The organism is Mesorhizobium sp. M1329 (assembly GCF_040318035.1).
Lineage (GTDB): Bacteria > Pseudomonadota > Alphaproteobacteria > Rhizobiales > Rhizobiaceae > Mesorhizobium.
Window position 1 is genome coordinate 115,343 of record NZ_JAMYLN010000013.1, and the last position, 55,526, is coordinate 170,868.

Consider the following 55,526-nt stretch of genomic DNA (forward strand, 5'->3'; position numbering starts at 1 on the left):
TGCCTTCGACTTTAGCAAGCTTCAGGACAAGTTCCACCCCGATCAAGCCGCTCTTACCGAGCTTAAGTCGGGCGGGCTTTCATTGCATACTTCCCCTGCTGGTACGGCCACCGATGATGGTTCCCACCACATCATCTTTGACAGCTCGACCGGGTCGCTCTCTCTCGACAGCGACGCAGTCGGCGGCGCAGCTCAAGCGCAGCTCGCCACCCATCTCCCGTTGCAGCATCACTCTTTGATCTGAAAACCAGAGCGGCGGACCTTCAACTCGAGCGTGTCCGCCGCTCCGTCCTTGTTCAATTGCGCCACGGAAGCTTGATCAAGGAAGATGCGATATCGGCTGACATCCGACAGATCGAAGTTGGCCGGCATATCGCCAATGCGAATTTCGGCGCCGCCACACCCTAAGCGGTCTCGGCAACTTTCAGCACGGCGTCGATCTCGGCCATCACCGCCGCCGGCAGCGGCCCTTTTTCCAGCGCCCCGAGATTGTCCGCGACCTGCTCGGGCCGCGTGAAGCCGGGAACCGGCAGGGCGATTGCCGATTTGGCAAGTATCCAGCCGAGCGCGCCCTGCGCAAGCGTGCGACCGCCCGAGGCGAGCAGGTCGCGGATTGCCGAGAGCCTTGACAGATAGTGCGGGTTGGCGGTGCCATCCCTGAAAAACACCATCCATTCGGCATTCCCGCCGCGCACATCGTTGGTGGGCAGCCGCATGGCCGGCGTGTATTTGCCGGTGAGCAGCCCCATTGCCAGGGGCAGCCGGCTGAACGAGACGAGGTTCTCGCGCGCCGCAACGGCCATCAGCTCGTTTGCCGGGGTAAACACATTGAAGTCGTTCTCTACGGCGACGAACCCCTCGCGCGGCGCCTAGGCGGCAAGCCGTTCGCGGTGATCGGTGCTCCAGCCGAAGCCGCCGATCTTGCCCTCCTGGCGCAACAGGCCGAGCGTATCGAACACCTCGCCGGCGCGCTCGATCGGATACTCGTTGATATGTAGCAGCACTACGTCGACACAATCGCGCTGCAGGCGCTGCCGCGAATTGTCGATCGATGTCCGGATCGCCGCGGCAGAGGCATCCTCGGGTGCGATCTTGCGCGTTTGGGGATCACCGAAATAGCCGACCTTGGTGACGATGATGGCTTCGTCCTTATTCTTCAACGCCCGCCCGAGGATCAGTTCGGCATTGCCGGCGCCATAGGCGGCAGCCGTATCGAACACCCGCGCGCCGATCTCATAGGCCATCGCCAGAGCGGCTTGCGACCTGACGTCGTCGACCTCGCCATAGACTGTCGCCGTGTCACGCCAGCGCGCGGGGCCACCCGCCGCCCAGGTGCCGATGCCGATGCGCGGTACCGAGCGGCCATCCCAAAGCTCCATCATCTGCATGCCCGCCTCCTCAACGACGCAAGCTGGCGTGGCGGGCACGTTCGCGGATCTCTTCGCGAGAAATGCCGGCATCCGCCAGTGTGCTGTCCCGGGCCTGCCTCAAGCTCGCAAGCGTCTGGCGATAGGCAATCCAGCGGGCGAAACGGTATCGAAGTTCATCCAACATGATCGTCTCCTTTGGCCCGCAGAATGCCCACCTGGGTTGGTCGAAAGCGCAAAACATCTGCGCCAATCGCATGCGCGATCGAAAGGGCTGCGCTCGCTTCTTGGCCAGCGGAGGCGCTTGTGTCCCTGTCCCGCTAGGCAGGATTGTCCAACGCCTCCAACGCCTGCATACTTGCGCGTGATGCCCGCTTCGCGCTACAGCCACCGTCGCAACGAGTTTTTCATTTCTGCAAAATGGATATCGGCTGGGACGATCTGAGGTTGTTTCTCGACGTTGCGCGGCTGGGTGGCTTGAGCGCAGCGACGGGAACCACGCGCCTCAGCGCAGCCACGCTTGGACGACGCGTCACCGCGCTCGAAAAGCAGATCGGCGAACCTCTGTTCGTGCGTCAGCAGACCGGCTACCGGCTGACCCCGGTCGGCGAGGAACTGCTGCGGCGCGCCGAAGACGTCGAGGCGGCAATGCAGTCGCTGACCCGCTGGCGCGAGGGAAACCTGCCCGACCGCATTGTCCGCGTCTCGGCCGGGCCATGGACCTCGGCCTTCGTTTCCGCCCATATCGGCGAGATCTGGACGGTCGATGACGGCATAAGGGTGGAACTCGTGACCACCACCGACCGGGTCGATATCGGCCGCCGCGCCGCCGACGTCGGCATCCGCAGCGAGCGCCCGACCGAGCAATGGCTTGCCGGCCGTCAGAGCGGCAAGGTCGCCCACGCCATTTATTCCGGACGCCACCTGATCAACGGCATCGCCGCCGGTTTGTTCGTCGGCGTCACCGGCGAAGGCGCCAACATTGCCTCGGCGCGCTGGCTGCAAGCCCATCACGGCGACCGCATCGCCGTACGCGGCAACAACACCCATTCGGTGCGCGAACTGGTGGCCGCCGGCGCCGGGCTTTCGGTCTTTCCGTGCTTCGTCGGTGACAGCGATCCGCGGCTGGTTCGCGTCGCTCAGCCTATCCCCGAACTCGAAACCGACCAATGGATCGTCACCCATCACGAGGAACGTCACTCCCCGCCGGTACGGAAAGTCGCCGACCGGATCGCCGCCTTGATGCGGGCGCACCAGCCGCTGTTTGGCGGCGAGACGCCGATTCGGTAAGCCTGAAGGTGACGTAAGAGCTCTCGGCTGCGGTGCATCGGGGGCTGGTCACATATGCTGAAGTCCTGCGCTGGAGCCAGGCAAACACGTCTCCGGACCATAAGGCGCATTCCTCTGGACAAAGCACTTCATGGCCAGGCATCGAGGTTTAGCCAAGGCATGGCGCGACAGGAAAGATGCGGTATCACTCTGAACGCGGCGGCATCGCTCGAGCCGGCTCATAGCCGTATGCTTCGCCCTTGCGCACCACGCGGCCGATGCCCGGCCAGCCAAGGTGCGCGCCGCCGATCCACGTCCCTGCCTCGGCCGCGTCACTGAGAACCTTTAGGCGGGTTGTGCGCGCGGTCAGCTGATCGTCGTCATAGCCCCAACTGAACGCGGGATTGCCGAACTGCAAGGCCGGCACATGAACGACGTCCCCGAAGAATAGGAAACGGTCCTCGTCCGTGTCGAACCCGTAGCCGGTATGACCGGCAGCATGACCGGGCAAGGCGACCGCCCTCAATCGGTCACCCACCTTGTCGCCATTCTGGACAGGCTTCAGCAGGGGCCGGAACTGCGCAAGGTCCGCGTAAGCGAAAAAGCTCTGCACAGCCGCCTCGGGAATAATAATCGCCTTCAAGTTTGGAAAGAGCACTCGGCCGTCGGGGGTCAAAAGTCCGTGCACATGATCCTGATGGGCGTGGGTGAGCGCCAAGACCGTGATCGAAGCCGGGGCGATCTTGGCTTCCGCCATGGCCTGCTCAAGACGCCCCACTGTTGGGGCCCAGCCCCCTCCTCCGCTGTCGACCAGAACGCCCTCAACGCCTGGACCTGCGAGCGCGAAGCAATTGACAGACAGGCGAAGCGCCCCTGCCAGCGCAGCTTGCGGCACCGGATTATCCTGCGGGTCCCGCAGAAGGTCCGCCGGCATCTCGATGTAACCGTCCGAGAGCGACCAGACGCGCCACCTTCCCGACGTGCTGCCGAGCACGTTGTTGGTTTGCGATGTAACGATCATCAGGCCACCTGCTGCAAGCAAAAATGGAGGATAGGTTCGATTGTCACTATTTGGCTCTCTGCATACTCTGCGCAAAAGCGTGGGGAAATCGATGAAGATCAATGCGGAAAGCACCCGATCTCGATAGGCTATCGGAAGATGATCGTTGACGGATCTGCTAGCTTCGCGACGATGCCAGCTCTTATTGCATGCCCATGTAGATTCCCCCCTTCGTAAGCTCGTCAATCATCTGATTTATGCGCTTTCAGCGTGTTTCCGGGTGACGGGCGCGCGCGATCCAATGCAAGTAATCGTTGCGCTGATAGGGAGGCCGTTGCTTGAAAGCATGCATCAGATTTGCGGCCTCGAGCTCTGCAGGCAAACTGTCGGGCATTTTAGCCAACGGACGTTTCAGCAACTCACGTCTCCGCCATTCGAATCCCGATGCTGGAATAGATCACAAGTCAGCCGTCGCGCCTGCGAGACCGCAGCCGGCCTGGCGATAGCCCTTTCAATCGGGTCACGACGCGATTCATATGGGCCTGGTGAGTGAAACCCGCGTGCTGAGCAATCTCGGCCAGCGGCAGATCGCTATTTTCCAAAAGCTCGACCGCGCGATCAACGCGGCGGCGTAAAATGAATTGATGTACCGGCAGTTGCGTCGCCTCTCGAAAGGCGGCGGTGAAGGCGCGTCGTGGCATTCCCGCGATTCCGGCAAGATGGTCGATCGACACCCCCTTTTCCAGATCGCCGTCAATCGTAGCGAGGACCCGGTCGAACCGCTGCGAGGTTAGGACCGGAGATTTCTGCCGCCGCTGACGTGCATGCCCGAGACGGAGCAGGTTCGCGAAAACCAGGCCCAGCGTCCATTCGCGGATGACGGGGTTGGCTGGCGGGTCGCCTTCGAGGCGTCGGCACAACTCGGCCACCAGCGAATCGCGTACCGGTCGATCGGTCAGGATCACCAGATCCTCGAGCGTCCCGGCTGCGGATACCAGGAGCCTTGACGCCAGCGCGGAGTCAACGGTGATCATCGTCAGCTCGCGCGGCTCCTCGATCTTGAACCGCGTGGCACGCTCGGGAAGGCTGAGCAGCAGGTCGCCGGGGCGGGTGAAGACGCGCCGCAGGCCGCGGCCAAGATCGATCTCTGCATAGGATGAACCGCTGCGAATCACACGCAGCTGAACGACTCCGGCCGGCGCATGGCGATAGTCGCCGGCAGGAAAGAACAATCTCTTTGCACTTGCGGCGGTCACCATCGTTGTACCGGGCGTCCGGACGCAAGTTCCTCCAGGACTTCGATGATCGATCGCCGCATCCTCGATCCTTGACGCCTACACTTTTGCCCGTTTGACCGGTCCACCAGGGGCATCATTTGCCAAGGCAGTCAGTTCACCAATCCGGGGCACAAAGATGTTGTGCAGTGTCTGGGTCATAATGGTCATTTCACGCTGAATTTGCAGTTCCTGTGCGGCGGGAAACAGTGTGCCCTGCAAGAAGAGTTCCAGGCCTGCCTTGTCGTCCCATATCTCGATGATGCGATAGCCATCGTCGGTCGCATGCGAGATGTGCTGGTAGATGCCACCAGCGGGCCGTTTCTCCACGCCGACCCGATCGAGGATGCGGCTATAATCTTCCGCCGTCAGGCCGGCAATATCAAGTGTCGTCACCACGGCCATGGTTCATCCTCGCTGCTGATTGTGGTTGTTTGAAATGAAGTTCTTGGACGACCCCGGATCCTACTGGGCCGATGTCGTTTGGCATCGCCGTCCTGACGGCGAGTTTGACTCCCGAACTTCACCGACAGGAGCGATCTTTGGTCCTCCGCCACCGAGCGCCTCGATGACAAGACGGGCGGTCGCCGCTCCGGAGAAGTTCTGCTGGCCGGTGATCAAATTGCCGTCGCGCACGGCAAAATCGCGCCACAGCCCGGCCTGAACATAGTTCGCGCCGAGCGCACGCATCTCATCCTCGATCCGCCATAGCATCAGATGCTTACCGTGCGGCAGCGCGCCCATTTCCCAGACGGCATTGTCGGCGAAATCTTCCTCGACATTGGCGAACCCCGTAACAGTGCGCCCTTTGGCCAGCAGCTCGCCGGTTGAGAGGCGCGCGTAGCGCAGCAGCGCGACGCCATGACACAAGGCGGCCGCAACCTTGCCGGCCGCGAAAAAGGCGACGAACAGCCGCTGCAACTCAGTTGCGCCTTCGAAGGTGAACATCGGCGCCTGGCCGCCAGCGACGACGATCGCGTCGAACGCGTCGACCGACAGCTCCGCGATGGACCGGGTCGTCTCCACCAGCGTCACCAGTTTCGGCGTCGACAGGAAACCGAGCGAGATCAGATCCGTATCCGAATAGCCGGACGGATCACCCGGGTCGCTCAAGGCATCCGCCTCGCATTTGCCGCCCTCAGGCGAGAAGATCGCGACTTCGTATCCGCGCTCCGTGAAGGCGAGCCAGGGATGAGTTAACTCGCTCCACCAAAATCCGACCGGCCAGCCTGTGGTGGTTGACACAGCCGGGTTTGAAAGGACCATCGCGACCCGCTTGGGACGCAGCGGGTCGAGCGGGTTGGGATCGCGGACCGACATGCGTGATATCAGGCCGGAATGGGAGCGTTGGGGCGCAAAAACGCGTCCTCGACCAGCGGCGGCAGCTCCTCCAACCTAGGCGCGAAGATGTTGTAGAGCGGTTCGATCGTCACCTTCATCTCTCGATTTAAGCCGATCGCCGCCGCCGCCGGCGCCAACCGCGCCTGCATGAATGCCTCGAATCCCTCGCGATGATCCCACACCTCGATGACGCGATAGCCGCCCTCAATCGGTGCAGTCAAATGCAGATAGATCCCCGGTTCGGGTCGGAGCTCTACGCCCATTTCATCGAGGATTGCGCGGTACTCCTTCGGTGTGATTCCGAGGACGTCGATCGTAGTGATATAAGCCATGACTGGTCCTTATTCTTGGCGATGGCAGGCACTTGGTCAAACGAGATTTGCCCAAATCGTCTTGTATTGGGTGTAGCTTTCCCACGCCTCGCGGCCCTGCTCGCGGCCATAGCCGCTCATCTTGAAGCCTCCGAACGGCGCATTGGGATGGTACTTGTGCCAGCAGTTCAGCCAGACCGTGCCTGCCTTGATCCGGTCGGCAAGCCGTAAGGCACGGCCGAGATCGCCCGTCTGGATGCCCGAGGCGAGCCCGTAACTCGTATCGTTGGCGATCCGGATCGCGTCCTCCTCGTTGTCGAATGGAATCACCGGCAGGACGGGGCCGAAAATCTCTTCGCGCGATATCCTTAGGTCGTTGGTCGCATCGGCGAAGATGGTCGGCTCGATGAAGAGGCCCTTGCCGTTGACATGGCGGGTGCCGCCGCCCGCGGTCAGTCGTGCGGTGCGCTTGCCTTCTTCGACATAGCTCAAGACCTTGTCATACTCGCCGCGCGACGCGATCGGCCCGATCATCGTCGCAGGGTCCAGCGGATCGCCGAGCGTCGCCGACTTCGCCATGGCGCTCAGCTTCTCGACGACCTCGTCATAGCAGGCGCGTTCGACCAGCAGGCGCGATCCGGCGACGCAGACTTCGCCCTTGTTCCAGAAGATGCCCCAGAAGGCTGCCTGTATCGCGGCATCGATATCGGCATCGGCGAAAACGATATTGGGACTCTTGCCGCCGAGCTCCATGGTCAGGTGTTTCATCGTCCCGGCACCGTTGCGCATGATGCCCTGGCCGACGGCGGTCGACCCGGTAAAGGCGATCTTGTCGACGCGGGCATCGTTGACCAGCGAGTCGCCTATGGTGCCGCCAGGGCCGGTGACGAGATTGTAGACGCCCGGCGGCACGCCCGCGTCGAGGATGACTTGCGCCAAGGCGAGGGCCGTCAGGGGCGTGTCGGTCGCAGGCTTGTGAACGACCGTGTTACCCGCCGCGAGTGCCGGCGCGATCTTCGAACAGGACAGCGCGAGGGGAAAATTGAACGGGGTGATCGCAGCGACCACGCCGAGCGGCTCGCGTCGCGTCAGGATCCTGATATTTGGTTCGTAGCTTGTACGATAGGCGCCGTCCATCGCGCTCATGGCGAGCCCGCCATGAAAGCGGAACAGTCCTGAGCAGTGCGGCATGATGATATCGCGGAAATCGCGATAGGGCATACCCATGTCCATCGCCTCGCGCACCGCGAAATCCGCGGCCCGCTCGTCCATCAGATCGGCGATGCGAAACAGGATCTTGGCGCGCTCCTCATGATGCATCCGCGCCCAGGGTCCTTGCTCGAAAGCCCGCTGCGCGGCCGCGACGGCATCGCTCGTGTCGGTGACGTCCGCCTTCGCAATATCGGTGATCGCCGCCTCCGTGGTCGGATCAAAAGTCGTCGAAGTCTCGCCACTGACGGCATCGCGCCATTGACCATCGATCAGCAGACGTCCTACTGGAATCGCCGTGCGCCGCGCGGGTAGATAATCAGTCATGAACCGGTTCCGTGCTGTCGAATGAGATTGAAGGAAATTGTCGGCCCCATCCCGCGCCGATAGGCGAGCTGGACCAATAGCAGCATCATCGGCTCGATCAGGCGCGAGGCCGTGAGATCGCCGACATCGACCGGCATTGTCGGAAGATCGGCGAGAAGCCGGCAAACCGCCGCCTTGGCATCAGCGTCATTGCCGGCGACATAGCTCGTCACCGGATCGCCGTTGAGACGCGGATCATCCCTCTCAAGCAATTCGGCAAAGGTCGGAATGCACTTGACGACAAGCGCGCCCCGCGCGCGCCTCTGAACCTCCTCGCCTACAGACGTCGTAGTGCCTAGCAGCATCGTGGAAAGGTCAGGCGCGACTGCATTGGTATTATCCCAGACTATCTTGCTCGACAAATCGCCAAGCGCGTCCATCACCAACTCGAGAGCCGGCCATGGCGTCGCCAGGGCAATTACGTCGGCCCATCTCGCTACTTCGTCAGGGGCACCGAAGCCAACACGGAGGGTTGCCGCGATTGCGCGCAACTTGCCTTCGTCACGACTGAAGCTGAGGCGAATTTCGTGCCCGGCGAGGCCAAGACGTTTCGCCAAGGCCTTCCCGAGCGAGCCTGGTCCGATGATCGCAACTTTCACAACTGCCTCCCGACACGCGATCGGGCTTGCCTAGCATCATTGCAGTCGCGCTTATTTCACGAATTGCCCTTGCACGATCGGGCGCACTCGGCACATGGGTCGGCGCCAATTGGCATCCGGATCCGCCGCGCGCTCACGCCCTCCCCGAACGTGTCCCTACTGGGCGTGTATGTGGGGCACCATAGAGGATGGTGCCATCAGCGGAGGTCCCCAGGGCACAAGGCTCACATTGGTGACGCTAGATTTTCTTAGCCTAATCCGTCGGCGTTGCGATGACTTTTGTGGCATCAGCATAACGCGATTGCCTGCAAATCCGGGGAAAGGCCGCCTCAGGACGGCTTTCCGGACTGGCACGCCCCTTGCTTCGTCATTCACGTGCAGAGCGTCTAGGGTTCCGGCCGTGTCGATCACGGTGCTGGTCCAAGAGACGCGACCGCTTGAGATGCATTGAGGCATCCGGCGGAACACGGCGGGCCAAAATCCCGGGAGAACCCTGCACGGGTTTGCTGGCGCGAACCTCTCCCGGATGCGCGCTCCGTGAACCCCCCAAACAGACGTTCGGACGCAATCCGGATCGCAAACAGGGGTATGCAATGCTTCGCAAACTGGCCGCAATCATCCTAGCCGCTTCACTCAGCCTTCCCTCCATATCGGCCGCGGAAGCGGCGCCCAAGAAAGACTTCAAGATTTGCTGGTCGATCTATGTCGGATGGATGCCGTGGGGCTATCTTTCCGACAGCGGCATCATGAAGAAGTGGGCCGACAAATACGGCATCAATGTCGAGATCACCCGTATCAACGACTATGTCGAGAGCATCAACCAGTACACCGCCGGCGGCTTTGACGGCTGTTCGATGACCAACATGGATGCGCTTTCGATCCCGGCCGGCGGCGGTGTCGATACGACGGCCTTGATCGTCGGCGACTTCTCCAACGGCAACGACGCGGTCATCCTCAAGGACAAGGCCGCGCTCAAAGACATTGCCGGTCAGAAGGTCAATCTCGTCGAGCTCTCCGTCTCGCATTATCTGCTGGCGCGCGCACTGGAGACGGTGGGGTTGGCCGAAAAGGACATTACGGTGGTGAACACCTCCGATGCCGACATGGTCGCTGCCTACGGCACCAGCGATGTCACCTCCGTCGTCACCTGGAATCCGCTGGTCTCGGAAATCGCCGCCATGCCGGGCGCCCACAAGGTATTCGATTCGACTGAGATTCCCGGCGAGATCATCGACATGATGGTCGTCAACACCGCGACGCTGAAGGACAATCCGGCTTTGGGCAAGGCGCTTGTCGGTGCATGGTATGAAGCCATGGCGCTGATGACGTCGGGGACGCCCGAAGGCAAGGCGGCGAAGGAAGAGATGGCCAAGGCGTCGGGGACGGATCTTGCCGGTTTCGACGCTCAGCTTGCATCAACGGCGATGTTCTTCGAGCCTGCCAAGGCGGTCGCATTCACCAACGGCGCCGAACTGCCGAAGACCATGGATCTGGTGCGTAACTTCCTGTTTAGCCACGGCATTCTTGGTACCAACGCGCCGAGCGTCGACGTGATCGGCATGAGCTTCCCCGATGGCTCGACGCTGGGTGACGTCAACAACGTCAAACTGCGCTTCGATCCGGCCTTTATGGCAGAGGCGGCGGGCGGAACGCTCTGACACGGGAGCGCGACATGCTAGCCAGAGGAACCGGCATCATGCAGGCCGCGGTAGGCCCGGAAGTCGCACGCCTGCAGCTTAGCAGGCCGAAAGCGCGGCTTCGCCTCATCAACGCGACGGTCTCGCGCGGCGGAGCGTTGCTGCTTGGAACGCTGCCGTTTGCCGCCGTGGCGATTGCCTATCTCTTCGCTTCCGCGCAAAGGCTGGCGGTCAATCCCAGCGACAAGCTGCTGCCCTCCCCTGCACAGATGTGGTCGGCCTTTTCAGACCTGGCAACAGTGCCGGACAAGCGCTCCGGCGACCTGATCCTGTGGGCCGACACCTATGCCAGCCTGATCAGGCTGTTCGCCGGAGTCGGCATGGCCACGCTGGTGGCGCTCAGCCTCGGCGTCGCCATAGGTTTCATCCCGCGCGTCAGGGCCTTTCTGCTGCCCTTGGTCACAGTTGTCTGCGTCATCCCGCCACTGGCGCTGCTCCCGATCCTGTTCATTGCGCTCGGCCTCGGCGAAACGGCCAAGATCACCTTGATCGCTCTCGGCGTCGCACCGGTCATGGTGCGCGACATCGCCAACCGGGTGATGGAATTGCCGCCGGAGCTCGTCGCCAAGGCACAGACGCTCGGCGGCAACAGCTGGACCATGGTGCTCAGGCTGGTGCTGCCACAGGTCATGCCGCGCCTCATCACGTGCGTACGGCTGGCGCTTGGGCCGGCCTGGCTGTTCCTGATCGCGGCAGAAGCCATCGCCTCCACCGAGGGGCTCGGCTACCGCATCTTCCTCGTTCGTCGCTATCTGTCGATGGACGTCATCCTGCCTTACGTCGCATGGATTACGCTGCTTGCGGTGATGACCGACTGGCTGCTCGTTCGGCTCTCTCATATCATCTCGCCCTGGGCGCATCCGGTGCGGACCAGATGAGCCGGATCCTCGTCCATCGGCTGGAGAAGAGCTACGGCGACGCCCGTGTGCTGGAACGGGTCAACGTCTCCGCCGAAGCGGGTGAATTCCTGTCGCTGGTTGGCGCCAGCGGTTGTGGAAAATCGACATTCCTGCGCATCCTGCTTGGCCAGGAACAGCAAAGCGGCGGCGTGGTCGTCGTCGGCGACCAGCCGATCGTGCCGGAGCCGACGCCGCAGCGCGGCATCGTCTTCCAGCGCTATTCCGTGTTTCCGCATCTGACCGCGCTGCAGAACTTGCTGCTGGTCGAGGACTTCCGTTCGGGCGGACCGTTCGGCCGCGTCTTCGGCGCCAGGCGCAAAAGCGCCAGGCAAGAAGCCGAAACCATGCTGGAACGGGTCGGGCTTGCCCATGCGCGCGACCTCTATCCGGCTTCGCTGTCGGGTGGCATGCAGCAACGGCTGGCGATCGCGCAGACCTTGCTCGGCCGGCCGCGGATCCTGCTTCTCGACGAGCCGTTCGGCGCGCTCGATCCCGGCGTCCGTGCCGAGATGCATGAGCTGCTCACCGAGCTATGGACCGAGCACGGCATGACCGTGGTCATGGTCACCCACGATATCGGCGAGGCCTTCAAGCTCGGCACCCGCGTGCTGGTCTTCGACAAGGTGCGCCACGACCCCCAGTTCCCGTCCGCCTATGGCGCGACGATCACCTACGATCTGAAGCTCGACCGCAAGAACCGGGCTTCCGCACGAGACGTGGCCGAAGTGGCCGCGATGGTCGGGACGACCCGACTTGATAGCGCAATCGCGACGACGGCGTCGTGAAGGAGGTTTTCATGCATAGAGATAGTCCAGAACGTCGGCATCGCCGCGCCGGGCTCACCGACCGCCAGCCGCGCCAACGCTTCCACCATCCGAACTTCGAGATCCGCGACATGCAGGGCTGGAAGTCGATCGAGGCGGAAGGAAAGCTACCCGAGGATGGCTGGCGCAAGGAACAGAAATGGGCACTCGACATGGGCCTGCCCGGATCGGATTCGATCATCGACAAGTCGATCCCGACATTCGCGCGAGGCGAGTTGCCGCATTTCGCCGGCATCAACACCTTCCTCAAGGCGCCCTATGTCGAGAACGTCCGCGATGTCGGCAGGTATGACGCTGCCGTCATGGGCATTCCTTTCGACAGCGGCACCACCTACCGGCCCGGAACCCGCTTCGGGCCGCAAGGCATGCGCCGCATCTCGGCGCTCTACACGCCTTACAATTACGAGCTCGGTGTCGACCTGCGCGAGCAGATGACGCTTTGCGATGCCGGCGACGTCTTCACCATTCCCGCCAATCTCGAAAAGAGCTTCGACCAGATCACCAAGGGCGTCAGCCATGTCGCCTCGTCCGGCGCGCTGCCGATCATGCTCGGTGGCGACCATTCGATCGGGTTTCCGTGTGTGCGCGGCATTGCCGACGTGACCTCCAAGCGCATCGGCATCATCCATTTCGACCGCCACATCGACATTCAGGAAAAGGATCTCGACGAACGTATGCACACGACGCCCTGGTACTGGGCAACCAACCTGCCGAACGTCTCGGCTACCAATCTGGTGCAGCTCGGCATCGGCGGCTGGCAGGTGCCCCGCTACGGCGTCGCCGAGGCGCGGAAGCGCGGCACCAACGTGCTGACGATTTCCGATATCGAACAGATGGGGCTGGAGAAGGCGGCGGAGATCGCGCTCGAGCTCGCATGGAAGGACACCGACGCCGTATACATCTCCTTCGATGTCGACAGCATCGATTGCGGTTTCGTGCCGGGTACGGGCTGGCCGGAGCCCGGCGGCTTCCTGCCGCGCGAGGCACTGAAGCTGCTCGGGCTGGTGTCGGCGCCCGGCATCTGCGGACTGGAAGTGGTCGAGGTGTCGCCGCCCTACGACACGTCGGACATCACGGCGCTGTTTGGCGTGCGGGTTGTCGTCGAGGCGCTCGGCTCGATGGTCGCGCACGGCAATCTCGGCAAGCACAAATCCATCATCGACAAGCCGACGAGCTTTTGACCATGCACGATGATCATCACCACCACAGCCATAACCATGGCGACGGTCACCATGACGGGCCGAACGGTCATCATCACCATCCGCACCCGGTCGGCCACAACGGGCCGGCCGGCAAGCCGTTGCAATGGCAGACACCGCATCTACCGCACCACCATGCGCCCGAACCCGCCGACGCGCGGGCGACGGATCTCGATCTCGTCGAGATCGTGTTTCTCGAAGGGTTTTCGCGGGCGCCCGACCCGTCCAGTTTCCTGCGCCTCGCCGGGATTCCGTTCGTCGGCGAGACCGCCGACGGCGTACGGCTGCATCTCCTGCGCGTCGAGACGCAGGACATGGTCGATGTCGGCGCCGTCATGCCGCTGATCGGCGGCGCCGGCGTCACCTATCACCCGCTGCCCGCGAAACTGACGTCGCGTCGGCGCCGCCTGGCCTTCGTCTACCATAACGGCGAGGCACAAACGCCCCTCGACTTCGGCGAGGCGCGGCTTCTGGCCGACAGGTCCGGCGCCGCACAATTCACCATGCCAGGGGCCGGACAATGAGCACCGGCCTTGAACCGATCGCACCTCTATCAAACAGGTCAGGAACCATGAACAAAACGCTTTCATTCTTCGGCAGACTCGCCTTGGCAGCCGCCACAACTCTCATCCCCTCATTGGCCTTCGCCCACAGCGGCGGTTTTCATGCTCACGGGTTTGTAGACGGCCTTCAGCACCCGCTGGCCGGTATGGACCACCTGCTTGCCATGATGGCTGTAGGCATCATTGCCGCTCGCGCCGGCGGCAATGGGATCATCATCGTGCCGTCGTGCTTTGTCTCGGCGATGGTCGCTGGCGCCCTGCTCGGTATCGCCGGCATCGGCCTGCCCTCACTCGAAGCGGGCATAGCGCTATCGCTGGTAGTCTTCGGCGCCATGATGATGCTTGCCAAGCCGTTTCCGCTCGCTGTGGCTGCGTCGCTGACTGCCCTTTTCGCCCTCTTCCACGGCAATGCCCACGGCCTCGAAATTCCCGAGACTGCCAGCGGCATCGCTTACGCGGTTGGCTTCGTGGTCGCCACCTCGGCTCTTCACGCGACCGGCGCGTTGGCCGCCCTGACACTTCGGCGCTGGCCGGGAGCCATCCGCACGGCAGGGGTCGGCACGTCGGTGGTCGGTATGGCGTTGGCGGCACAGATCATCTGACCCGCAGGCATCTGCGATGAACAGGAAGCGAAGGCATGATCAAGCGTCTGACCGTCTGGCTGCGCATCCGAAACATGCTGTACCAGATCCTGAAGACCCGGTCTGAGCGACTCTGATCGCATCCAGGGACCGAGGCTATGCCGCTTGCCGTACGTCTCGCGCGTACGGAGCGGTCCGCCGTGGGTCGCGACTAGGACGCAGCCGGCCGATCTGGACAGCGCCGGTCGGCCGCGTGCATCGATAAGCGCGTGTCGCTCACGGACGAACGCGGATGATCGTCTTCCCCGAGCGTCGCTCGGTCGGGTTGAAGGCGGAAACGGCATCATCGAGGGTCGAGATGTTGCCGATGTTCGTCCGGAGCCGTCCGTCCCGCACCCGCTGGACGATTTCACTCAGTTGAGCACGATCGGACTCGACAACGAAGTCGACTGCCAGGCCATTGGCGGGCTGCGCGTCGGGCGGCCCGACGACGGTCACCAGTGTTCCTCCGGCTCGAACCAGGCCCGCGGATCGCTTCTGTATGTCGCCGCCGATGACATCGAACACCAGATCGACGCCGCCGACGTCTTCCAGGGCGTCGTTCTCGAGGTCGACGAACTCGTTCGCGCCGAAGTCGAGCGCCTTCTGACGGTCGGCTGCGCGTCCGGTGCCAATAACGTAGGCGCCGGCCTCCCGTGCGAGTTGCGTCACCATCGACCCGACTGCGCCGGCCGCACCATGCGCAAGGACGCTCCGCCCGGCCCGAAGGCGGCCATGGTCGAACAGACCCTGCCACGCAGTCAGGCCCGAGATCGGCAAACTTGCGCCTACCGTGAAGTCGACGTCGCCCGGCAGCGGCGCGAGGTTACGTGCCTCCATGGCTACATACTCCGCCAGGGTGCCGTCGCGATACCAATCGGCGAGGCCGAATACCCGCTGGCCCACCGACAGTCCCGTCGTCCCGTAACCGAGGGCGGTGACCACTCCGGCCAGCTCGTGCCCGGGGATCGATGGCGTCCGGTCACGGTCGACGCGATCGGTCCAGGTCGACGGCCACGCCAACTCAGTCGGGACGAATCCCGACGCATGAACCTTAACGACGACGTCGTTTATCGCTGCCTGCGGCTCGGGCCGCTCGGCCAGCTTCATCCCGGCCGTTCCCGCGGCCTGATCCGTCACAACGATTGCCTTCATCGGAATTGTCTCCTCGGTCATTTGTCACGTGGCGATGGCCGGTAGATATGTCCGGCTCTGGTCGTGAAACAGGACCAAGATTGGCGGGAATGATGGTACCATTGCGCCATGGCTGCTGTGCCCATCCATCTCGACCGCGCCGCAAGAACGCCGCTGGCGACGCAGATCTACCTGGCGGTCCGGGACGCCATCGAGGCATCTGCGGCGCATGAAGCGCCTCTACGCGTCTCGGCGGCAAGCCCTGCTTGAGGGCCTCGCGCAGGTCGGGTCGGAGTCGCTGAAAGTCGAAGCCACCGCTGGCTTGGCCGTCATTGTCTCGATAACCGCCTCTCTGTCGGACGTGGAGATCGCCCGCCGCGCCCGCTCGTTCGGCTTGGCTCCGTCGCCTCTCTCTCAATGGCGCGTCCGATCACCCCGTGGCAGGGGCTCCTGCTCGGCGTGACCAACTTGGATACGCGTCGGCTTACACAGTATTGCCGACAGCTCGCGGAAGCGGCGCAATAGCGCCACTAGCGCTCAGCGATCCTTGAAGGGCCCGATCCTGCAATGGGCTGCTCCTGCCCCTTGGCTTGCGGGCACGGCCGTGTCCGCAAGCCGCGCATTGCGGCCATTCCGCCGGAACCGTCAGAAGGACCGTTGAGGGTCGCTCCAGACCTTGGTCCTGCCGGGCTCAATGTCCGCCATCTTTCTTCAGACGCCACAAGCCGCCATTCCCCTGTCGGCCATTGCGGTCATTCCAGACAGACACTCAAGAGGTTCGCACTAGGAAGCAGCCAATCTTTGCCCCACCAATCGATGCAAGCCGCGCGCTAGTGGACCGCTAGCCAGGAGAAGCTTCAGACCTATCGCGATCGAGCTTTTGATCTCAGCGCGCCTCTTGGCGCCTACGGTCCATTCCACCTCGGTGCACCGAGTCCTCGGTAGCCACCATAAATCAACAAAATCAATTCCAGGATGGAGGTTCGCCAATGCCTAACCGAGGTAAAAAATTTTTCTAAGTCGTTGATAAATAACGATAATGGTGGGCCCGGAGGATGTGCTAGAAACGTCGATTTGATTGGGTTTTTCGTGGGCCAAAATCAGAAGTATTCCCGTATCGTTCCGTATGGTTCCGCGATGCTCTCACCATCGAATTGGCTATGCCCTGCCTCCAACGGCAGCCCACCTTCGAAGGTCCGGCATAGCCTCCGCGTGTGTCAGCTGAGCGCACATCTAGATCACGCGCGCGTCCTCCGGGCGCGGCTCCCCTGCAACGACGAATGTAGGACGATCCGCGCTACTGTAACGTCGCACGCCCATAGGAATCGAGGACACGGGTGATGCTGCCAATCAGCAGGTCATGCGCGACGGGCTCGATCCGACCTGCCGCAACGTCGGCATCGAGTTGCCCCAGATACTGGCTGACCAAAGGGCGGGGAATGTCCCTGCCGCCCAGAAAATCCAGCAGCGTCTGTGTCGCGTGCTGTGCGTCGGGCGTCGGCCAGTAGTAACGGATGCGGTCGCTGAAGGAGAAGTGCCGCTGCACGCGCTGCTCGTCCGGCGTACCCGGATAGTATTTCTGCCAATTGTCCGGCGAGGCCAGCATGACGCGCTCCATCGCCGCCGGCAGGCTTTCACGGGACGGGTCTGGCGCGAGCACGTCCGCGACGTGGCTCAGCCCGTACAATGCCTCGCGAAGCGCGAAGGTGAGCCAGGGTCCAACCTTGAGGATGGCGAAGCCGTCGCGCACCAGAGCCTCAAGCGCCTCGTTTGGCTGGTAGTCGGTCGAATGCGCCTCGAAGACGAATTGCGGCATGCGCCCGAGCACGCCGACCAGCTGCGTCGCCTTCCGCGGCGCGTACGCGATGATCTCGGCATTGCCGAATTCGACGCCCGGCTGGACGACGACGCCGACCACACGGGCAAAGGCACCGTCGAGGCCGGCGCGCGAAAATGCCTGTCCGTGGATTTCGACGGTCCGCAGGGCATCATCTGGTTCGGTGACATGCATATGGTCGAGCGCTTCGAGCGCGCCGCCCGGCACCGGAACTTCGGTGCCGATGATGTAGACCGGTTTCTCGCCGCCAATGCGTTCGACCGCCGCCTCGGCGACGGCCGCAAGCGCGGCGGCGCGGGCAGCGATGATCTCGTCGGCAAGCGGGGCGGGATCGTCGGCGCAAGCCATGCTGGTGTCGAGATGCAGCTTGGTGAAGCCCGCGCCGGCATAGGCGTCGATCATCGCCTTCGCCTTCGTCATCGCCTCGGCGGAAGGAAGATGCTTCCACGGATTGGGACCGAGATGGTCGCCGCCGAGGATCAGGCGATCGAGCGGAAAGCCGGCCCTTTGCGCATGGCCCTCGACGAAGCTGCGGAAGCCGGCGGGCGTCATGCCGGTGTAGCCGCCTTCGTGATTGACCTGGTTGCAGGTCGCCTCGATCAGCACCTCGGAACCGCGCGACGCGCCGTGGCGGAACGCGGCCTCGATCACCAGCGGATGCGCCGAACAGATCGAGGCGATGCCGCCTTTCTCACCCGCGGCGCGCTTCACCGCGATGCTGGCAAATCTCTGCGTCGCGGCGCTCATGGCTGGCCCTTTCCGGCGATGGTTGCGAAAGCCTCAACCTCGGCTAACGGAAAGATACCTTCCATTGGCCCCTTGCGAGTAACGGCTAGCGCGCCACAGGCATTTGCGATCCTGAGCGCCTGGGCGGGTGCAGCACCACGAAGCCAGAACGAGACGAAGGCAGCGCCGAAACAGTCACCGGCACCGGTCGGATCGATCTCGTTGACGGCAAAGCCCGGCAAGGCCACCGTGCCGTGACGGTCGTGGTAGGCGGCGCCGTCGGCGCCCTTCTTGAGGACGACGCAGGAAACGCCGCGCTGCAGGAGTTCATCGACCGCGCCCTTTTCGTCGCTGGCCGAAGAAAACAGGAACAGTTCGCTGCCGCTCGGCAGGAAGACATCGGTTTCCTTGAGCACTTGGTCGAGCGCTGCGCGCATGCCGGAGGCCTGCATGATCTCGCGGCGAATGTTGGGGTCGAAGGACACCGTCCCGCCCTTGGCCTTCACCGTTTGGATCGCCGCCAGCGCGACATCGGTGGCGCGGTCGGAGAACAGTGACGAGCCCATGAGATGAACATGGTCGGTGCCGGCAAGCATGCTTGTCGCAGCGGCATCGATCCCGACCAAGCCGGCGGCGCTGTTGCGGATGTTGAAGACAAAGTGCCGGCTGCCGTCCGCCCGGTAAGTGACGAAGGCGGTGCCCGTCGCGTGGCCCTTGTGAACCGCGATCGCCGACACGTCAGCTCCCAGCGTCCGCAGCCGCTCGATGTTCAACTGGCCGAAATCGTCGTCGCCGACCGCGCCGATCAGGCCGGCGGGTTGGCCGAGCGCTGCGGCTTGGCCGATGAAGATGGCGGGCGCGCCGGACGGATAAGGCCCCAGCAGCGGGCCCGGCTCGAGAAAGCTCTGGCCGATACGCTCGGCCATGATCTCGACGAGGATCTCGCCGGCTGAGACCAGCTTCTTCATCTGGCGGAATTCCTCCCGGCGTTTCGCCCCAGTCCGACTGCGGACTTCAGTCGCGCACAATTGTGCCTGGCGGCAACCGACATCCAGAGTCAATACGGCTTGCACTTTTTTGCGTCAATTAAAAATTTGCGCGTGGAATAATTTTATTATACGCGTGAAACGGCTGGAGTTTTCTGTAAAATTTTGGCTTGCGGTTGCACGCCGGCGCACCGTAAGCAGGTGGCGGGCAGCATAAGGAACGAGGTTTCCGAAAGGCGGGGGATCGGTGGCGATGAAGCACAAGACGATGGAGGATTTCGCCCGCTCCTGTGGCGTCTCCAGGCCGACTTTGTCGAAGTATTTCGACGATCCGACCAGCGTCAAGGCGGCGACGCGAAAGCGCATCGAGGAAGCGCTGCGCTTGTCCGACTACCAGCCCAATTTGTTCGCGCGCAACCTCAACCGCAAGCGTACCCGCAGCATCGGCATCATGGTGCCGACGGTGGCCGATCCCTTCTATTCGGAGATGGTCAGCCGCATAGAACTCCGGCTGCGCGACGAGGGTTACTGGCCGATCGTGATCTCCTCGCACGGCTCGCGCGAACTCGAAGTAGAGGCAACGCGAACGATCCTGTCGCTGAAAGTCTCCGGCGCGCTGATCGCGCCGCTCGGCGTGCGCTCGGACCACCGCACGCTGGAGAAGCTGACGCAGGCGATCCCGGTCGTCTATTTCGACACCTATCTCGAAGGCGGGACGCCGTTCGTCGGCAACAACAACGCGCAGAGCGTCTCGACCATCGTCGATTATCTTTGCCGGTCCGGCGGCGCCCCGGTCTATTTCGACATCCCGCATGTCAACCACAACTCGCCGGAACGGCTGGAGAGCTATGTCGCCTCGATGAAGCGGCTCGGGCATGAGCCGGTCGTCATCGGCAACACCGAGGACTACACTTGGGATTTCGAACGGATCGGCTACGAGCAGACGGAAAAGATGCTCGACAATGGCGGCCTGGCGGGAAAGACCATCCTATGCAATAATGACCGCTTGGCCTTTGGCGTGATGGCCGCCGCCTATGCGCGCGGACTCAAGATCGGCCGCAAGGGCGATTGCGACCTGCGGGTAGCCGCCCATGACGATCATCCACTGAGCCGCTACACCTGCCCCGGCCTCACCACCATGGCGCAGGACTTCGCCTCGATGGCCGGGCGCAGCGTCGAGACGCTGCTGGCGCTGCTTGAGAAGGACGACACGGCGGTCGCACCCAAAGTCAGTCTCGATGCGACGCTGGTGATGCGTCAGTCGGCCTGATCTTCCCAAAAGCCGGATCGAAGCCGCGCCATGCGGCGACCGCAGCGCCAACGGCCTGTCGCGCTGCCGTGCCATGGCGGCCCATGGAAACAAAACCATGGATCTGGCCTGGCCAACGCCGCAGCACGACCGGCACACCGTCGTCTTGCAGACGCCCGGCGTAGGCCTCGCCTTCATCGGCGAGGATGTCGTGACCGGCGATGGCGACGAAGGCTGGCGCCGCGCCGGCGAGGCTCTCCGCCCTGAGTGGCGAGGCGCGCCAGTCGTCGAAGTCGGCGGCATAGCGGACGTAGTGATCACGAAACCACGCCATGGTCGAGGCGGTCAGGCCAAAACCTTCGGCAAAGCGGCGATAGCTGTCCGCCGTCTGCGCGGCATCAGTGTTGGGATAGAACAGCAGCTGCGCGGTCAACGGAGTAGGATCGCCCCGCGCGAGAAGACTAAGCACCGTGGCGAGATTGCCGCCGGCACTGTCGCCGGCAACGGCAATGCGCCGAGCGTCGATGCCGAGATCGCCAGGCGCCTCTTGCATGAAGGAGAGCACGGCGCGGCAATCCTCGACCGCGGCCGGGAATTTGTGCTCCGGCGCCAGCCGGTAGGCGGGCGAAACGACGACGCAAGCCGCCATATTGGCGAACCAGCGGCAGATCTCGTCATGGGAATCGAGGTTGCCGATCACCCAGCCGCCGCCATGCAGGTAAAGCAGCGCCGGGGCAGTTGCATCAGGCGCGTCCTGCCCGCGATAGATCCTGAGCGTCAGCGAACCGCCGGGTCCAAGGATGGCGCGCTCAGTGACCGAAGCCACCGGCTCGCGCTCACCCTGCTGGTCCGGAAGGCCTTCTTCGTAGGCACGGCGTGCCTGTTGCGGTGTACCGGTCTCGAATGGCAAGGCGTCGGCCTGCCGGCCGAGCTCGAGCACATGCCGGGCTTCCGGGTCGAGTGGGGACAGGGACGGCGCTGAAGGCGATTTCATCATGGATCTCCCTCCTCGTCAGGCAAGCAGACCTGCCGCCTCGTCCTCGCCGAGCAGCGGCGGCTGGTCGACGGTCCCATTGACGGCAATTGAGCCGCGGCTTTCGCCCGATGCCAGGATCGCCTCCATGATCTCCAGAACATGCAGCGCCAGATCGCCGGAGGCGCGGGGCTTGCGCCCATCGGCCAGCCCCCGCGCAAGATCAGCGACGCCTAGCATGCGGTAGTTGGCGCGGTCGGGTGCGACATAGGACCAGTTGCGCGCACCGTAGAGTTCGGCCTCGCTGGCGAAATCGGCCCAGTCGTCGCCGCGCGCCGAGAGTGAAACTGTGCCGCCGAATGTGTCGGGATCGGGCAATCGCAGCGAGCCTTCGGTGCCGTGCAGTTCGATCGGATGGTTGGAGTGCTTGAACACGTCCCAGGAGGCGCCGAAGGTGACGGTGGCGCCGGAGCGGAACTGCAGCAGCGACAGAATGGTGGTCGGCGTGCCGACCTTGAAGCTGGTGTTCTTGTAAGGACCTTCGGCTGATATCAGCCGTTCCTCCTGGCCGCGCGTCGCCATCGCCATGACGCGCTCGACCGGGCCGAGCAGGTTGACCAGCATCGTCAGGTAATAAGGGCCCATGTCGAAGACGGGGCCGCCGCCGGGCTGATAGTAGAATTGCGGATTGGGATGCCAGTGCTCCATGCCGCGCCCCATCATGAACGCGGTGCCGGTCACAGCGCAGCCGATCGCACCCTCGTCCATCAGCCGGCGCGCCCGCCGTCCGGCAGCGCCGAGGAAGGTGTCTGGAGCCGAGCCGAGCTGCAACCCGCGCGCCCTCGCCTCTTCGACCAGCCGGCGGCCGTCGGCGGCCGACGTCGCCAGAGGCTTTTCGGTAAAGACGTGCTTTCCCGCTGAAAGCGCCGAAAGCGAAATGTCGAAATGCGCCGCCGGTATCGTCAAATTGAGAACAAGGTCGATGTCCTGGTCGGCCAGCAGCGCGTCGACGCCGAGTGCGCGGATGCCATACTCCCTGGCGCGCAGCGCAGCCATATCGGCCGAAATGTCGGCGCAGGCGCTGAGCTCTACCCCGCCGAACAGAGCCGCATTGCGCAAATAGGTCATCGAGATGTTGCCGCATCCGATGACGCCGATGCCGAGCTTTGTCTTTGATTTTCCGTGCATTTCAGATCGTACCTCCCAACGCGGTCATGGCCTGGCTGCACCCTTGCGTCAGCAACGGTTCATAGTCGAAAGCTGCTATACAACATTTTAAATATTGACGCGCGTAAAATTCTTATAGAGCATGTGAAAACGCTGGCGCAGCATTGGAGGCCGCCAGCCTTGAGGAGGAGAACATGACTGACATGAAAGCCGGCCAACGGCCGATGCGAATCCCGTGGCTCATGCGCGCACTGGATCTTTCCGTCGCGGGCAGGGACCGAGACGGGTTCAGGCATAGATCACCTTGACCCTGGTCCTATCCAGCTGGCTGCGTATTGGACCGGGCAGGCCATCGTCGGTGATCACCACATCGACGGCCGACAGCGAAAATGCCTTGGAGGTCCCGCTGATGCCCCATTTGCTCGAATCGGCAAGGAGAACAACGCGCCGGGCCATGCGAACGAGGTTTCGCTTCGTTCGCGCCATGTCTTCGTTCACGTCGACCACATCCAGTGACGAGTCTATCGCATGCGCTCCAACAAAGACCTGATGCGCTACCAAGCCGCCGAGAGCCGTATCGGCATCGGTGATCAGTGTGCTCACCGTGTCGGGATAGACCCGGCCGCCGATCATATGAACGTCGAGCCCGGGACGATGCATAAGATGCTGCACGATATTCATGGCCGTGGCCGCGACCACGACATTGCTGAGCGGCGGTAACTGCATGGCAAGCTGCATCAATGTCGAGCCGCCGTCGAAGATGACCGATTGGTTGTCCTCGAACAGGTCTACCGCCGCCCGGGCGATGCGCTTCTTTGCGTCGAGGTTAATTTGCATCCGCCGGGCGAACGCGGCCGTAGTCGAATCGGTGGTACGGGTCACCGCCCCTCCACGGGTCTTGGTCAGTAGTCCCTTTCGGTCCAGTATCTCGAGGTCGGAGCGCACCGTGACTTCCGACACGCCGAACCCGTTTGACAGGTCCTTCGTGCGAACCTGTCCGCTGCGTTGCACCTCACCCAGGATCGATTGGCGTCTCTGCTCCGACAACATTGCCCTGCCTTTGCCTCCCTGCGCCAAGCAACCGCTCTGGCCTTGGCTCACCTTACCAAAAATACGCGAATTCGAAAGCTTTCGAAAGATTGTTTTTCTTGTTTCTTTCGGAAACACTGGATCCAGGATTTTGAAATCAAACGATTGGGGAATTTTGCACTCATGAGCCTAGGAACCAGGGTGCGTCTTGCGCGCCTCTTCTCGCATCCATCGGGGAACCTTTTTGGCGGCGCGGTCGACCACTTCGTCGGCTATGGCGACGTGCGCAAAGGCGGCCTCGCCGACCTGCCGGGTGCGCTTGCACGCGTCATGGCGGGCAGACCCGACTACGTCAGCATCCAGCCTGGCACCGCGCGCCATCTGTGGCCGCAATATGCGGGCAAGGCTTCCCTGGTGATTCAGGCGGGCTGCTTCACTCCGGACGATCGCATCAGCGAGTTGATCGCAACGCCTGAGGATGCGGTGCGCGCCGGGGCCGATGCGTTGGCCGTGGCCATTCCGGTGCGCGGCGCGACCGAGGGCAAATACATACGCTGGCTCACCGATTCGGTAAATGCAGCGGCCCGCTACGGCATGCCTGTGGTGGCGCATATCTACCCTCGCGATTTCAGCGATGGAGCAAAAATCGTCTTCACCCCCGACGAGATCGCCTATGCGGCGCGCATCGGCTACGAGTCGGGCGTCGACGTGATCAAGATCGGCTACACGGGCGATTTCGAGTCGTTCCGAGAGACCGTCCGGACCTGCCCGGTGCCGGTTGTGATCGCGGGTGGTCCGAAGACCGATACGCTGCTCGGCGCGCTTCAGCAGACGGCGGACGCAATCCGTGCCGGCGCACGCGGTGCGGTGGTGGGCCGCAATCTCTGGGGGCATGGCGATCCGGAGAAGGCAGCGCTTGCCTTTCGCGGCGTCATCCATGACGGCCTTTCGGCGCAAGACGCCCTGGCGAAGGCGGGTGCCTGAACGATGCCCACCGTCCCCCCGATCCTCGGCTTCGGCGCTATTGCGATCGACGACATCGTCTATGTCGATCAGCCGTTGTCGGCGGGCAAGGGGAAGGTCCTGCAAAATGCCCGCGCTTTTGGGGGAAATATCGCGACGGCGCTGGCCGCAGTCGCGCGGCTCGGCGGGACCGCCGGGTTCGTCGGATGGCTGGGCAGTGCCGCGGACGACGCCGTGCTGCGCGATCTCGTTGCGAGCGGTGTTGAAACCGCATTCGCGCCGCGCCATCCCGACGCGCGCCCGGTGCGCTCACGGATCACCGTCGGCTCGGACGGGGAACGGTTCATCGCGTATGACGACGATGCGATGCTGGGCACCGCTCCCGACTTTCCGGACGATATCCTCAGCCGCGCGACCGTCCTGATCGTCGATAGCTACGCGATCCGGTCGCTGGATGTCGTGGCTCGGGCTCGCGATCTCGGCCTTGCGATTCTCGGCGATATCGAATGGAGCAGCGGCCCAGCCACGGAGCGGCTGATCGCACTCTGCGACCATCTCATACTTCCACTCGGCTTTGCGCGGACTGCCACGGGGTGCCGATCGCCCGCCGAGATGCTCGAGGCATTATGGTTGCCGTCGCGGTCCGCCGTGGTTCTGACCGATGGTGGGAGGGGCGTGTACTATCGCGGGCGTGAAGAGACAGGTCTCTGGCACTTGCCCCCGCACCGGGTTGTGGTCGTCGACTCGACCGGCGCGGGTGACTGCTTTCATGGCGCCTATGCCCTTGCGTTGACGCGCGGAGCCGACACCGCAGGCCGGGTGGCATTCGCGGCCGCGGCGGCCGCCCTTTCGATAGCGGGGCGTGGCGGGCGCGAGGCGCTTCCGACCGACGACCAGGTCACGGAGCTCCTGGCATCGACGAACGCGCCGTCAGCAGTCGAACTGAAAAATGCGCATGTCGATACTGGAACATAGCCTGAGGCTATCGGAGGAAATATTTCGGAGGTGAACATAAGCCGAGAACAATTGTAAAATCAGTGGCTTATACTTGTGGAGGGAGGAAGATGGCAGAAGTCATTCTTGAGAGTATCTGCAAAACCTACGGGAACAATTTTCGCGCAATCGACCAATTGAACCTATCGGTCGAGAACGGCGAGTTCTTGATTCTCGTCGGGCCGTCCGGCTGCGGCAAATCCACCGCATTGCGAATGATCGCGGGATTGGAGGACATCACCAGCGGCAGCCTTCGGATCGGCGGAGTCGACGTCGTCGACATGCCGCCCAAGGACCGCGACATAGCGATGGTCTTCCAGAGCTACGCGCTCTACCCACATATGACGGTATTCGAAAACATCGCCTTTTCGATGCGGCTGGCAGGCAAGCCGAAGGCCGAGCGCAAGAAGCGCGTGGACGAGATCGCCAAAACCCTTCAGCTGACGTCTTTGCTGGACAGCAAACCCGCGAACCTTTCGGGCGGACAGCGTCAACGGGTTGCCATGGGCCGCGCTATGGTGCGCGAGCCGGCCGCCTTTCTCATGGACGAACCCCTTTCCAATCTGGACGCGAAACTGCGCGTGCAAATGCGCGCCGAAATCACCCGTCTGCAAAAGCAACTCGGCGTCACGACCATATACGTGACCCACGACCAGACCGAAGCGATGACGATGGGGGACAGGGTCGCGGTGTTGAAAGGCGGCGTGCTGCAGCAGGTCGACACACCCAAGAGGCTCTATGAATCGCCGGTGAACGCCTTCGTTGCCGGCTTCATCGGCTCTCCTTCGATGAACCTTTTCGAGGCGACCCTGACCGGCGACGAACTGATTTCCGGCACCTTCGCCATCCGGCTGCAGGATGCAGCCTTCGTGCGCAGGCCGGGCTTGAGGTCGTATGCGGGGCGCAAGGTCGTGTTCGGCATACGACCGGAGGATCTTTATGACAGCAGCCTCGAATCCGGTCGCAAGTATCAGACGATACCCGCAAAGGTGACTTCGATCGAAGAACTCGGCTCTGAACATATCGTTCACCTGAACATCGACGCGGTCCGGGTGGATTCCGGCGATCCGGACGCGGTGGACGATTTTGGCCTGGCATCGAACGCGGTGGCGAGATTCGAGCCGATCAGCGCCGTCCACTCCGGCTCGGAAATCGGGTTGGCCGTGGATGATGCCAAGTTCCATTTCTTCGATCCCGAGACGCATCTGGCGATCTGAATATCTGCAGCAGACCGCAGACGAGAGCGAGGCGCCTGCGAAAGATACTCGCAAGAAGACTTCTGAATAAACCAGACGATCGGCCGCATTGTGCGGTCGATCTTGAAGAAGGAGGAGAAAGTGATGTTTCGGATACAACCCGCGATGCTGAAAATAGCCGCGGCCGCATGGTTGCTTGGCGCAACCGGCGCCATGGCGGATACTACGCTGGAATTCACCCAATGGTGGGAACCCGAATTGCCGGCCGGCTCGCTCAGGGCGATCATGAATGACTTCGAGGCTGCAAACCCCGGAATCAAGGTGACGCTGGTCAGCGGCCCCTATGCGACCACGCGAGACCAGATCTCGGTTGGTGCTGCAACCGGAACGCTTAGCGACGTCGTTGGCCTCGACGGCGCCTGGGTGAACAATTTGAACGCGCAGAATGCGCTGGCCGACATGAACCCGATGATGGATGCGAGCGGGTTCGACAAGAGTCAGGTCGCGGATATCATCAAGGTGGACGGCAAGGCGGTGATGTTTCCCGTGGCTTCGTTCGTCTATCCGGTCTTCGTGAACATGGACCTGGCCGCCGAGGCAGGCGTGACCAAGCTGCCGTCGACGCGCGCGGAGTTTCTCGAAGCCGCCAAGAAGATGACGCATGCCGACAAGAACCAGTATGGCTGGGTGCTACCCCTGTCGCTGCAAACGCCGTCCGGTGTCCAGAACGACATGATGTCGTGGGTCTGGGCATCGGGTCAATCGATGATGGCTGACGGCAAGCCGGCTCTCGAGGGCAAGCCGGTCGTCGATATGCTCACCTTCGTCAAATCGCTGAACGACGCCGGCGTCATCTCGCCCGGCATCGCCACCAAGACCGAGCAGGAAAAGGTCGAGGAATTCGTCAACGATCGGGTCGGAATGATGATCGACTCGCTTGCGCATGTGAACCTCATCCGCAAACGCAATCCCAAACTGAACTTCGATCTCATCCCGGTCCCGGTCGTGAAGAACTACAACGGCAAGCGCGGCCTTCCCTACGCCTCCTGGGGCATCGGCATCTCTGCGGCCTCGAAACATCAGGAGGAAGCCTGGAACCTCGTCCAATATCTGATGAGTGAAAAGGTGAACGCCAAACTGGTGTCGCTGGCCAACGCCTTCCCGGGCAACGTCAACGCCAAGCCCGATTTCGTGACCTCCGACAAGGCTTTCGGCAAGGCTTTCGAAATCTTCAAGTCCGGTTATCTTGCCAATGAGTTCACGGGCCTGCCGGTGGCGGAAGACCTGATGACCCAGTTCGACGTGGAAGCGCAGAAGATGCTCACCGACGAGCAGTCTCCGGAACAAGCCGCGGCCAACGCTCAAAAGGGCTGGATGGCGAAATTCTGATCGGCCTGTTTCTTCGTTTTCGATCTTCGACCGGGGGGCCTGACTTCGGGCAAGCCTCCCGGCAACAACCGATCGGCAATGTTAGACGGACCTGTTTCCGAAGCCCCTTCTCTTGAAGGCGTATCCCAAGGTTGGCATATGACCCGGCAGAAGCGCTCCCGCCACCATAGACTGAAACGAGCGGTCGCACCCTATCTCTACCTGTCGCCCTCGCTTCTCATAATCGGCCTGCTGATGCTGCTGCCGATGGTGACGGTGATTGGCTATTCGTTCCAGAACAGCGCAGTGCTGCGTCGCGACCCGTCCTTTGCCGGACTGAAACACTACCAGGCGATCTTTAACGATCCAGTGTTCTGGGCTTCGCTGTGGCACACGCTCTACTTCACTTGTATGAGTGTCGTCTTCCACATGACCATCGGCATGATCTTCGCGCTCATGCTGAACAGCGACCGCATCAATCCGACGCTGCGCAATATCCTGCGCGTGCTCTACATTCTGCCCTGGCTGTTCACCGCGGTAATTATCGCCGTGATCTGGCGCCTCCTGCTCGAGCCTAACGGTGTCGTGAACAGCGTTCTCATGCAGATGGGCATCATCGGTTCCAAGGTCGAGTGGTTTTCCTCGCCCGAGACCGCGCTGCACGCCGTCACCTTCGCCAATATCTGGGCGGGCTACCCGCTTTTCATGGTCAGCCTGCTCGCCGGCTTGCAGGGCATTCCCAAGGATTTCTACGAGGCCGCCGATATCGACGGGGCGAAGGCCTACCAGAAGCTGATCTTCATCACGATCCCGCAGTTGATGCCGATCATCATCAGCATCTCGCTGCTCGACTTCATCTGGACCATGCAGGTCTTTCCATTGATCTGGATAACGACGGGCGGCGGTCCGATCTATTCGACCGAGGTCCTCAGCACCTACACGTACAAGCTGGCGTTTTCGAGCTACAACCTGTCGCAGGCGTCGGCAAGCGCCGTGGTCATCCTGCTGATCTCTCTCGGCCTGACGCTGTTCTACATCCGCTATCAAAAGGCTCGATAGTCACCATGAGGAAAAGGCACACGCCGAAAGACAGGCTGATCACCGTCGCGCTGCATGTCGCGCTTGCCGCAGGGCTCTTTTTCGCGGCCTTCCCGATCTACTGGATGCTGAGCAGCTCGTTCAAGTCGAATACCGAAATCTTTGCCCTGCCACCAACCGTCCTGCCGAAGGCCTTCACGCTGGAAGCGTATGCGGCCATCCTTGGCGACCCGGTAAAGCTGCGCTTCTTCTTCAACAGCTACTTCGTGGCCGGAGCGGTGACCGTGCTGACGGTGCTGATCGCCTTGCTGGCGGCCTATGGGTTCAGCCGTTTCAATTTCCGCGGTAAGGGCAGCCTCAACACACTCATCATCAGCACGCAGACGATCCCGCCGATCACGCTTTTGATCCCCTTCTTCGGGCTTGTCGTCTCGTATGGCATCTTCGACACCTACGTCGCACTGATCCTGACTTACCTGGTGTTTACGCTGCCCTACGCGATCCTGCTGATGACGGGATATCTGAACACCTTGCCCCGCGATCTCGATGAAGCGGTGGCTGTCGACGGCGGCAGCAGCTGGACCGCACTCTGGCGGGTGATCGTCCCGATTTCACTGCCTGGCATCGTGGCGACGTCGGTCTACACCTTCCTGTTGTGCTGGAACGAATTTCTCTTTGCGCTGACGCTGACGAAGTCAACGTCCATGCGCACCGTCCCGATCGGTATCCAGCTGTTGATGGGGCAGCATGCATTCGAATGGAACCAAATGATGGCGATGAGCGTGCTCGGCTCGCTACCGCTCTTGCTCATCTACCTCGTTGCCCAGAGGTTCTTTCTGGCCGGTATGACCGCGGGCTCGGTCAAGTAGGATGTCCCTCCCACGGAGAACTGATGGAGTAGGCCGCATCGGAATCGATGGATTGGACCTTCTCTGCTGGCAGGTGATGTCGCCGCGGCCTCAGGCGTCGTAGCGTCGCTGATCGTGCTGGTGCCGTTCTTCCAGCGCCACATCATCGAAGGGCCTGCGCAGGTGGAATCAAGGAATGAAAGGATGAACGTGAAAGACCTCAAAGTCGGCTGCCAGACCTTCACCTGGGAAATGCTCGGAGATTGTTTTGCCGGCGGCCCCGACGACCTGCTCAAAGCGATCGCCGATGGCGGCTATGCCGGCATCGAAATCACCGACACGATGATCGGCCGCTATGCCGGCAAACCGGCGCAGTTCGCGACGGCGCTGAAGACATCCGGCCTGACGCTCGTCTCCTTCGCCTTCGGTTCGAATAGCGGCTTCACACTCAAGGAGAAGATCGGCGCCGACCTCGAGACCGCCAGGCGCTGGATCGATTTTGCCGCCGCCTTTCCGGGCGCGCTGGTGTCCATGGGCTCGGCCACCGTCGTGTCGGACGGTCCGCGCCACGACAAGTTCGCCATTGCGGCCGAAGTCTACAACAAGGCTGGTGAACTCGGCCGCAAGGTCGGCGTCCAGGTCGCGGTGCATCCGAGCTCGCACCACAACACGCTGCTCTACGACCGCGCCGATTACGACCGCATCTTCGGGCTGCTCGACGCCTCGCTGGTCGGCTGGGTGCCGGACACCGGCCACATCCTGCGCGGTCACAAGGACATGGCCGACACGCTCTCAACCTATCGCGATCGCATCTGCTACGTGCACCTGAAGGATGTCGATGCGAGCGGCGCCTGGGCGATGCTCGGCAAGGGCGTCTGCGACACGGCGAAAGTGATCGAGATCGTTAGCGCGGCGCCCAACTTCAACGGCTGGCTGGTGCTGGAAGAGGAATCCGAAACCGCCGCCGCCGATCCGGCCGGAGCGGTCAAGACCAACCGCCAGACCATGCGCGGCTACGGAGCCTGAGACAATGATCCGCAAGAAAGACCGTCGTCTTCGTGTCGGTGTGATTGGCTGCGGGCCGATCGCGCAATTCGCGCATCTGGAATCCTGCGTGAAGGCCAGCAATGCCGACCTCTATGCGATCTGCGATGCCGCGCCCGATCTACTGGCACGCATGGGCGCCACCTATGAGCCGCAGAAGATGTATGGCGACTTTGATGAAATGCTGGCCGACCCTGAACTCGAGGCGGTGATCGTCGCCACCTCCGATGCCTATCACGTGCCGATGTCGATCAAGGCGCTCGAGGCCGGCAAGCACGTTCTTTGCGAAAAGCCGATCGGCGTCTCGGTCGAGGAAGGCCAGAAGCTTGCCGATGCGGTCAGGCGTTCCGGCAAGGTGCTGCAGGTCGGGCACATGAAGCGCTTCGACCCGGCGCTGGAAGCGGCGCGCGATTTCGTCCGCGACGAGATGGGCGACATCCTGGCGCTGAAGGCCTGGTATTGCGATTCCACCCATCGCTACACCAACACCGACGCGATCCAACCTCTGCCCGTCACCAGCAAGCTGGCGAGGAAGCCGGCCGGAAATCCGAAGGCCGATCTCAGGCAATATTTCATGCTGGCGCATGGCTCGCATCTCGTCGACACGGCGCGCTTCCTGTGCGGCGAGATCACCGCTGTGCGTGCCCGCCTCAACGAAAAATTCGGCGCCTATTGCTGGTTCGTCGAGACCGAGTTCGCCAATGGCGCGCTCGGCCATCTCGACCTCACGGTTGCCGTGCGCATGGACTGGCACGAGGGTTTCCAGCTCTACGGCGAAAACGGCTCGGTGATCGCGAAGACCTTCAATCCCTGGTATTTCCGCGCCAGCGAGGTCGACATCTTTCACGAGAAGGATGCGACGTCGCGCAAGCCGCTTGGCGCCGACGGCCATTTCTTCCGGCGCCAGCTCGAGGGCCTCGCCGAGACGGTGCTCGACGGCGAGCCGATGCGCGGCGCCAACGTCGATGACGGCCTTGCCTCGATCCGCGCCATGGTGGCGATCGCCCGCTCGGTCGAAAGCGGCGAACGCGTCGAGATCGCCAGCGTGACGGGAGCGGTCTGATGCAGATCGGGGTGTTCGCCAAGACTTTTCCTGGCAGCGAGCCAGCCGGCGTGCTGGCCGCGGTGCGCGACGCGGGATTTGCCGTCACCCAGTTCAACCTCGCCTGCGCCGGGCTGCCGTCGACGCCGGATGCGGTCCCGGACGATGTCATCCGTGCCATTGCAGCCGCGTCTGATGCCTCCGGTGTCGCGCTGGTGGCACTGTCAGGCACCTACAACATGGCGCATCCGGACAACGCCGTGCGCGACGATGGCTTGCGCCGGCTGAAGGTGGTGATCGAGGCCGCCGCCAAGCTTTCCACGCCGCTCGTCACGCTGTGCACGGGAACGCGCAACCGCGATGACCAGTGGGCGCATCATCCCGACAATGCCGATCCCTCGGCCTGGGCCGACATGGCGCGCGAAATGGAAAAGGCATTGCAACTCGCCGATCGCCACGGCGTGGATCTCGGCATCGAGCCGGAACAGGCCAACATCGTGACGTCGGCGCAGGACGCGATGCAGTTGATCGCCAAAATGGGTTCGAAGCGGCTGCGCATCGTGCTCGATCCGGCGAACCTGTTCGAGCAGGCGGATGCCGCGCAGGCCCGCGCCATCGTCGCCGCCGCCATAGAAACCACGGCCGGCCATGTCGCCATGGCGCACGCCAAGGACCGTTTTGCCCACGGCTGCGTCGCCACCGCCGGGCAAGGCGTCGTCGACTTCGCCGATTTCATCGCACGGCTCAAGGCGACAGGCTTCGACGGCCCGTTGGTGACGCATGGGCTTTCGGCCGAAGAGGCGCCCGGCGTCGCCCGCTTTCTGAAAGGGCTCCTGTGATGAAGCGCCCGACGACCTTGCTCCGCGATGGTGGCACGCTACGGGTTTCCGACGCGGGCGACGGGCTGGCGGTCGTCTTCCAGCATGGTCTTGGCGGCGGCGAGGCGCAGGTCGCCCAGTCCTTCCCGGCCGGCACCGGCTTGCGGCGCGTCACGCTCGAATGCCGCGGGCATGGCGGCTCGGCACTCGGCAAGCATCGGCCGTTCTCCTTCCAGATGTTCGCCGACGATGTGCTCGCCGCCGCCGAACAGGCCGGCCTCGAGCGCTTCGTTGCCGGCGGCGTGTCGATGGGCGCGGGAATCGCGCTGCGCCTCGCCTGTCGCCATCGCGATCGCGTCGCCGGCCTCGTGCTGGTGCGCCCGGCCTGGACGTTTGGCAAGGCACCGGCGAATATGCGGCCGATCGCGGAAGTCGCCCGCCTCATGCTGGATCACGGCCCGGACAAAGCGCGGGCGCTCTTCGCGCAGTCCGAGACCGCCGTACGCCTCTATCGCGAGGCGCCCGACAATCTCGGTTCGCTGCTGGGCTATTTCGACCGGCCGGACGCCATGACGTTCGCGCAAGTGCTCGCTGACATCGCCGCCGACGGACCGGGCGTCTCGGCAAGGGATGCCGAGTCTCTCGATATTCCGACTTTGGTCATCGGCAACGCCATGGATGCCGTGCATCCGCTGTCCTCCGCCTATACGCTGGCGGCCGCCATTCCCAGCGCCGCCTTTGCCGATATCGCGCCCAAAGCGCTCGACAGCTCCAGGCATTTCGCCGAGCTGCAAGCGCAGGTCACGGCCTTCCTTCACGCCCATGCCAACTTCCGGAGCCTCATTCCGTCATGACCACCAAACCCCTGTCCGGCCCCTCGGCAATAGCCGCCTTGCCGCGCAACCGGCTGATCGGCGAGTTCTCGCTGTGGTCGGCCGACCTCGCCAATATGGAGCGCGACCTGAAGCGCATCGACGCTCATGTCGACCTCCACCATATCGACGTTGCCGACGCCCGCTTCACGCCGGGCTTCCTGTTCTTCCCCGACCTGGTGGCTCGCATCGCTAAGCTGACGACGAAGCCTATCCATGTGCATCTGATGGTCGAGGCAGAGATCGTCGAGGAGCAGACGCGGCAGTTCATCGGGGCCGGCGCTGACCTGATCAGCGTGCATGCCGAGAATGGTGAAGCGGGGCTTCGCGCCGTGCGGCTGGCGCATGAGCTTGGCGCCGAAGCCGGCGTCGTGCTCAGGCTGGAAACGCCGGTCGCGGCGGTTACCCCCTTCCTGTCGCAAGTGGCGTTCGTGACGCTGCTCGGCACCTCCATCGGCGTCAAAGGGCAGCGCCTGTCCGACCAGGCCTGTCCGCGCCTGATCGAGGCACGCGCGCTGATGCGGAAGGCCAGCCGTGAGGCCGACATAGTGCTTGCCGCGGATGGCGGCATCCGCCACGAGACAGTGCCGCTGCTGCGCGCCGCCGGCGCCGAGACGGTTGTGCTGGGCTCGCTTGCCTTCGGCGATCCCGACCTCGCGCAGCGCATGGCCTGGCTGCACGGACTAAAGGTCGCCGCCTGATGAGCACGCTTGCGCTTGCCTTCGATCTCGGCGGCACGGAGCTGCGCGGCGCGCTCGTTGAACGCAGCGGTGATGTCATCGCCCGGGTTTCGGCACCGACGATGGCAGGCTCGGGATCGGAGGCTGTGATCGGCCAGATCATCGTGCTGGCAGGCACCCTGCTGGCGGAGCATCCGCGGGCAAAGGTGGTCGGCATCGGCATGTGCGCGCCGGGACCGCTCGATCCCAAAGCCGGGATCGTCATCGGGCCGCCGACGCTGGCCGGCTGGCACAATGTGCCGCTGATCGACATCCTCAGCCGGCAGTTCGGCCTGCCGGTGCGACTGGAGAACGACGCCAATGCGGCAGCCCTCGGCGAATGGCGCTTCGGAGCCGGCCGCGGCACCGGATCGCTGGTGTTCGTCACCGTGTCGACCGGCATTGGCGGCGGCGTCGTCGCTGACGGTCACATCTATCACGGCAGGCGCGGGCTGGCGGCCGAGATCGGCCACATGACCATCACCGGCGAAGGGGACCGCTGCTTCTGCGGTGCCGTCGGCTGCTTCGAGGCGGTTGCCTCCGGCACCGCGCTTGGACGGCGGGCGACACAACTGACCGCGCCGAGCGACGGCTCGCTGCTCAGGCGCCTTTCGAACAATGGCGATGTCTCGGCGCGGCATGTCGTGGATGCCGCGCGGACGGGTGATGCGGCGGCTCGCCAACTGGTCGAGGCGGAAGCCAAGTGGCTCGGCATCGGCTTCACCAACCTCCTGCATCTCTATTCGCCCGACCTGATCGTGATGGGCGGCGGCCTTTCCAACGGCTTCGATCTCCTGGCGCCGACGATCCGGGCGACCGTCGAGGAGCGCGCAATGCAAGCCTATCGCGACGTGCCAATCGTGCCGGCCGAGCTCGGCGATCGGGCGGGCCTGGTCGGCGCGGCGAGCCTGATCTTGTGGGAGGGCGAACCTGGCACGGCGCTGGCGATGGTGCAGGACGACGAGCCGAAAACCGGGGCCAGGGAGGTAAGCCAAGGCTGAGCTCAAGCTGCGCGGTGCGCACAAACACCGGCTCAGTCGAAGAGTTGGATTTCACCGATCCCCAATTCTGCAAAAGACAGCCGCTCCCCGAGAATTGCGTCCCAAAACAAAATGGCCTGCCACGACGTAAGTCATGAAAATGGGTGGCTTATTTCCGCGCAGCCACTCGACCGGAAGAGATCAGCCGATTATCTCAGTCAAGCAAGCCGCCGTTACGAGGCGAGCCGGCTCTTGAGCCGTTTCTCGCGGAGACGGGTGCCAGCCCGCCAGGTGCGGGCGGTTCGTCGTCCGTCGTCTTCTGGGCGATCCGTACCAGATCGCTGAGCGCCGAACGGATTTGCGGCCAGGGAAACTCGGAGCATTCCTCCCAGGCCTCGCCTTCGCGCAACACGGCATCGAGCTTGCCCGCCACGCCGGCGACAGTCGTGGCACGCGTCCTTGAGAGCGCTTGCATTAGATCCTGCGCCCGGTTGGCAGCCTCGCGCTCAGCTCGAAGGGCCGCAGCATAGCCGCCCTCCTCCGCAGCCGCATTCCAGCGTGCCTTATGCGCGGTGAGGTCAGCTTCGGCCCTTTCCCGGAGATCCGCTGTGTCTGGGCGCTTGCCCAGCACTTCATTCAGCGACTCGATCGAGTGGACCGTCACGTCCTGACCCTCGGGCAGGCGAACGATGGCACAAGGAAAGCCGAAACGTTCAACAAGCCTCGTTTCCAGGCGTTGCTGCCTGCGGCAAAGCCGCCGGGCCAGCTTGTGGACTGCGACCCATTCCCGCCAAAGCGCCAGCGCTGCGTCAGAAGGCGCATTCGTCCTTCCGGCGTCGCCTGCGAACGCGTTACCTTCGACTGGCCACGCAGTGGTAGCCGCGAGGGTTCCGGCAAGCACTTGTCGTCGAGTGACGAAAGTCAGACTCGTGGTATTCTCGGAATCACCCATGATCCGAGCTCCTCAGAAGCTTCGGTTGTGGTCAGCTGCATAGGATGTGCGGACATCCTGTCCAGCTATTCGTTGCACGCTAGAGCAGCGTTGGGGACTAAAGTGCACCAATGCCTGCTGCGGCCAATTCCGTCCCGCGGCGCTGGTTGTTAGGCACGCTGCGAGATCAGGAATTGATAGAAAAAATATCAATTGGGCGCGCCGAATGTCTAGAAAATCTATCAAAACTACGGCAAACTGTTAGTACGCGCCAAATCAAAGCGGCACGCGCGTTGCTTGGGTGGTCGCAGGCGGACTTGGCACGCTACTCTTCGGTGTCTGAACCAACCATAGCTCGTCTGGAGGCCGAAGACGGCCCACTCGGGGGGCGCCCTGGAACCGCGGCCAAAATTCTCAAGGCATTGACCGATGCGGGAACAGAATTCATGCTCGAGAACGGTAGTGGACCTGGAGTGAGGCTCATCAAAGCTCGCCAAAGGCCTGAGTGACCCACGCTCGTACCTATCGATTCCACAAGCGGACAGACATGGTTCATCGCGCGAGGCCTGAACTAGCACTCTCACTCGTGAGAAAGGCACAGTTCATTTGCTGCGTTGCCCAGACCCATCTCACATGCCGATTCCGAGCCCGCGCTTTCTGCCGAAGCTCCAGTCGATACCGCCGCTGCTTTGCACGAGCCCGCTGATGTGCTGGCCGATGCGCTTGTCGAGCATTGGCTGCCACGGCACCAGTTGAAACCCGAGACCATCGTCCAGCATGGCGAAGCGCCCGCTGGCAAGGCGGACTGAGCCAAGCAGCGTGCCGCCGACATGGTTGCTGGGCTGGACGGGCGCGAAGATGAGGCCGCGCGCCGCGGCCATTTCCTTGCCGACGCGCGTGATCTCCTGGCGCTCCAGCGTGGCAACAAGGTCGCGCGCGAACGTGATCGTCCCGCTCGTCGAATCGCGTTCGGCATGGCCGATCGTGACGAGCTGGGCGGCCCGCCTGTCGAGCGCGGTGTCCACCTCAAGACCAAAACCTGACCTCACCAGCGGCACCGGGCTTTTGGCCGTAAGCTCCCGGTCGAGCCAGGTGGCACCGTCGCTGCCGACCTGCGCATCAAGATCGAACGTCGAAAGCACGCGGACGGAAAAGTCCTTTCCGCGGGTGCGAGCATCGTAGGCGATGCCGGGCTCGGACAGGTCTTTTGGAATGCGCCAGTGGTCTTCGTCGATGCGCTCGACGTGGCCGGCCCGGCGCAGTGCTTCGAGGCGGCGGACGTGGAAACGGACGAAGGCGTCCGGGTCCTTGCCCTGCTGCAAAAATGTCTCGCGGATCGCCTCCAGGTGTTGGCTCGGCCGATAGATGCCGTCCTCGCCCGCTACGCTGCTGATGTTGCGGTCGGCCGCACGTGGCTCCTGCTTTGGCAGGATCGGATCGAGCGCCACGATATGGCCGCGCTGGATGTCTTCGAGCTTTGTAGCATCCGCAGTCTCGACATAGTGGGTGCGCCCGTCGACACCATCGACAGCGACAGCCGGTCGCTCATCTCGTCGCCGGCAAGGCCCTTGGCGAGCACACGGCCAACAACGGGTTCGGTGACGGTCTTCCGATGCATGACATATTGCGCAGCACCCCGCTCGTCGGCGAGGCCGTGTTCGTCCAGCGCCCGGTGCATGGTCTTGATGATGTCGTTGCGCTCGCCAAGTGCCCGTAGCGTGCTTTCGGTTTTGTCGGAGACAATCCACCGGCCGGGCTCGATCTCGCTCGCCAGGCCGAAGTGCTCCAGTCTCTTTGCCCGATCGATCAGCAGGTAGCGGTTGCTGCGAATTGTGTAGCTGTCGCTGGCATTGGGACGGAGATCGACAAGGTCATGCTCCTGCTGTTCGGCGATCAGCATGCGGTCGAGCCGAGTCACCCGTTCGGCGTCCACCTCGTTGGCGAGCTTGCGGGCGACCTCGATCTCGCTTTGCAGCCCGAGTTCCCGTTCGACCAGCTCGCCTGCCCGGTGGCGGATGCCGTGGGCGATGTAGTCGCCGGCGATGTTCAGGATCTTGCCGTCGTCGGTGACGCCGCGCACCAGGACGTGGGTGTGCGGATGACCGGTGTTGTGGTGGTCGACGGCGATCCAGTCGAGGCGCGTATCAAGGTCTGTCTCCATCTGCCGCATGAGATCGCGGGTGAAGGAGCGCAGGTCTTCCATCTCGGCCGCATCCTCCGGCGCGACGATGAAGCGGAACTGATGCCGGTCGCCGCGGCCGCGCTCGACGAAGGCCTTGCCGTCGGCCTCGTCATCGCCGGCCGAATACACCCTGCCCTTCTCGCCGTCCCTGGTCACGCCGTCGCGCTGGAGATAGCGCAGATGCGCATCGACAGCCTTGCTCGTCGTCACGAATTTTTGGCCGCGCGCGCTCCCCTTGCCTCGCTTCGGCAGCTTGACGACGCGCGCCTTCACCACGACGCGGCGAGAGCGAGAGCGGACGCCACTGCCGTCCTGCTTCCACCCGCCGCCGTCCTTTGGCAACCCTGCTACCAGCTTGCCGCCGCGGCCGCGGGCGTTGAAGCGGCCACTCCCCTTCCCGGCGCCGCTGCTTGCGCCGAGGTGATTGGGGTTGCCGCCCTGCTTGCGGATGGCGATCTCGACCTGGCGCACGAAAGGCAGCGTGCGCGAATTGACCGGCGCGCCGCCGCGGCGCGTCCGGCCGGTGCGAACCTGGAATCTTTCGCTGTCACGATTTGCCATGGCGAGAGCATCGGGAGTCAGATTCCCTGCTTCAAGATGGCTGGAGCACCGAGCCTGCTACGGCGCGCAAAGACTTGCAGTGGCGCAGAACAGCCGATCGCACATCGCTACGGCATCATCGATTTGCTTTTCGACTCAACAACATAGCGGACCACCGGCATCCTTCACACCTCACGCGGAGTCGCTTGGCGCCTTCAGCCGGCGGAAAAAACAATGTGCAGACAGACACTTACGAGCGAAGCGAGGACGAGCGCCAGCTCGCTTTATCTTGCTGTCATAATCGGTTGTGCTTCCGGTACTCTTTTCACCATCGTCGTCTCTCCTCTTTTCTACTCAAAAACACTTTGCGGCTTTCCGCAACATGCTTGTCCGCGAAGCGACGGAGATCCGGTGCGCCGTGCAGTCCTCCGCACTCGCCGACGGCGTTTTCGGGCTGCATGCTGGCAGCGCTTTTGCCGTCGGGGTGCAACTTTCCATCGGATTCACGGGGCATCATCACAGGCAGTCCAACGCGGTCCGGCCGTCTTTCGATCGGCTCGGCCGCAAGCAAGATAGCGTGCGTCCCGTCGTTCCTGGTCTGCACCGGTCCTCATCCGCTTCGCAGCGGAGCTCGTGTGTTCAGTTTGCGTCTGTCATGCTGCGCAGTCGTTGCACGTCAAGCGTCGTCGCGCCGTTCATCGGGCTGCGCCAAGCGTCTTCCAGGCCTTGACCCGGGCGCGCGCAACAAGGTCGGTTTCGCGCGCCGTCGGGTCGCCGACATAGCACGTCCCGTCCGTCCACATGGCATGCACCGCCAGCTTGCGCGCCACCGCCACCGTCGCCTTGCGGTGATTGCCCCGCTTCGCGAGCATCGTTCCCCAGCTCCCGACCTTGTCCTTGCCGCGGAAGCGCGTCATCAGCGCCGACGCCGCCTCGTAGAGGGCGCGCCGGACGTCCGCGTCGCCGGCCTTCGATATACGTCCCTGCGAGTCGATCGAGGTGCCCGACTGCCAACGCCGCGACGTCAGGCCGAAGTAGGCTGCCACGTCGCGCGAGCGGCGGAAGCGGGACGGGTCCTCGACCGCCGTCATGAAGCTCAGCGCGGTCACCGGGCCGACGCCGGGGATCGCCATGAAGCGGCGGCATAGCTCGTCGCGGGCGACGAACCTCACGACCAGCTCGTGCAGCCGGCAGTACTGCTTCCACAGCGCGGCGCGTGCCGTCAGCATGGCGTCCATCAGCTCTGACGTCAGCGCATCGCCAATCGTCGCATCGCGCACAGCCTGATCGAAAGCCTTCCGCCCCCGTTCCACTGGCGGGTCGAGTTCGGCCTGACCGCTCGCAAGGCGCCGCAAATTAGGAACGGTTGCGCTCATCCATGGGGCGGAAAACGAACTGCAGCCATTCACTGCCCTGCGCAATCTCGTGCGGCCGCCAGACGGAATAATGGCGATTGAGCTGGCAGATGGACCGCGCGTGTTTGCACCGGCGGGCAGTACTCCGGCTGCGGTAATCCGGCAGCTCACTGGTAAGGAGAAAGCATCATGATCGTCGCTCCGGGCGGGCGTGAAGGTGCGTCTGGCGCTCGGTCATACCGGCATACGCGAGGCGCTCGACGGGCTCACCACACTGGTCCAGGATCCAGGAGCGGCTGAAGGCGTATCCCTTCTCCAGTTCCGAGCGCATGGACCCCGACCAGTCGAGCTTGCCTGGAGAACATCGAAAGCGACATCGAGCGAGTGCGCGAACATCATTCCGCTCCGGTGGCGAACACGGAAAAGCACAACCGAAGCGCCGGCCGTTGCCCGATCATCCGCCGCGCGTTGGACAGGTCATCGACATCGACAACTCCGTTGGCGGCTGTTGCGGTGGCACCCTGCGCAGCATCTGCGACAGCGCCAGCGAGATCCTCGATTATGTTGAGACCCGCTTTAGGTGCAGCGTCCCGCCGCCCGAAACATGCCTGCCGAACCGTTGACCGACGAGGAACAGCCCAACCTGAACTTGACCGACGCGTTCCAGATGAACTGCACCCCAAGGTCCAATTCACGTCGACGTGGCGACGAGGACCGCGCCACCGAATGTCGCGACGATAAAGATTGTGCGCGCACGTTCGTCGCTCAATCGTGCAGCGCAGGAGCGATACGTTCTGGCGCTTGTGTGTCCAGGTCTGGGCGCCTCCCCGTGCCAAAGGCAAGCGGAAAGTGTCGCTTCTCCGACGCGATCAGCAACTTCATCGCAGCCGGGCAGAACGATGGAAGCGAAGCTTGCCCGCTTGATATTTGCAACGAATGAGGTTTGTTGGCGGAAATAACGAATTGTTTGCCTGATCGGCAATAAACAGCCCATCCGTTTCAACGCGCGCCATTAGATAAGAGGAAAACTCGATGACCGTTTCTCCAGACCAAAACGACCAGGCTGATCTCGTATCGATCACTGCCGACATCGTTTCCGCCTACGTGTCGAACAATCCGCTGCCGGTCGGCGAGTTGTCGAAGCTGATCGGGGATACCTATGCCGCTTTGCAAGGGATCGGCACACCTGTGGCCCCGGCCGCGGCCAAGCTGGAGCCCGCGGTGTCGATCAAGAAATCAGTGACACCTGATTTCATCATCTGCCTTGGAGGACGGGAAGAAGTTCAAATCCTTGAAGCGACATATCGGAACGCATTACAATCTGACGCCCGACGCGTACCGCCAGAAATGGAACCTGCCCTCCGACTATCCGATGGTGGCGCCGAACTACGCAGCCACCCGCTCGGCTCTGGCAAAATCAATCGGCCTCGGACGCAAGGCGGTGGCGCCCACTCCTGCCGCGGCGGAAAAACCAAAACGGGCTGCCCGTGCGGCAGCAGCGACAGCAACCGCAACGGCAATCAAGTCGCCGACTAGGAAGGCGCGCAAGCCACTCGTCAAAGCATAGCGTGCTGCACCCGACTGATGTGCCAGGCAGCACCGGACCTGAACATGGCGAAGCCCCACCTTGCCGGCGGGGCTTCGTGTTGAGTCGGGTCACTCTGCGGTGCGGCGAGACCAGATCAGCGAGAACTCGCCCTCGGTATCGGTCTCAACCAGGCTTGCATAGATCGGAGCGGGGAAGCTCGGATCGTCGAGCTTGACCGAGCGGTAGTCGCGGCCCTCACGCGAGGTCTTCTTCCATGCCGCTCCGAATTCGGTGGCTCCGGCAAAGATGCGGAAGTTTGGACCTTTCTCGTTGTCGCCTTCGGCCGGTGTAGAGGTCACCGTCTTGACGTTGAGGTTCAGGGTCTTGACCGAGCCGGAGAAGCCGTTCGCGGTGCGGGAGAAAGTGCCGATCGTCGCCATTGTGGTCGTTCCTTCTGTTTTCTCGGGCGGCGCCTATCGCGGCCTCGATGGTGGTCGTGAGACCGGGGACGATCGGGCCGCACCCCAAAGCGGCTGAAACGAAGTGGAAGACGGCGGCGCGAGGCTTTCTTGGGCCGCGAGGAATGGACGCAAACCGGGCTCCCCGCCATGCCTGCGTGGTGGGGTGGTATGGCCAGGGGAAGAAAACGAAGCGCCGTCGTTGCGCGAAGACGATCGAGGCTGAGCGAAGCGAAGACGGTCCTCGGTCAGACCCAATCCATTCGAGGACGCTGCGGGCTCAGGATGAACAGACAGGAGTGAACGCGGGGACGGCGATCAGTCACGCGCTTGCCCCTGGCATGAGCGCTTTGCGGGCAATTTCGGTAAACTACACCTCAACCATGACAGCGATTATCGCCGCTAAACGGACCAACGCCCGATGGCCGGTGAGCGGAGCTGGGCTGCGCCGTGAAGCTGGTGGACCGGATCATTCGCGGCGAGCGATTGCCAAAGCGGCTCTTCATAGGCGGCTCGGTATGCTTCGTGATCCAAAATCCGCGCTCCACACTGCCCTTTTATGCGACTCCGGAGCAAAAAAATGGCGAACATGCAGCGCAAGAACGCGTCGGCCAATACCATCGGCTCGACCAATACCGTGCCGTTCGCTACTCGTAACGGAAAGCAACGGTCAGAAAAGACCTCCGCCAAGCCCGGGCATCCAAGATCTGAGAAGCGAGGCGGCTTATTTCGATCACCTGTCTGCGTCGGGCTTTACGGTCGCCGAGGTGGGTGATGACGGACTCGACATCTTCATGACGCAGCTCGGCGTGTGATCCATATAGGGACCACGCTGCATTCATTCCGTTCAATACTTCGATTCGGAATAGCTCGTCCGTGCCCGGTGTGCACCTCCACCGCGAGCGTCGGCGAAGGCGGTCATATTCTCAGTCAGCGTAGCGCGTCGAAGCCAATTCAGCGGGACCCAGTATTCGCAGAGGAAGCATCACTCGCCAAATCCCAGTTCCCCCTGTAACGCGAGGCACGTCCGTGGCAGAACTTTGGCATGGCACGTCTAGGCCCATTGCTGGCGTTTTTAGCGCTCTATGCCGTCATGTATGCTGCATTCGGGGTAGCGTCCCCGTTCTGGCCCCGGTATTTTGAGGCGCGTGGCCTGACACCTGAAGAGCTGGGCGTTCTGTTCGGATTAGGCAACGCGGCCCGGCTGATTGCCGGACCCCTTGCCAATCGAATTGCAGATATTCTCGGCGCTCTCCGTGGCACCCTGGCGGTCTGCATCGGGATCGCGGTGGCGGCGACGCTTGGGCTGCCTGCCGTGCAAGCTCTCTTTTTTCTGATGGTCGTTTATCTGGCCCAGTCGGCCGGGCTGGCACCGATCACAACCCTCGCCGACGCCCTTGCGGCGCGCGCATCGGTGCGCGAGCCCGGTTTTGAGTATGGTTGGGTGCGGGGTGCGGCATCAGCGGCCTTCGTTGCTGGCACCCTCGCGGCTGGCCAGGTGCTCGGAGTTTTCGAGCTGGACGCGATAATATGGATGTACGCCGCGCTGCTCGCCGCAGCGCTGGCTGCCGCCGCGCTGGTGCCGGAATCAGACACTGGCGCCGAGCGGGCTGCGGACCCGGTCGGGCAAAGTGTAATCGGCGGGCTCCGCGAGCTGCTCGATCTTCGGACTTTCCGGCGCATCGTGGTGATTGCGGCGCTGATCTATGGCAGCCACGCAATGCATGACACCTTCTCGGTCATCCGTTGGACAGCGGCCGGGGTCGGCACGGCGGCGAGCAGCATACTTTGGTCGGAGGCCGTCGCAGCGGAGGTGGTGGTGTTCCTTGTGGTCGGGCCGATCCTGCTGCGCCGGCTTGGCGTGGCCGGGGTCGCCGCTCTGGCCGCGGTGGCCGGAATCCTGCGCTGGGTCGTGGAAGCGGAAACGGCGGTGGTCTGGATACTTGCGTTCGTGCAACCGCTTCACGGCATAACCTTCGCACTGCTGCATCTTGCCTGTATGCGTGTTATCGCCAGCAGCGTGCCCGCACATCTTGCCGCCACCGCGCAGGCCCTCTACGCGATGGGCCCGGGGCTCGCCACCGCGGGCCTTGTCTGGGTATCAGGGCAGCTATATGGAGCCTATGGCCCGCCCGGGTTCCTCATGATGGCGGGACTGTGTGCGCTGTCCCTTCCGCTAGTGATTGGACTGCGCGCATTGCCCCCATCACCGGATTGACACAGGCACACCTGCTATATCCCCGCCGCTTCGGTATAACCAGGCGGCCCGGCACTTCCGCACGCGCCGGAATGCCGCTGAAGATCGCGGCCAAGATCGACGCGATTGAATCATTTTGGAGTGACAGGGTCGAAACCACAGGTGCTTCAGCATTCAAATGCCGAGTTCGTAGGCGAGGTCGAGCAACAGAAGGCGGAGCTCTTTGGGCAGTGCGACAGCGCTGCCGTTTCCCATCGACTGGCCGGAACCGTTCAGCCTCGTGACCATTGAGCCGATGGCCTGCGGGACCCCGGTTATAGCCTTCAGACGCGGCGCCGTTCCGGAGGTCATCGATAATGGCGTGTCCGGACTGATCGTAGCCAATCGCGCACGGGTCCGGGAAACTTTTGAAAAGCGGTTTTTGGTCGGGCGCATGCATAGCGACTAAATGGCGATCTACCGCTCGCTCGCAGGCAACAAGCGATTTGCAATTGGGCTTTGTGGATCGCAGACAAATTTCGGAGGGAACAATGCTTCCTTATCGTCGTTCATTCGCCGCCCGGACGCACTTGTGGCTGACCCGTCCGGTCGTGTCGTCCGCCGCTCGATCTTGGCGAGGCGGACTGTTGTTGGAAGAGAAATGAGGAAACTATGATTCGCACCGTTGTAGTCGCCGCCGCACTGATAGGCTTGTCAGGTGCTCCCGTGCCCTGAGTTGATCTTCGTGCCGCCGCGCTTTGACGCCTACCGGGCCGTCTCCCAGCAGATCCACGCGATCTTTGCCGAGCACACGCCACTCATTGAACCGCTCTCGCTCGACGAGGCCTACCTCGACGTCACCGCCAATCTGCAGGGCATTCCGGTCGCCACGACGATCGCCGAAATGATCCGCGCGAAGATCAAGTCCGAGACCGGCCTGACGGCTTCGGCCGGCGTCAGCTACAACAAATTCCTGGCCAAGCTCGCCTCCGGCCAGAACAAGCCGGATGGGCTGTTCGTCATCACCCCGAAGCTGGGGCCGGCCTTCATCGAGGCATTGCCCGTGCGAAAATTTCATGGCGTCGGCCCGGCGACTACCGACAAAATGGCGCGGCTCGGCATTAAGACCGGTGGCGACCTGCGTGCGCAGAGCCTGGCGTCCCTCGAGGAGAAGTTCGGGAAGGCTGGTCCCTACTATTACTGGATCGCTCGCGGTATCGATGAACGTCCGGTGCGGGCCGATCGCGAGCGCAAGTCGGTGGGAGCCGAGGACACCTTCGCGAGCGATTTGTTTGACCTCGAAAGTGCTCGCAAGGAACTGGCGCCATTGGTCGGCAAGGTCTGGCGCTATTGTGCGGAGCGATCGATCAATGGCCGGACGGTGACGCTCAAGGTCAAGTTCGCCGACTTTCAGCAGATCACACGCAGCCGAACGATCGGTGGGGTCATCGAGACGGAGACGGACTTGGCGACTATCAGCGTCACACTCCTCGAACAGGTGTTTCCCGTCACCAAGGGAATACGCCTGCTTGGGGTGACGCTTTCGAGTTTGAGCGGAACACGCGCTGAACCAGACCGGCAGATGTCTTTGATGATTTAGACTTGGAGATTGGACACATGGCGCTCAGACGGATGGACAATGTAAGTATCGTCGTCGAGGACCTCGAAGCGACGATTGATTTCTTTCGTGAGCTCGGCCTAGAGCTCGAAGGCCGGGCCACGATCGAAGGAGAATGGGCCGGACGTGTCACTGGACTGGGCGATCAGCACGTCGAGATTGCCATGATGCGCACACCGGACGGCCACAGCCGCCTAGAGCTCTCCCGCTTCCTCAAGCCGCCAGTCGTCGCGGATCACCGCAACGCCCCGGTCAACGCCCTGGGCTACCTCCGCGTCATGTTCACCGTGGACGACATCGACGAGACGCTTGAAAGGCTTCGCAGCCGCGGCGCGCATCTCGTAGGCGAAGTCGTCCAGTATAAGGACATGTATCGGCTCTGCTACATCCGCGGGCCTGAAGGGCTTCTCATCGGACTCGCCCAAGAACTCAGCTGAACATCAGCGAGCGCGTCTCACGCAGGGTCGGTTGTTAGACCAGGACTGGCTGCCGCTATCGGACTGCTTCTCGGATTCGGGCTGTCAGCGTCTGTTCGACGTTGAAATAGCCTTCCCAGGCGTCGAGCTGCTGAGCCCGCACAGCAGCGGCGAAAACGTCGAATGCGCTGGCACTTTTGAAGGTCGGCAACTCATCCCAGGCCACGGGTACGGCACACTTGGCACCAGCTCGCGCCCGGGTCGACCAAGGACAAATTGCCGTGGCGCCCTGTCCATTGCGCAGGTAGTCGATGAACATGCGGCCCTTGCGCCTCGCTTTGCTCATGTTTGCAACGAAGCGGGAGGGATCGGTGCGGGCCAGCAGTTCGGCGAAGTCCTGGCAGAAGCTCTTTACCTCTTCCCAGTCGGCCTCGGGAACGAGTGGAACGACCACGTGAACGCCCTTGCCTCCGGATAGCAGCGGCCAGGATTGGAGACCGAGCGCTTCCAGAACGCCCCGGATATCGAGGGCTGCCTGCTTGACGTCACCAAAGCCCAGGCCCTCATCGGGATCGATGTCGAAGATCATACGGTGAGGCAGTTTCGGTTGTTGGCGCAGGCTGCCCCAGACGTGGAACTCGAGCACGTTCATCTGCACGCCGGCGATAAGCCCCGCCAGGTCGTCGACCCAGAGGATGCGGCTCTCCTTGCCGGACATCTTCTCCAACTGGCCGTCATGGATGGCCTTGGGCATTCCAGGCAGTTTGTGCTTCTGAAAAAAGGTCTGTCGTAGGTCGCCATCAGTGTCGCGCACCAGTGAAAGGGGCCGATCCTTGATATGCGGCAGCATCTTCTCAGCGACTGCCGCGTAATAGGCGGCGAGCGTCGACTTCGTCACCTCTGTGCCAGGATACATGACCTTGTCAGGATGTGTCAGCTTGACGCCAACTGCGCGGGCGATCTCCTTGCCCATATGGGGATCCAGATTGGCCGTGGCGACGGTCGCGATCGTCCTGGGCGTTTCCATCACCACCTGGTCGGCGCGCTTGTCTTCGCGCATCCCCTCAAAACTCGGGTGACGCAGGCTGCCGTCGGGTGTCACCTCGGAATAGGTGACCTCTGCGACGAGCTCGGGCTTCACCCACTCGGCGCGGCGCGCGATATCGCGCGGTACGGATACGAAGGCGGGCTTCTCCAGAGGTCGCTTCTCCAACTCCGCGAGGATGGATTTGCGCATCGCCTGGGTGAAGCCGGTGCCGACGCGGCCTCGATAGATCAGCTTGCCGTTTTCATACGTACCAAGAATCAGCGAGGCCATGCCGCGCCCAGTGTCGCTTGGGCGGTATCCGCCGACTACGAACTCTTGGCGTTTCGTGCACTTGATCTTTAGCCAGCTCGCGGTGCGGTCGCCGACGTAGCGACTGTCCGAGCGCTTGGCGATGATGCCCTCGTGGCCGCCGGCGCACATCGTGTCGAAGACCTTCTTGCCATTGTCGGCGATATGGCTCGAGACCTGCAGGCTGTCGTTCGGGTCCCGTTCACCTAAAAGGGTCGCAAGCCGTTCCTTGCGCTCGAGCAAGGGCCGGCTGGACAGATCCTTGCCGTTCAATTCCAGCAGGTCGAAGGCGTAGAACTTGAGCGGCATGCCCGCGGCGATGCCGGTTTTCAGCATGGAGAAGTTGGTGCGGCCCTGGCTGTCGATGGCTACGATCTCGCCGTCGATCAACGCCGAGCCCTTGGTGAGTGCCTGAAGCGGCGGCAGGATCACCTTGAACTGGCGGGTCCAGTCATAGCCGTTGCGCGTGTAGACGACGACCTCCGATCCCGAGATCGCGGCCTGCGCACGATAGCCGTCGAATTTCATTTCGAAGAGCCAATCGGCACCAAAAGGGATGTCGTCGGTCAGCGTGCAGAGCTGAAACGGGCGAAACTTTGGGAGTGGGTATTTCTGGGTAGATTCTGAGTCCCTGCGCCGTGTGCGCTTCTTGGAGAGAGCGGACTCTACGGCCGACATGCGAAACTCGAATACATAGTCGGATTCAATAACCCGCGTGGGATTCGGTTCCAAGCCCTTGCGCGATGCATTGAACCAGAAGAGTCCGGCGGCGTTGTTGGGAATTGGAATGCAATTCCTGGAGGAAGAAATGGCTACCACTCAAACAACTCGCGGGCGCAGCCAGGATCGCGCCAAGGTCGCTGGCGGGCAGGACCATGAGGTGAAATACGAGGCTGGCAAGACTGGCGCCAGCAAGTCTGACGTCAAGTCGGCCGTGAAATCGGTCGGTAACAGTCGCAAGAAGGTTGAAGACAAATTGGACAAGAAGTGAGCCGGCCCGACGTCCGTCACGCGGGCAACTAGGCATTATCCCATTGATCACGCAGCGTCCAATATGTCCGATTTCGACTCAAGAATTCCCACAGGTAGGGACAGCGATCTCGCGATCCGATCTCGATAGCCCTTGTTGTACCTCAGACCCGACTCGATGTTCTGAATTTCCTCAGCCGCTAGCCCGCACGCCACCGCTAGGTCCTCGATCGATATCCAAGGTGCTCCCGGATGATGTGGGTCCCCTCTGACATAGCCGTTGAGACTGTCTCGGGAATGCGCGAATGCTTCATAGACACCTCCAAAAAGAACAGGATACCCGCTACGATCGGGAGATTTCCTCTCGACCTGGCGCTCCCAAGATGTTGGATGAGATGTTCGCCGCGGCCGATAAGCTGAAGGCTGCCGGCTACACCGCATTCGCCGTCGGAGGCGAGCCCTGGTACGAGAAACGACAGGCTAGGTCCCGCTCTACCGACGAAGCAAGTCCGCGAGGTTGTCCGATTTTTCAACTTTGTCTGTGAGGTCCAGGCCTGACAGCAGATCGACCAGGTGGCTGGTCATCAGCGCGGCCGCGTCGGCACTACGACCTGCTTCGATCGCATCGACCAGGGCGTGATGGGCGTGTTTCTCACAGGTCGCGTCGCGCCTTTTCCAATAGAGCGCGATGATGAGGGAAGAATGGGAGACAAGGTCGCGAACGAAATTGGTGTACACCGAGTGTGCGGCGATCTCGGCGATACCGACGTGGAAACGTGCCGACAGCATGATCGCCTCACTGTCTCGGCCGGCGTGAACCGCCTCATGTTCGTTCTCGAGATGCCGCCGCAGCTGCGCAATGTCGGATGACACTGCTGCCTTCGCGGCGAGCCAAGCCACTTTGGGTTCAATCAGCGCCCGTGCCTCGAATACCTCTCGCGCTTCCACTTTCGACGGCTGGGCCACAAATGCGCCGCGGTTTGGCTCCAGCCGCGCCAGCCGGTCATGCGCCAGAGCTTGCAGAGCGGCACGAATGACGGTGCGGCTCACCGAATAGATCGACGCCAACTCGTCTTCCGGCAGCTTAGTGCCAGGAGCGAGACGATGGCTGACGATGGCGTCTCTCAGACCATAGTATATCGGCGACCAGCGGGCTGCCGGCTTTTCGTCGCGGTCTTCTTCCCTGAGTACTGTCAGCATGCTCTCAACGCACAGGCACGACCGTGCCAGACCTATCCCAACCCGCCTAACGGTCGCTGCAATCTAGTATCGCCTGCGGAGCGGTCAATCCCGGGACACAGGACCTTTATTCGTAAGGCCAGGCGCCTTCGGCGAAATGACTGCTTCGGCGGCGCCGGCCGGGGACAGCGATGCGTAGATGCCCGAGAACCGCTTGCCGCGGGGAGCAGCGTAGCCGCCGACCTTGGACGTCGTTAAACCAACTCTGACAAGGCCCTCTGCCAAGGCGACCGCGCAGGCGACACCATCGAGTATGGGAATACCGTGTTCTTGCGACAGGCTGCTTGCCAGATCGGCCATGCCCGCGCAGCCAAGGACGATCGCCTCCGCCTTGTCCTCGCTGATGGCGCGCGCAATCTCGACCGAGATTCTGCGCCTGGCGCCAGACCCCGGCAGTTCGAGATCGAGCACGGCAACTTCCGACGACCTGACTTTGGCGCAGCGTGACGCGAGGCCATATTTCGCCAGATTGTGCTCGATCGCTGGAACGGAGCGGGCGAGCGTCGTCACGACACTGAACTTGCCGGCGACAAGGCTGGCAAGGTGGAAGGCCGCCTCGCCGATGCCGATGACCGGTGCCTCGGCGGCACAGCGTGCCGCGTCCAGCCCGGTGTCGTCGAAACACGCGATCACATAGGCGTCGATGGCCGCCTCCTTCTTCATTTCGGCGATGATCCCAGGAATGGCGAAGACTTCGTCGAAATAGCCTTCGATGCTCGGCGGACCGTCGGCGGGGTTCACCGAAATGATTTGCGTCCCGGCAGAAGCGACACTCGCTGCGGCCTTGCCGATTTTGGCTGTCATCGATGCGGTCGTGTTGGGATTGATGACGAGTATGCGCATGCGATCAGCCTCAGATTTCGCCGCCGAGATAAAGACGCTTGACCCGGTCGTCGCTCAGCAATTCGGCGGAATTGCCGCTCAGCGCGACGCTGCCGGTCGTCAGCGCATAAGCACGCTGGGAAATGCGCAGCGCCATGCGGGAGTTCTGCTCGACCAGCAGAACGCTGACCTTCTCGTCGCGGTTGATCGCCACGATCGAGCGGGCAATGTCCTGGACAAGCTTCGGCGCGACGCCCAGCGATGGCTCATCAAGCAGCAGCAGGCGTGGCTTGGCCATCAGCGCGCGCCCGATAACCAGCATCTGCTGCTCGCCGCCGCTCATCGTACCCGCGGCTTGCGAGTATCGCTCCTTGAGGCGGGAAAAGCGGCCGAGCACCATCTCCAGAGAGCCGGCGATCTCGGCCTTGTCGGAGCGCGTGAAGGCGCCCATGAGGAGATTGTCCTTGACCGACATATAAGGGAAGACGCGGCGTCCTTCCGGCACCATGGCGATGCCCATCTTGACGATGGCATCGGGAGAGGCACCATCGATGCGTCGGCCGCTGTAGTGGATCTCGCCGGACCTGATCCTGCGCAGGCCGGTGATGGCGCGAAGGATCGATGACTTACCGGCGCCGTTAGCGCCGATCAGCGCGACAGTCTCGCCCTCGTTGACCTCCAGCGACACGCCTTTCAGGGCGTAGACGTGATCGTAGTAGAGTTCGACGCCGGCGAATTTCAGGATCTGGTTCATAGGCCGATGGCCTCGTCTTCGCTGCCGAGATAGGCCTCGATCACCTTGTCGTTATTCTGGACTTCCGCCGGCGTTCCCTCGGCGATCTTCTGGCCGAAATTCAAGACGACGATGCGGTCAGAAATTTTCATAACGGCAGGCATGTCGTGTTCGACCAGAAGGATGGTAAGGCCGAGTTCGCGCAATCGTCTGACCATAGCCACCATTCTCATTGTCTCTTCGTGGTTCATCCCGGCGAAAGGCTCGTCAAGCAGCAGGATCGAGGGGTTCGTGGCGAGGCCGATTGCAATGCCGAGGGCACGCAAATGACCATGCGGCAAGTTTCGGGCGATCTCGCCGGCGAGCGACGACAGGCTAAGCAGCGCCAGAATCTCGTCGGCCGAAGCGCCGAAAGCCGCTTCGTCGGCCTTGGCCGCGCCGGTGCCGAGGAAGAAGCCAAGCAGGCTCGCCCTGGAGCGCAGATGGTGAGCGATGATGACGTTCTCGCGCACGGTCATGTTCTTGAAGATCGTCGTTTCCTGAAAGGTCCGCACGACGCCTTTGCGCGCGGCGATGTGCGGGGCGAGGTCGGAGATGCGCTCGCCCTTTAAGCGCACTTCGCCCGATGTCGGCCTGAGGAAGGACGAGATCAGCTTGAACAGCGTCGATTTGCCGGCCCCATTGGGACCGATGACCGACAGAATCTCCTTCTCGCGCACGGAGAAGGAGACGTTGTTGACGGCAACGAGACCGCCGAAGCGTTTGGTTAGAGCCGAGACTTCGAGCAGATCGGCCATGGCTCAACCCTTCTTCCGGGTCGTGATCGCAAGGCTGAGCAGTCCATTGGGCAGAAACAACATCAGCACGATCATCAAGGTCGAATAGATCAGCAGCTGGAACCGGCCGGTCTGGAACAGCAGGTCCCATCCGAAATAGAGCACCAGGGTGCCGAGCATCGGTCCGAATACGTAGCCGAGCCCGCCGAGGAAGCAGTTCAGCATGAAGTTGACAGAGTCGGTGACCGTGAAGCTCGACGGATAGATCGACTGCGAGATGGCGGCGAAGATCGCGCCGGCTACGCCGCCAAAGAAGGATGAGACGGCATAGGCGACGACGCGCAGATAGGCGATGTTGACGCCGATCGACGAGGCCAGTTCCTCATTCTGCTGGAGCGACTGGCAGAGCTTGCCGACGCGCGAATGAACCAGCCGGTACACCACCGCGAAGCAGAGCACCATGAGCGCGACCGCCAGCAGGTAGAAAGCCAGCCGTGCATTATGCAACGTGGCGAAATCCGGGATGATGGTGAGGCCGAAGGCCGATAGCGCTCCAGGCAGCGGGATGCTGACCATGCCCTTGGCACCGTTGGTGATCGGCAGCGCCAGCGCCAGAAGCCGCGCGACCTCGGTCAGCACCAGCGTCACCATGGCGAAGTAGACGCCGCGCAGGCGCAGGATCGGCAGGCCGATAAGCACGCTTGCCGCCGCGCAGAACAGACCGGCGACCGGGAGCGTCAGCCAAAACGACCAGCCATAGGTCACCACAAGTATGGCCGAGACATAGCCTCCCATAAGCGCATAGGCGCCCTGGCCGATATTGATCCGGCCGATATAGAAGGTAAGCCAGACGCCGGCACTGGCGATGCTGAGCAGCGCCACCGAGGTGAACGTATAAAACAGGTCGGTCCGACCGCTCATCGAGATCAGAACCGGCACGGCGACGAAGACGACCGCCAGAAGGGCGGCGATCGGGGCGATTTTCATGCTACGGGTCATGGCACCCATCAACCCCACGGCTTGCCCATCAGCCCGTGGGGGCGGATTGAGAGGAACACCATCAGCGCGGCGAAGATGACGAGGTAAGTGATGTCGCCATATTCGCGCAGCACCGTCAGGCCCACTGACTCCATCATGCCAAGGATGAACCCGCCGGCGATCGCACCGCCGACCACGCCGGCACCGCCGATCATCACCATCATGAACGCCTTGATCGAGATCGGACCGCCGATACCGGAATTGACGCCGGTGATGGTGACCAAAAGGCCGCCGACGATGCCGGCCAGCATGGCGCCCATGGCGAAGCCGATCATCGAATAACGGTCGACCTGGACGCCCATCAATTGCGCGGCGACGCGATCCTGGGCCAGTGCCCGCATGGCTCGCCCGACCCTGGTGTACTGCATGTAGAGAACGAAGGCCGCGATGAAGACCAGCGCGAGCGCGCCGACGAGCATCCGGTCATAGGGCATGATGATGCCGCCCTCGTTGAAAACGCCCTTGACGATCTTGGGTACGCCGCGCTGCTTTTCACCGAAGATGAGCAGGATGACGGCGTCGAAGAAGAAGGCGGTCGCGGCCGCCAGCAGCATCGTGCTTTCTTCGCGGAGACTTCGTCTGATGACGGTTCGGAAGAGGAACTTCTCCATCAGCGCGCCGATGATGGCGAGCGTCACGCCGGATGCCAGCAAGGCGATCACGAAGGGCAGCCCGAGCTGCCCATATATTGTGTAGGTGATGAACCCGCCCAGAACATACATTTGCCCGTGAGCGAAGTTCAGCACATTCATCAAGGCGAAGATGAGCGTGAGCCCCAAGGCGATCAGCGCATATTGGGCGCCGAGGTAGAATCCGTTAGCGATGACCTGTTCCATGGACGCCTTCGATCTTCCGAGGGACCCGGAAACATGCCCCGGGCCCGCGGCAACGCGGGAGAAAATATCCGCTGGACGCTGACCCTAGTCGACCGTGCCCACGAAGAGGGTCTGGAAGGCGCCGTCCTTGTACTCGTTGACCACCATTGGTACGGCAAGCTGACGTTTTTGGCCGAATGAGGTCGTGCCAACATAGCTCAGCTTGGCGTCGCCCTTGAGGAAGGGATTGGGAGCCGAGAAGGTGTCGATGGTCTTCTTGAATTCGTCGACATTGTCGATCGCAGCCGGATTGGCCTTCAACGTCTCGATAATGTATTCGAGCGCGTAGACCTTGGTGTTGGACTCATCATTGTATTCGCCGAACATCTTGGTGTAGCGATCGACGAATTCCTTCATCGTGTCGGAGGCGATCTCCGGCGTGGAGGCGCCACCAACGGAGATGAAGCCATTGGCGTACTCGCCGGCGCCTTCCTCCAGAACCTTGGCATCTTGCGCGGTTTCGGTCGAGATCAGACCCTCAAAACCAAGCTCTCGGGCGGCACGGATGAGCAACGGTGCGTTGGCTGGCGCGACGCCGGACAGCACCAGCAGGTCGGGTTTCAGCGCAACGATCGGCGTCAGCACCGGCGTGAAGTCACGGGTATCGTTCTGGTAAGTGTCGTTCTGGGCGACGACCTCCAACCCGAGCGCCTTGGCCGCCTCGACGCCGCTGTCGCGCTGGCTGAGCGGGTCAGACTCGTTCGCGGCGACGAAGGCAATCGTCTTGACGCCCTTCTTTTCCTTGAGATATTTATAGATCGCCGGGCCTGATTGATAGTTGGCGATCATGCCGAGCACGGCATTCGAGGCAGGCTTCTGATACAGCGCTTTCGGGAACGCGTAGGGGAAGTAGATGATGCCGTTGGCCTCGGCGACCGGGCGCACGGCGGCGGCGCCGTCATCGACATTCGGCCCGACCACATAATGGATGCCTTCCTGAGCCATTTTCTCCATGCCGGCGATGGCGCGCTTGGGGTCTTTTTGATCGTCGAAGGTGACGATTTTGATGTCGTA

Annotated in this window: 56 protein-coding genes, 4 pseudogenes and 1 riboswitch (2 of these 61 running past the window's edge); of the genes and pseudogenes, 30 read left to right on the forward strand and 30 right to left on the reverse strand. The window is 62.6% G+C overall.

The window, feature by feature from the left end; all coding sequences use genetic code 11:
- Positions 1 to 244, forward strand: the 3' portion of a protein-coding gene (locus NKH21_RS15715) for a calcium-binding protein (RefSeq protein ID WP_352866011.1). It extends 1,928 nt beyond the left edge of the window; 244 of the gene's 2,172 nt are visible here — the last part of the coding sequence; its start codon lies beyond the left edge, outside the window; the stop codon is at positions 242 to 244.
- Here the strand turns inward: NKH21_RS15715 and NKH21_RS15720 are convergent.
- The 3 genes and pseudogenes from NKH21_RS15720 to NKH21_RS15730 all read right to left on the reverse strand — a co-directional run bounded on the left by NKH21_RS15720 (position 229) and on the right by NKH21_RS15730 (position 1,554).
- Positions 229 to 372, reverse strand: a complete 144-nt coding sequence (locus NKH21_RS15720; protein ID WP_352866014.1) for a hypothetical protein — start codon at positions 370 to 372, stop codon at positions 229 to 231. The two genes, NKH21_RS15715 and NKH21_RS15720, sit on opposite strands and share 16 nt — an antisense overlap.
- Positions 373 to 404: 32 nt before the next feature.
- Positions 405 to 1,460: pseudogene (locus tag NKH21_RS15725) on the reverse strand (aldo/keto reductase).
- Positions 1,399 to 1,554 (reverse strand): YjiS-like domain-containing protein, encoded by a 156-nt coding sequence (locus NKH21_RS15730; protein WP_156937304.1) that lies wholly within the window; start codon positions 1,552 to 1,554, stop codon positions 1,399 to 1,401. Before NKH21_RS15730 ends, NKH21_RS15725 begins: the two are co-directional and overlap by 62 nt.
- Before the next feature lie 233 nt (positions 1,555 to 1,787).
- Here NKH21_RS15730 and NKH21_RS15735 point away from each other — a divergent pair, with 233 nt between their 5' ends.
- Positions 1,788 to 2,657, forward strand: coding sequence for a LysR family transcriptional regulator (locus NKH21_RS15735; protein ID WP_352866017.1), 870 nt, complete (start codon positions 1,788 to 1,790; stop codon positions 2,655 to 2,657).
- Between the two features lie 184 nt (positions 2,658 to 2,841).
- Here NKH21_RS15735 and NKH21_RS15740 read toward each other — a convergent pair whose 3' ends face one another.
- From NKH21_RS15740 to NKH21_RS15775, 8 genes are all read right to left on the reverse strand, one after another.
- Entirely contained in the window at positions 2,842 to 3,657 is an 816-nt protein-coding gene (locus NKH21_RS15740; RefSeq protein WP_352866020.1) for an MBL fold metallo-hydrolase, read from the reverse strand.
- Positions 3,658 to 3,901: 244 nt separating this feature from the next.
- The gene (locus tag NKH21_RS15745; RefSeq protein ID WP_352866118.1) at positions 3,902 to 4,030 is read right to left on the reverse strand and encodes a YdeI/OmpD-associated family protein; all 129 of its coding nucleotides are present in this window, start codon (positions 4,028 to 4,030) and stop codon (positions 3,902 to 3,904) included.
- Positions 4,031 to 4,100: 70 nt separating this feature from the next.
- Entirely contained in the window at positions 4,101 to 4,895 is a 795-nt protein-coding gene (locus NKH21_RS15750) for a helix-turn-helix domain-containing protein (protein WP_352662086.1), read from the reverse strand.
- Between the two features lie 75 nt (positions 4,896 to 4,970).
- Positions 4,971 to 5,315: a hypothetical protein gene (locus NKH21_RS15755; protein ID WP_352662089.1), complete on the reverse strand. Its 345-nt coding sequence runs from the start codon at positions 5,313 to 5,315 to the stop codon at positions 4,971 to 4,973.
- A 60-nt stretch (positions 5,316 to 5,375) separates the two neighbouring features.
- Complete coding sequence (locus NKH21_RS15760) at positions 5,376 to 6,230, reverse strand: type 1 glutamine amidotransferase domain-containing protein (protein WP_352866022.1); 855 nt, start codon at positions 6,228 to 6,230, stop codon at positions 5,376 to 5,378.
- A gap of 8 nt (positions 6,231 to 6,238) precedes the next feature.
- Complete coding sequence (locus NKH21_RS15765) at positions 6,239 to 6,583, reverse strand: antibiotic biosynthesis monooxygenase family protein (protein WP_352662095.1); 345 nt, start codon at positions 6,581 to 6,583, stop codon at positions 6,239 to 6,241.
- 36 nt (positions 6,584 to 6,619) lie between these two features.
- Positions 6,620 to 8,098 carry an aldehyde dehydrogenase family protein gene (locus NKH21_RS15770; protein WP_352866024.1) on the reverse strand — a complete coding sequence of 493 codons (1,479 nt, stop codon included), beginning with the start codon at positions 8,096 to 8,098 and terminating at the stop codon, positions 6,620 to 6,622.
- Positions 8,095 to 8,736, reverse strand: a complete 642-nt coding sequence (locus NKH21_RS15775; RefSeq protein ID WP_352866026.1) for an NADPH-dependent F420 reductase — start codon at positions 8,734 to 8,736, stop codon at positions 8,095 to 8,097. The genes NKH21_RS15770 and NKH21_RS15775 overlap by 4 nt, the downstream gene beginning before the upstream one ends.
- A 375-nt stretch (positions 8,737 to 9,111) precedes the next feature.
- Positions 9,112 to 9,227: riboswitch (guanidine-I (ykkC/yxkD leader) on the forward strand.
- Positions 9,228 to 9,329: 102 nt separating this feature from the next.
- Between NKH21_RS15775 and NKH21_RS15780 the strand changes: the two genes are divergently transcribed.
- Genes NKH21_RS15780 through NKH21_RS15805 form a run of 6 tightly spaced genes read left to right on the forward strand, consistent with a single transcriptional unit; the run spans position 9,330 to position 14,520 of the window.
- Positions 9,330 to 10,394 carry a putative urea ABC transporter substrate-binding protein gene (locus NKH21_RS15780; RefSeq protein ID WP_352866028.1) on the forward strand — a complete coding sequence of 355 codons (1,065 nt, stop codon included), beginning with the start codon at positions 9,330 to 9,332 and terminating at the stop codon, positions 10,392 to 10,394.
- A gap of 38 nt (positions 10,395 to 10,432) precedes the next feature.
- Complete coding sequence (locus NKH21_RS15785) at positions 10,433 to 11,311, forward strand: ABC transporter permease (RefSeq protein ID WP_352866121.1); 879 nt, start codon at positions 10,433 to 10,435, stop codon at positions 11,309 to 11,311.
- On the forward strand, positions 11,308 to 12,117 hold the full coding sequence (locus NKH21_RS15790) for an ATP-binding cassette domain-containing protein (RefSeq protein ID WP_352866030.1): 810 nt from the start codon (positions 11,308 to 11,310) through the stop codon (positions 12,115 to 12,117). Before NKH21_RS15785 ends, NKH21_RS15790 begins: the two co-directional genes overlap by 4 nt.
- An 11-nt stretch (positions 12,118 to 12,128) precedes the next feature.
- Entirely contained in the window at positions 12,129 to 13,337 is a 1,209-nt protein-coding gene (locus tag NKH21_RS15795; RefSeq protein ID WP_352489778.1) for an agmatinase family protein, read from the forward strand.
- A gap of 2 nt (positions 13,338 to 13,339) precedes the next feature.
- Positions 13,340 to 13,879 (forward strand): hypothetical protein, encoded by a 540-nt coding sequence (locus tag NKH21_RS15800; RefSeq protein WP_352866034.1) that lies wholly within the window; start codon positions 13,340 to 13,342, stop codon positions 13,877 to 13,879.
- A 47-nt stretch (positions 13,880 to 13,926) separates the two neighbouring features.
- A complete protein-coding gene (locus tag NKH21_RS15805) occupies positions 13,927 to 14,520 on the forward strand; it encodes a HupE/UreJ family protein (RefSeq protein WP_352866037.1) in 594 nt (197 codons plus the stop codon).
- A 255-nt stretch (positions 14,521 to 14,775) separates the two neighbouring features.
- Here the strand turns inward: NKH21_RS15805 and NKH21_RS15810 are convergent, their stop codons facing one another.
- Positions 14,776 to 15,693, reverse strand: coding sequence for an NADP-dependent oxidoreductase (locus NKH21_RS15810; protein ID WP_352662122.1), 918 nt, complete (start codon positions 15,691 to 15,693; stop codon positions 14,776 to 14,778).
- Between the two features lie 108 nt (positions 15,694 to 15,801).
- On the opposite strand from NKH21_RS15810, the gene NKH21_RS15815 reads away from it, so the two are divergent.
- On the forward strand, positions 15,802 to 15,942 hold the full coding sequence (locus NKH21_RS15815) for a hypothetical protein (protein WP_352866040.1): 141 nt from the start codon (positions 15,802 to 15,804) through the stop codon (positions 15,940 to 15,942).
- Positions 15,943 to 16,969: 1,027 nt separating this feature from the next.
- Here the strand turns inward: NKH21_RS15815 and NKH21_RS15820 are convergent.
- The gene (locus tag NKH21_RS15820) at positions 16,970 to 18,256 is read right to left on the reverse strand and encodes a D-tagatose-bisphosphate aldolase, class II, non-catalytic subunit (protein ID WP_352866043.1); all 1,287 of its coding nucleotides are present in this window, start codon (positions 18,254 to 18,256) and stop codon (positions 16,970 to 16,972) included.
- Positions 18,253 to 19,203 (reverse strand): sugar kinase, encoded by a 951-nt coding sequence (locus NKH21_RS15825; protein WP_352866045.1) that lies wholly within the window; start codon positions 19,201 to 19,203, stop codon positions 18,253 to 18,255. Before NKH21_RS15825 ends, NKH21_RS15820 begins: the two co-directional genes overlap by 4 nt.
- 265 nt (positions 19,204 to 19,468) lie before the next feature.
- Here NKH21_RS15825 and NKH21_RS15830 point away from each other — a divergent pair, with 265 nt between their 5' ends.
- A complete protein-coding gene (locus tag NKH21_RS15830) occupies positions 19,469 to 20,491 on the forward strand; it encodes a LacI family DNA-binding transcriptional regulator (protein WP_352866048.1) in 1,023 nt (340 codons plus the stop codon).
- Here the strand turns inward: NKH21_RS15830 and NKH21_RS15835 are convergent.
- The 3 genes from NKH21_RS15835 to NKH21_RS15845 all read right to left on the reverse strand — a co-directional run bounded on the left by NKH21_RS15835 (position 20,451) and on the right by NKH21_RS15845 (position 23,660).
- Positions 20,451 to 21,464, reverse strand: a complete 1,014-nt coding sequence (locus NKH21_RS15835; RefSeq protein WP_352866050.1) for an alpha/beta hydrolase — start codon at positions 21,462 to 21,464, stop codon at positions 20,451 to 20,453. The two genes, NKH21_RS15830 and NKH21_RS15835, sit on opposite strands and share 41 nt — an antisense overlap.
- A gap of 18 nt (positions 21,465 to 21,482) precedes the next feature.
- Positions 21,483 to 22,631: a Gfo/Idh/MocA family protein gene (locus NKH21_RS15840; protein WP_352866052.1), complete on the reverse strand. Its 1,149-nt coding sequence runs from the start codon at positions 22,629 to 22,631 to the stop codon at positions 21,483 to 21,485.
- A gap of 267 nt (positions 22,632 to 22,898) precedes the next feature.
- Positions 22,899 to 23,660 (reverse strand): DeoR/GlpR family DNA-binding transcription regulator, encoded by a 762-nt coding sequence (locus tag NKH21_RS15845; protein ID WP_352866053.1) that lies wholly within the window; start codon positions 23,658 to 23,660, stop codon positions 22,899 to 22,901.
- A gap of 162 nt (positions 23,661 to 23,822) precedes the next feature.
- Between NKH21_RS15845 and NKH21_RS15850 the strand changes: the two genes are divergently transcribed.
- From NKH21_RS15850 to NKH21_RS15905, 12 genes are all read left to right on the forward strand, one after another.
- Positions 23,823 to 24,623, forward strand: a complete 801-nt coding sequence (locus NKH21_RS15850) for a beta/alpha barrel domain-containing protein (RefSeq protein WP_352866123.1) — start codon at positions 23,823 to 23,825, stop codon at positions 24,621 to 24,623.
- Between the two features lie 3 nt (positions 24,624 to 24,626).
- On the forward strand, positions 24,627 to 25,577 hold the full coding sequence (locus NKH21_RS15855; RefSeq protein ID WP_352866055.1) for a PfkB family carbohydrate kinase: 951 nt from the start codon (positions 24,627 to 24,629) through the stop codon (positions 25,575 to 25,577).
- Between the two features lie 89 nt (positions 25,578 to 25,666).
- Complete coding sequence (locus NKH21_RS15860) at positions 25,667 to 26,812, forward strand: ABC transporter ATP-binding protein (RefSeq protein WP_352662148.1); 1,146 nt, start codon at positions 25,667 to 25,669, stop codon at positions 26,810 to 26,812.
- Positions 26,813 to 26,935: 123 nt separating this feature from the next.
- The gene (locus NKH21_RS15865; protein ID WP_352866058.1) at positions 26,936 to 28,180 is read left to right on the forward strand and encodes an ABC transporter substrate-binding protein; all 1,245 of its coding nucleotides are present in this window, start codon (positions 26,936 to 26,938) and stop codon (positions 28,178 to 28,180) included.
- Between the two features lie 138 nt (positions 28,181 to 28,318).
- Positions 28,319 to 29,218, forward strand: coding sequence for a carbohydrate ABC transporter permease (locus tag NKH21_RS15870; RefSeq protein ID WP_352488892.1), 900 nt, complete (start codon positions 28,319 to 28,321; stop codon positions 29,216 to 29,218).
- A gap of 5 nt (positions 29,219 to 29,223) precedes the next feature.
- Complete coding sequence (locus NKH21_RS15875) at positions 29,224 to 30,066, forward strand: carbohydrate ABC transporter permease (protein WP_192254565.1); 843 nt, start codon at positions 29,224 to 29,226, stop codon at positions 30,064 to 30,066.
- Positions 30,067 to 30,249: 183 nt separating this feature from the next.
- Entirely contained in the window at positions 30,250 to 31,071 is an 822-nt protein-coding gene (locus NKH21_RS15880; RefSeq protein ID WP_352866061.1) for a sugar phosphate isomerase/epimerase family protein, read from the forward strand.
- Between the two features lie 4 nt (positions 31,072 to 31,075).
- Positions 31,076 to 32,152 carry a Gfo/Idh/MocA family protein gene (locus NKH21_RS15885; RefSeq protein ID WP_352866063.1) on the forward strand — a complete coding sequence of 359 codons (1,077 nt, stop codon included), beginning with the start codon at positions 31,076 to 31,078 and terminating at the stop codon, positions 32,150 to 32,152.
- On the forward strand, positions 32,152 to 32,970 hold the full coding sequence (locus NKH21_RS15890; RefSeq protein ID WP_352866066.1) for a sugar phosphate isomerase/epimerase family protein: 819 nt from the start codon (positions 32,152 to 32,154) through the stop codon (positions 32,968 to 32,970). Before NKH21_RS15885 ends, NKH21_RS15890 begins: the two co-directional genes overlap by 1 nt.
- On the forward strand, positions 32,970 to 33,803 hold the full coding sequence (locus tag NKH21_RS15895) for an alpha/beta hydrolase (protein WP_352866068.1): 834 nt from the start codon (positions 32,970 to 32,972) through the stop codon (positions 33,801 to 33,803). Before NKH21_RS15890 ends, NKH21_RS15895 begins: the two co-directional genes overlap by 1 nt.
- Complete coding sequence (locus NKH21_RS15900; protein ID WP_352866070.1) at positions 33,800 to 34,522, forward strand: ribulose-phosphate 3-epimerase; 723 nt, start codon at positions 33,800 to 33,802, stop codon at positions 34,520 to 34,522. Before NKH21_RS15895 ends, NKH21_RS15900 begins: the two co-directional genes overlap by 4 nt.
- Positions 34,522 to 35,541, forward strand: a complete 1,020-nt coding sequence (locus tag NKH21_RS15905; protein WP_352866073.1) for an ROK family protein — start codon at positions 34,522 to 34,524, stop codon at positions 35,539 to 35,541. Before NKH21_RS15900 ends, NKH21_RS15905 begins: the two co-directional genes overlap by 1 nt.
- Positions 35,542 to 35,734: 193 nt before the next feature.
- On the opposite strand, the gene NKH21_RS15910 is transcribed toward NKH21_RS15905, so the two are convergent.
- Positions 35,735 to 36,472, reverse strand: a complete 738-nt coding sequence (locus NKH21_RS15910) for a hypothetical protein (protein ID WP_352866075.1) — start codon at positions 36,470 to 36,472, stop codon at positions 35,735 to 35,737.
- Positions 36,473 to 36,582: 110 nt separating this feature from the next.
- Between NKH21_RS15910 and NKH21_RS15915 the strand changes: the two genes are divergently transcribed.
- Positions 36,583 to 36,960, forward strand: a complete 378-nt coding sequence (locus tag NKH21_RS15915) for a helix-turn-helix transcriptional regulator (protein WP_352866077.1) — start codon at positions 36,583 to 36,585, stop codon at positions 36,958 to 36,960.
- Positions 36,961 to 37,080: 120 nt separating this feature from the next.
- On the opposite strand, the pseudogene NKH21_RS15920 reads toward NKH21_RS15915, so the two are convergent.
- Positions 37,081 to 39,194: pseudogene (locus NKH21_RS15920) on the reverse strand (DUF3363 domain-containing protein).
- 674 nt (positions 39,195 to 39,868) lie between these two features.
- Positions 39,869 to 40,474, reverse strand: a pseudogene (locus NKH21_RS15925) (transposase); the annotation flags it as partial.
- A gap of 1,086 nt (positions 40,475 to 41,560) precedes the next feature.
- On the opposite strand from NKH21_RS15925, the pseudogene NKH21_RS15930 reads away from it, so the two are divergent.
- Positions 41,561 to 42,014 (forward strand): annotated as a pseudogene (locus NKH21_RS15930) (Ros/MucR family transcriptional regulator); the annotation flags it as partial.
- Between the two features lie 170 nt (positions 42,015 to 42,184).
- Here NKH21_RS15930 and NKH21_RS15935 read toward each other — a convergent pair.
- A complete protein-coding gene (locus NKH21_RS15935) occupies positions 42,185 to 42,496 on the reverse strand; it encodes a DUF736 domain-containing protein (protein WP_352866079.1) in 312 nt (103 codons plus the stop codon).
- Between the two features lie 468 nt (positions 42,497 to 42,964).
- On the opposite strand from NKH21_RS15935, the gene NKH21_RS15940 reads away from it, so the two are divergent.
- Positions 42,965 to 43,171: a hypothetical protein gene (locus NKH21_RS15940; RefSeq protein WP_352866082.1), complete on the forward strand. Its 207-nt coding sequence runs from the start codon at positions 42,965 to 42,967 to the stop codon at positions 43,169 to 43,171.
- A 388-nt stretch (positions 43,172 to 43,559) separates the two neighbouring features.
- On the forward strand, positions 43,560 to 44,732 hold the full coding sequence (locus tag NKH21_RS15945) for an MFS transporter (protein ID WP_352866084.1): 1,173 nt from the start codon (positions 43,560 to 43,562) through the stop codon (positions 44,730 to 44,732).
- A gap of 153 nt (positions 44,733 to 44,885) precedes the next feature.
- Here the strand turns inward: NKH21_RS15945 and NKH21_RS15950 are convergent, their stop codons facing one another.
- Positions 44,886 to 45,062, reverse strand: coding sequence for a hypothetical protein (locus NKH21_RS15950; protein WP_352866127.1), 177 nt, complete (start codon positions 45,060 to 45,062; stop codon positions 44,886 to 44,888).
- On the opposite strand from NKH21_RS15950, the gene NKH21_RS15955 reads away from it, so the two are divergent.
- The 3 genes from NKH21_RS15955 to NKH21_RS15965 all read left to right on the forward strand — a co-directional run bounded on the left by NKH21_RS15955 (position 44,992) and on the right by NKH21_RS15965 (position 46,745).
- Positions 44,992 to 45,159 (forward strand): glycosyltransferase, encoded by a 168-nt coding sequence (locus tag NKH21_RS15955; RefSeq protein ID WP_352866125.1) that lies wholly within the window; start codon positions 44,992 to 44,994, stop codon positions 45,157 to 45,159. The two genes, NKH21_RS15950 and NKH21_RS15955, sit on opposite strands and share 71 nt — an antisense overlap.
- Before the next feature lie 249 nt (positions 45,160 to 45,408).
- Positions 45,409 to 46,290 carry a DNA polymerase IV gene (gene dinB, locus NKH21_RS15960; RefSeq protein WP_352866087.1) on the forward strand — a complete coding sequence of 294 codons (882 nt, stop codon included), beginning with the start codon at positions 45,409 to 45,411 and terminating at the stop codon, positions 46,288 to 46,290.
- A 17-nt stretch (positions 46,291 to 46,307) separates the two neighbouring features.
- Positions 46,308 to 46,745, forward strand: coding sequence for a VOC family protein (locus NKH21_RS15965; RefSeq protein ID WP_352866089.1), 438 nt, complete (start codon positions 46,308 to 46,310; stop codon positions 46,743 to 46,745).
- A gap of 55 nt (positions 46,746 to 46,800) precedes the next feature.
- Here NKH21_RS15965 and ligD read toward each other — a convergent pair whose 3' ends face one another.
- Positions 46,801 to 48,879, reverse strand: coding sequence for a DNA ligase D (ligD, locus tag NKH21_RS15970; RefSeq protein ID WP_352866091.1), 2,079 nt, complete (start codon positions 48,877 to 48,879; stop codon positions 46,801 to 46,803).
- On the opposite strand from ligD, the gene NKH21_RS15975 reads away from it, so the two are divergent.
- Positions 48,869 to 49,051, forward strand: coding sequence for a DUF3606 domain-containing protein (locus NKH21_RS15975; RefSeq protein ID WP_352866093.1), 183 nt, complete (start codon positions 48,869 to 48,871; stop codon positions 49,049 to 49,051). The two genes, ligD and NKH21_RS15975, sit on opposite strands and share 11 nt — an antisense overlap.
- A 470-nt stretch (positions 49,052 to 49,521) precedes the next feature.
- Here NKH21_RS15975 and NKH21_RS15980 read toward each other — a convergent pair whose 3' ends face one another.
- The 7 genes from NKH21_RS15980 to NKH21_RS16010 form a co-directional block, all read right to left on the reverse strand.
- The gene (locus NKH21_RS15980) at positions 49,522 to 50,229 is read right to left on the reverse strand and encodes a GntR family transcriptional regulator (protein WP_352866096.1); all 708 of its coding nucleotides are present in this window, start codon (positions 50,227 to 50,229) and stop codon (positions 49,522 to 49,524) included.
- 84 nt (positions 50,230 to 50,313) lie between these two features.
- A complete protein-coding gene (locus NKH21_RS15985) occupies positions 50,314 to 51,111 on the reverse strand; it encodes an aspartate/glutamate racemase family protein (protein WP_352866098.1) in 798 nt (265 codons plus the stop codon).
- Between the two features lie 10 nt (positions 51,112 to 51,121).
- Positions 51,122 to 51,844, reverse strand: coding sequence for an ABC transporter ATP-binding protein (locus NKH21_RS15990; protein ID WP_352866101.1), 723 nt, complete (start codon positions 51,842 to 51,844; stop codon positions 51,122 to 51,124).
- Positions 51,841 to 52,620: an ABC transporter ATP-binding protein gene (locus NKH21_RS15995; RefSeq protein WP_352866103.1), complete on the reverse strand. Its 780-nt coding sequence runs from the start codon at positions 52,618 to 52,620 to the stop codon at positions 51,841 to 51,843. The genes NKH21_RS15990 and NKH21_RS15995 overlap by 4 nt, the downstream gene beginning before the upstream one ends.
- Before the next feature lie 3 nt (positions 52,621 to 52,623).
- Positions 52,624 to 53,586, reverse strand: coding sequence for a branched-chain amino acid ABC transporter permease (locus tag NKH21_RS16000; RefSeq protein ID WP_502911896.1), 963 nt, complete (start codon positions 53,584 to 53,586; stop codon positions 52,624 to 52,626).
- Positions 53,587 to 53,606: 20 nt separating this feature from the next.
- Positions 53,607 to 54,473 carry a branched-chain amino acid ABC transporter permease gene (locus tag NKH21_RS16005; RefSeq protein WP_352866109.1) on the reverse strand — a complete coding sequence of 289 codons (867 nt, stop codon included), beginning with the start codon at positions 54,471 to 54,473 and terminating at the stop codon, positions 53,607 to 53,609.
- Between the two features lie 84 nt (positions 54,474 to 54,557).
- Positions 54,558 to 55,526: the 3' portion of an ABC transporter substrate-binding protein gene (locus tag NKH21_RS16010; protein ID WP_352866112.1), read on the reverse strand. It continues 234 nt past the right edge of the window; only the last 969 of its 1,203 coding nucleotides appear in the window; the start codon falls outside the window, past its right edge; the stop codon is at positions 54,558 to 54,560.

Coding starts and splice junctions, on each gene's coding strand:
- NKH21_RS15720 (WP_352866014.1), bottom strand. CDS start 372: ATGCCGGCCAACTTCGATCTGTCGGATGTCAGCCGATATCGCATCTTC.
- NKH21_RS15730 (WP_156937304.1), bottom strand. CDS start 1,554: ATGTTGGATGAACTTCGATACCGTTTCGCCCGCTGGATTGCCTATCGC.
- NKH21_RS15735 (WP_352866017.1), top strand. CDS start 1,788: ATGGATATCGGCTGGGACGATCTGAGGTTGTTTCTCGACGTTGCGCGG.
- NKH21_RS15740 (WP_352866020.1), bottom strand. CDS start 3,657: ATGATCGTTACATCGCAAACCAACAACGTGCTCGGCAGCACGTCGGGA.
- NKH21_RS15745 (WP_352866118.1), bottom strand. CDS start 4,030: ATGCCCGACAGTTTGCCTGCAGAGCTCGAGGCCGCAAATCTGATGCAT.
- NKH21_RS15750 (WP_352662086.1), bottom strand. CDS start 4,895: ATGGTGACCGCCGCAAGTGCAAAGAGATTGTTCTTTCCTGCCGGCGAC.
- NKH21_RS15755 (WP_352662089.1), bottom strand. CDS start 5,315: ATGGCCGTGGTGACGACACTTGATATTGCCGGCCTGACGGCGGAAGAT.
- NKH21_RS15760 (WP_352866022.1), bottom strand. CDS start 6,230: ATGTCGGTCCGCGATCCCAACCCGCTCGACCCGCTGCGTCCCAAGCGG.
- NKH21_RS15765 (WP_352662095.1), bottom strand. CDS start 6,583: ATGGCTTATATCACTACGATCGACGTCCTCGGAATCACACCGAAGGAG.
- NKH21_RS15770 (WP_352866024.1), bottom strand. CDS start 8,098: ATGACTGATTATCTACCCGCGCGGCGCACGGCGATTCCAGTAGGACGT.
- NKH21_RS15780 (WP_352866028.1), top strand. CDS start 9,330: ATGCTTCGCAAACTGGCCGCAATCATCCTAGCCGCTTCACTCAGCCTT.
- NKH21_RS15785 (WP_352866121.1), top strand. CDS start 10,433: ATGCAGGCCGCGGTAGGCCCGGAAGTCGCACGCCTGCAGCTTAGCAGG.
- NKH21_RS15790 (WP_352866030.1), top strand. CDS start 11,308: ATGAGCCGGATCCTCGTCCATCGGCTGGAGAAGAGCTACGGCGACGCC.
- NKH21_RS15795 (WP_352489778.1), top strand. CDS start 12,129: ATGCATAGAGATAGTCCAGAACGTCGGCATCGCCGCGCCGGGCTCACC.
- NKH21_RS15800 (WP_352866034.1), top strand. CDS start 13,340: ATGCACGATGATCATCACCACCACAGCCATAACCATGGCGACGGTCAC.
- NKH21_RS15805 (WP_352866037.1), top strand. CDS start 13,927: ATGAACAAAACGCTTTCATTCTTCGGCAGACTCGCCTTGGCAGCCGCC.
- NKH21_RS15810 (WP_352662122.1), bottom strand. CDS start 15,693: ATGAAGGCAATCGTTGTGACGGATCAGGCCGCGGGAACGGCCGGGATG.
- NKH21_RS15815 (WP_352866040.1), top strand. CDS start 15,802: ATGGCTGCTGTGCCCATCCATCTCGACCGCGCCGCAAGAACGCCGCTG.
- NKH21_RS15820 (WP_352866043.1), bottom strand. CDS start 18,256: ATGAGCGCCGCGACGCAGAGATTTGCCAGCATCGCGGTGAAGCGCGCC.
- NKH21_RS15825 (WP_352866045.1), bottom strand. CDS start 19,203: ATGAAGAAGCTGGTCTCAGCCGGCGAGATCCTCGTCGAGATCATGGCC.
- NKH21_RS15835 (WP_352866050.1), bottom strand. CDS start 21,464: ATGAAATCGCCTTCAGCGCCGTCCCTGTCCCCACTCGACCCGGAAGCC.
- NKH21_RS15840 (WP_352866052.1), bottom strand. CDS start 22,631: ATGCACGGAAAATCAAAGACAAAGCTCGGCATCGGCGTCATCGGATGC.
- NKH21_RS15845 (WP_352866053.1), bottom strand. CDS start 23,660: ATGTTGTCGGAGCAGAGACGCCAATCGATCCTGGGTGAGGTGCAACGC.
- NKH21_RS15850 (WP_352866123.1), top strand. CDS start 23,823: ATGAGCCTAGGAACCAGGGTGCGTCTTGCGCGCCTCTTCTCGCATCCA.
- NKH21_RS15855 (WP_352866055.1), top strand. CDS start 24,627: ATGCCCACCGTCCCCCCGATCCTCGGCTTCGGCGCTATTGCGATCGAC.
- NKH21_RS15860 (WP_352662148.1), top strand. CDS start 25,667: ATGGCAGAAGTCATTCTTGAGAGTATCTGCAAAACCTACGGGAACAAT.
- NKH21_RS15865 (WP_352866058.1), top strand. CDS start 26,936: ATGTTTCGGATACAACCCGCGATGCTGAAAATAGCCGCGGCCGCATGG.
- NKH21_RS15870 (WP_352488892.1), top strand. CDS start 28,319: ATGACCCGGCAGAAGCGCTCCCGCCACCATAGACTGAAACGAGCGGTC.
- NKH21_RS15875 (WP_192254565.1), top strand. CDS start 29,224: ATGAGGAAAAGGCACACGCCGAAAGACAGGCTGATCACCGTCGCGCTG.
- NKH21_RS15880 (WP_352866061.1), top strand. CDS start 30,250: ATGAACGTGAAAGACCTCAAAGTCGGCTGCCAGACCTTCACCTGGGAA.
- NKH21_RS15885 (WP_352866063.1), top strand. CDS start 31,076: ATGATCCGCAAGAAAGACCGTCGTCTTCGTGTCGGTGTGATTGGCTGC.
- NKH21_RS15890 (WP_352866066.1), top strand. CDS start 32,152: ATGCAGATCGGGGTGTTCGCCAAGACTTTTCCTGGCAGCGAGCCAGCC.
- NKH21_RS15895 (WP_352866068.1), top strand. CDS start 32,970: ATGAAGCGCCCGACGACCTTGCTCCGCGATGGTGGCACGCTACGGGTT.
- NKH21_RS15900 (WP_352866070.1), top strand. CDS start 33,800: ATGACCACCAAACCCCTGTCCGGCCCCTCGGCAATAGCCGCCTTGCCG.
- NKH21_RS15905 (WP_352866073.1), top strand. CDS start 34,522: ATGAGCACGCTTGCGCTTGCCTTCGATCTCGGCGGCACGGAGCTGCGC.
- NKH21_RS15910 (WP_352866075.1), bottom strand. CDS start 36,472: ATGGGTGATTCCGAGAATACCACGAGTCTGACTTTCGTCACTCGACGA.
- NKH21_RS15915 (WP_352866077.1), top strand. CDS start 36,583: ATGCCTGCTGCGGCCAATTCCGTCCCGCGGCGCTGGTTGTTAGGCACG.
- NKH21_RS15935 (WP_352866079.1), bottom strand. CDS start 42,496: ATGGCGACGATCGGCACTTTCTCCCGCACCGCGAACGGCTTCTCCGGC.
- NKH21_RS15945 (WP_352866084.1), top strand. CDS start 43,560: ATGGCACGTCTAGGCCCATTGCTGGCGTTTTTAGCGCTCTATGCCGTC.
- NKH21_RS15950 (WP_352866127.1), bottom strand. CDS start 45,062: ATGACCTCCGGAACGGCGCCGCGTCTGAAGGCTATAACCGGGGTCCCG.
- NKH21_RS15965 (WP_352866089.1), top strand. CDS start 46,308: ATGGCGCTCAGACGGATGGACAATGTAAGTATCGTCGTCGAGGACCTC.
- NKH21_RS15975 (WP_352866093.1), top strand. CDS start 48,869: ATGGCTACCACTCAAACAACTCGCGGGCGCAGCCAGGATCGCGCCAAG.
- NKH21_RS15980 (WP_352866096.1), bottom strand. CDS start 50,229: ATGCTGACAGTACTCAGGGAAGAAGACCGCGACGAAAAGCCGGCAGCC.
- NKH21_RS15985 (WP_352866098.1), bottom strand. CDS start 51,111: ATGCGCATACTCGTCATCAATCCCAACACGACCGCATCGATGACAGCC.
- NKH21_RS15990 (WP_352866101.1), bottom strand. CDS start 51,844: ATGAACCAGATCCTGAAATTCGCCGGCGTCGAACTCTACTACGATCAC.
- NKH21_RS15995 (WP_352866103.1), bottom strand. CDS start 52,620: ATGGCCGATCTGCTCGAAGTCTCGGCTCTAACCAAACGCTTCGGCGGT.
- NKH21_RS16000 (WP_502911896.1), bottom strand. CDS start 53,586: ATGAAAATCGCCCCGATCGCCGCCCTTCTGGCGGTCGTCTTCGTCGCC.
- NKH21_RS16005 (WP_352866109.1), bottom strand. CDS start 54,473: ATGGAACAGGTCATCGCTAACGGATTCTACCTCGGCGCCCAATATGCG.